This is a genomic window from Vibrio sp. CUB2, assembly GCF_001557945.1.
Classification (GTDB): domain Bacteria; phylum Pseudomonadota; class Gammaproteobacteria; order Enterobacterales; family Vibrionaceae; genus Vibrio; species Vibrio owensii.
Window position 1 is genome coordinate 115344 of the sequence record NZ_LNRB01000002.1, and the last position, 57671, is coordinate 173014.

The 57671-nt window shown below is 46.7% G+C and carries 50 protein-coding genes and 1 other RNA gene (2 of these 51 cut by a window edge); 13 read left to right on the plus strand and 38 right to left on the minus strand.

Going from position 1 to position 57671, the window contains the following annotated elements; all coding sequences use genetic code 11:
* The 15 genes from ftsZ to rsmI all read right to left on the minus strand — a co-directional run.
* Nucleotides 1–706 carry the 5' portion of a cell division protein FtsZ gene (gene ftsZ, locus ATB78_RS02850; RefSeq protein ID WP_005436149.1) on the minus strand. It extends 539 nt beyond the left edge of the window, so 706 of the gene's 1245 nt are visible here — the first part of the coding sequence; its start codon is at nt 704–706; its stop codon lies beyond the left edge, outside the window.
* Nucleotides 707–736: 30 nt separating this feature from the next.
* The gene (gene ftsA / locus ATB78_RS02855) at nt 737–1999 is read right to left on the minus strand and encodes a cell division protein FtsA (protein WP_005436133.1); all 1263 of its coding nucleotides are present in this window, start codon (nt 1997–1999) and stop codon (nt 737–739) included.
* Entirely contained in the window at nt 1992–2777 is a 786-nt protein-coding gene (locus ATB78_RS02860; protein WP_005436132.1) for a cell division protein FtsQ/DivIB, read from the minus strand. Before ATB78_RS02860 ends, ftsA begins: the two co-directional genes overlap by 8 nt.
* A gap of 191 nt (nt 2778–2968) precedes the next feature.
* Entirely contained in the window at nt 2969–4426 is a 1458-nt protein-coding gene (gene murC / locus ATB78_RS02865; RefSeq protein ID WP_038893967.1) for a UDP-N-acetylmuramate--L-alanine ligase, read from the minus strand.
* A gap of 22 nt (nt 4427–4448) precedes the next feature.
* On the minus strand, nt 4449–5516 hold the full coding sequence (gene murG / locus ATB78_RS02870) for an undecaprenyldiphospho-muramoylpentapeptide beta-N-acetylglucosaminyltransferase (protein WP_061007766.1): 1068 nt from the start codon (nt 5514–5516) through the stop codon (nt 4449–4451).
* Nucleotides 5503–6699, minus strand: coding sequence for a cell division protein FtsW (gene ftsW / locus ATB78_RS02875; RefSeq protein ID WP_061007767.1), 1197 nt, complete (start codon nt 6697–6699; stop codon nt 5503–5505). The genes murG and ftsW overlap by 14 nt, the downstream gene beginning before the upstream one ends.
* 18 nt (nt 6700–6717) lie before the next feature.
* Complete coding sequence (gene murD, locus ATB78_RS02880; protein ID WP_061007768.1) at nt 6718–8031, minus strand: UDP-N-acetylmuramoyl-L-alanine--D-glutamate ligase; 1314 nt, start codon at nt 8029–8031, stop codon at nt 6718–6720.
* Nucleotides 8032–8070: 39 nt separating this feature from the next.
* Nucleotides 8071–9153: a phospho-N-acetylmuramoyl-pentapeptide-transferase gene (mraY, locus tag ATB78_RS02885; protein ID WP_061007769.1), complete on the minus strand. Its 1083-nt coding sequence runs from the start codon at nt 9151–9153 to the stop codon at nt 8071–8073.
* The gene (gene murF, locus ATB78_RS02890; protein ID WP_061007770.1) at nt 9153–10517 is read right to left on the minus strand and encodes a UDP-N-acetylmuramoyl-tripeptide--D-alanyl-D-alanine ligase; all 1365 of its coding nucleotides are present in this window, start codon (nt 10515–10517) and stop codon (nt 9153–9155) included. The genes mraY and murF overlap by 1 nt, the downstream gene beginning before the upstream one ends.
* Nucleotides 10514–11995 carry a UDP-N-acetylmuramoyl-L-alanyl-D-glutamate--2,6-diaminopimelate ligase gene (gene murE, locus ATB78_RS02895; protein WP_061007771.1) on the minus strand — a complete coding sequence of 494 codons (1482 nt, stop codon included), beginning with the start codon at nt 11993–11995 and terminating at the stop codon, nt 10514–10516. The genes murF and murE overlap by 4 nt, the downstream gene beginning before the upstream one ends.
* Before the next feature lie 60 nt (nt 11996–12055).
* Nucleotides 12056–13861, minus strand: a complete 1806-nt coding sequence (locus ATB78_RS02900; RefSeq protein WP_020194004.1) for a peptidoglycan glycosyltransferase FtsI — start codon at nt 13859–13861, stop codon at nt 12056–12058.
* Entirely contained in the window at nt 13858–14175 is a 318-nt protein-coding gene (gene ftsL / locus ATB78_RS02905) for a cell division protein FtsL (RefSeq protein ID WP_005428577.1), read from the minus strand. Before ftsL ends, ATB78_RS02900 begins: the two co-directional genes overlap by 4 nt.
* Nucleotides 14176–14180: 5 nt before the next feature.
* On the minus strand, nt 14181–15131 hold the full coding sequence (rsmH, locus tag ATB78_RS02910; protein ID WP_005436119.1) for a 16S rRNA (cytosine(1402)-N(4))-methyltransferase RsmH: 951 nt from the start codon (nt 15129–15131) through the stop codon (nt 14181–14183).
* A 176-nt stretch (nt 15132–15307) separates the two neighbouring features.
* Nucleotides 15308–15736: RNase P RNA component class A (gene rnpB, locus ATB78_RS02915), an RNA gene on the minus strand.
* 261 nt (nt 15737–15997) lie between these two features.
* The gene (gene rsmI / locus ATB78_RS02920; protein WP_005428578.1) at nt 15998–16861 is read right to left on the minus strand and encodes a 16S rRNA (cytidine(1402)-2'-O)-methyltransferase; all 864 of its coding nucleotides are present in this window, start codon (nt 16859–16861) and stop codon (nt 15998–16000) included.
* A 68-nt stretch (nt 16862–16929) separates the two neighbouring features.
* On the opposite strand from rsmI, the gene ATB78_RS02925 reads away from it, so the two are divergent.
* Genes ATB78_RS02925 through ATB78_RS02940 form a run of 4 tightly spaced genes read left to right on the plus strand, consistent with a single transcriptional unit; the run spans nt 16930 to nt 20362 of the window.
* On the plus strand, nt 16930–18741 hold the full coding sequence (locus ATB78_RS02925; protein ID WP_061007772.1) for a penicillin-binding protein activator: 1812 nt from the start codon (nt 16930–16932) through the stop codon (nt 18739–18741).
* Nucleotides 18728–19096 carry a YraN family protein gene (locus tag ATB78_RS02930; RefSeq protein ID WP_038893956.1) on the plus strand — a complete coding sequence of 123 codons (369 nt, stop codon included), beginning with the start codon at nt 18728–18730 and terminating at the stop codon, nt 19094–19096. The genes ATB78_RS02925 and ATB78_RS02930 overlap by 14 nt, the downstream gene beginning before the upstream one ends.
* 3 nt (nt 19097–19099) lie before the next feature.
* A complete protein-coding gene (locus ATB78_RS02935; RefSeq protein ID WP_005436112.1) occupies nt 19100–19690 on the plus strand; it encodes a phosphoheptose isomerase in 591 nt (196 codons plus the stop codon).
* 21 nt (nt 19691–19711) lie between these two features.
* On the plus strand, nt 19712–20362 hold the full coding sequence (locus tag ATB78_RS02940; protein WP_061007773.1) for a BON domain-containing protein: 651 nt from the start codon (nt 19712–19714) through the stop codon (nt 20360–20362).
* A gap of 68 nt (nt 20363–20430) precedes the next feature.
* On the opposite strand, the gene sspB is transcribed toward ATB78_RS02940, so the two are convergent.
* The 8 genes from sspB to zapE form a co-directional block, all read right to left on the minus strand.
* Nucleotides 20431–20910 carry a ClpXP protease specificity-enhancing factor gene (sspB, locus tag ATB78_RS02945; RefSeq protein WP_020193998.1) on the minus strand — a complete coding sequence of 160 codons (480 nt, stop codon included), beginning with the start codon at nt 20908–20910 and terminating at the stop codon, nt 20431–20433.
* Nucleotides 20911–20929: 19 nt separating this feature from the next.
* Nucleotides 20930–21565 carry a stringent starvation protein SspA gene (sspA, locus tag ATB78_RS02950; protein ID WP_005436105.1) on the minus strand — a complete coding sequence of 212 codons (636 nt, stop codon included), beginning with the start codon at nt 21563–21565 and terminating at the stop codon, nt 20930–20932.
* A gap of 96 nt (nt 21566–21661) precedes the next feature.
* On the minus strand, nt 21662–22399 hold the full coding sequence (locus tag ATB78_RS02955) for a cytochrome c1 (protein ID WP_061007774.1): 738 nt from the start codon (nt 22397–22399) through the stop codon (nt 21662–21664).
* Entirely contained in the window at nt 22396–23661 is a 1266-nt protein-coding gene (locus tag ATB78_RS02960) for a cytochrome bc complex cytochrome b subunit (protein ID WP_005436097.1), read from the minus strand. Before ATB78_RS02960 ends, ATB78_RS02955 begins: the two co-directional genes overlap by 4 nt.
* Complete coding sequence (gene petA / locus ATB78_RS02965) at nt 23661–24251, minus strand: ubiquinol-cytochrome c reductase iron-sulfur subunit (protein ID WP_005436095.1); 591 nt, start codon at nt 24249–24251, stop codon at nt 23661–23663. Before petA ends, ATB78_RS02960 begins: the two co-directional genes overlap by 1 nt.
* 548 nt (nt 24252–24799) lie before the next feature.
* Complete coding sequence (rpsI, locus tag ATB78_RS02970; protein ID WP_005436094.1) at nt 24800–25192, minus strand: 30S ribosomal protein S9; 393 nt, start codon at nt 25190–25192, stop codon at nt 24800–24802.
* 15 nt (nt 25193–25207) lie between these two features.
* A complete protein-coding gene (gene rplM / locus ATB78_RS02975) occupies nt 25208–25636 on the minus strand; it encodes a 50S ribosomal protein L13 (RefSeq protein ID WP_005436093.1) in 429 nt (142 codons plus the stop codon).
* A 254-nt stretch (nt 25637–25890) separates the two neighbouring features.
* On the minus strand, nt 25891–26994 hold the full coding sequence (zapE, locus tag ATB78_RS02980; protein WP_009707745.1) for a cell division protein ZapE: 1104 nt from the start codon (nt 26992–26994) through the stop codon (nt 25891–25893).
* A gap of 196 nt (nt 26995–27190) precedes the next feature.
* Here zapE and zapG point away from each other — a divergent pair, with 196 nt between their 5' ends.
* From zapG to degS, 3 genes are all read left to right on the plus strand, one after another.
* A complete protein-coding gene (zapG, locus tag ATB78_RS02985) occupies nt 27191–27634 on the plus strand; it encodes a Z-ring associated protein ZapG (protein WP_005436091.1) in 444 nt (147 codons plus the stop codon).
* A gap of 219 nt (nt 27635–27853) precedes the next feature.
* Entirely contained in the window at nt 27854–29221 is a 1368-nt protein-coding gene (locus ATB78_RS02990; RefSeq protein ID WP_061007775.1) for a Do family serine endopeptidase, read from the plus strand.
* 203 nt (nt 29222–29424) lie between these two features.
* Nucleotides 29425–30492, plus strand: coding sequence for an outer membrane-stress sensor serine endopeptidase DegS (degS, locus tag ATB78_RS02995; RefSeq protein ID WP_005436089.1), 1068 nt, complete (start codon nt 29425–29427; stop codon nt 30490–30492).
* A 38-nt stretch (nt 30493–30530) separates the two neighbouring features.
* Here the strand turns inward: degS and parC are convergent, their stop codons facing one another.
* From parC to nudF, 6 genes are all read right to left on the minus strand, one after another.
* Entirely contained in the window at nt 30531–32819 is a 2289-nt protein-coding gene (gene parC, locus ATB78_RS03000) for a DNA topoisomerase IV subunit A (protein WP_009707747.1), read from the minus strand.
* A 3-nt stretch (nt 32820–32822) separates the two neighbouring features.
* On the minus strand, nt 32823–34703 hold the full coding sequence (gene parE, locus ATB78_RS03005) for a DNA topoisomerase IV subunit B (RefSeq protein WP_005436086.1): 1881 nt from the start codon (nt 34701–34703) through the stop codon (nt 32823–32825).
* A 250-nt stretch (nt 34704–34953) separates the two neighbouring features.
* Complete coding sequence (gene yqiA / locus ATB78_RS03010; RefSeq protein WP_033005255.1) at nt 34954–35538, minus strand: esterase YqiA; 585 nt, start codon at nt 35536–35538, stop codon at nt 34954–34956.
* A gap of 55 nt (nt 35539–35593) precedes the next feature.
* Nucleotides 35594–36400 carry a 3',5'-cyclic-AMP phosphodiesterase gene (cpdA, locus tag ATB78_RS03015; protein WP_061007776.1) on the minus strand — a complete coding sequence of 269 codons (807 nt, stop codon included), beginning with the start codon at nt 36398–36400 and terminating at the stop codon, nt 35594–35596.
* A gap of 61 nt (nt 36401–36461) precedes the next feature.
* The gene (locus ATB78_RS03020; protein ID WP_009707750.1) at nt 36462–36905 is read right to left on the minus strand and encodes a DUF1249 family protein; all 444 of its coding nucleotides are present in this window, start codon (nt 36903–36905) and stop codon (nt 36462–36464) included.
* Nucleotides 36906–36907: 2 nt separating this feature from the next.
* Nucleotides 36908–37555 (minus strand): ADP-ribose diphosphatase, encoded by a 648-nt coding sequence (nudF, locus tag ATB78_RS03025; RefSeq protein WP_005436080.1) that lies wholly within the window; start codon nt 37553–37555, stop codon nt 36908–36910.
* A gap of 229 nt (nt 37556–37784) precedes the next feature.
* Here nudF and tolC point away from each other — a divergent pair, with 229 nt between their 5' ends.
* Complete coding sequence (gene tolC, locus ATB78_RS03030; protein WP_061007777.1) at nt 37785–39119, plus strand: outer membrane channel protein TolC; 1335 nt, start codon at nt 37785–37787, stop codon at nt 39117–39119.
* A 314-nt stretch (nt 39120–39433) separates the two neighbouring features.
* On the opposite strand, the gene hldE is transcribed toward tolC, so the two are convergent.
* The 3 genes from hldE to ATB78_RS03045 form a co-directional block, all read right to left on the minus strand.
* Complete coding sequence (gene hldE / locus ATB78_RS03035) at nt 39434–40864, minus strand: bifunctional D-glycero-beta-D-manno-heptose-7-phosphate kinase/D-glycero-beta-D-manno-heptose 1-phosphate adenylyltransferase HldE (RefSeq protein ID WP_005436078.1); 1431 nt, start codon at nt 40862–40864, stop codon at nt 39434–39436.
* A gap of 77 nt (nt 40865–40941) precedes the next feature.
* Nucleotides 40942–43785 carry a bifunctional [glutamate--ammonia ligase]-adenylyl-L-tyrosine phosphorylase/[glutamate--ammonia-ligase] adenylyltransferase gene (gene glnE, locus ATB78_RS03040; protein ID WP_061007778.1) on the minus strand — a complete coding sequence of 948 codons (2844 nt, stop codon included), beginning with the start codon at nt 43783–43785 and terminating at the stop codon, nt 40942–40944.
* 120 nt (nt 43786–43905) lie between these two features.
* Nucleotides 43906–45162: a methyl-accepting chemotaxis protein gene (locus ATB78_RS03045; RefSeq protein ID WP_061007779.1), complete on the minus strand. Its 1257-nt coding sequence runs from the start codon at nt 45160–45162 to the stop codon at nt 43906–43908.
* A 48-nt stretch (nt 45163–45210) separates the two neighbouring features.
* Between ATB78_RS03045 and ATB78_RS03050 the strand changes: the two genes are divergently transcribed.
* Nucleotides 45211–46029: a potassium channel family protein gene (locus tag ATB78_RS03050; protein WP_061007780.1), complete on the plus strand. Its 819-nt coding sequence runs from the start codon at nt 45211–45213 to the stop codon at nt 46027–46029.
* 31 nt (nt 46030–46060) lie between these two features.
* Here ATB78_RS03050 and ATB78_RS03055 read toward each other — a convergent pair whose 3' ends face one another.
* Entirely contained in the window at nt 46061–47593 is a 1533-nt protein-coding gene (locus ATB78_RS03055) for an inorganic triphosphatase (RefSeq protein WP_061007781.1), read from the minus strand.
* A 205-nt stretch (nt 47594–47798) separates the two neighbouring features.
* On the opposite strand from ATB78_RS03055, the gene ATB78_RS03060 reads away from it, so the two are divergent.
* From ATB78_RS03060 to ATB78_RS03070, 3 genes are all read left to right on the plus strand, one after another.
* Nucleotides 47799–48479: a TIGR00153 family protein gene (locus tag ATB78_RS03060; protein ID WP_005431974.1), complete on the plus strand. Its 681-nt coding sequence runs from the start codon at nt 47799–47801 to the stop codon at nt 48477–48479.
* Nucleotides 48480–48609: 130 nt separating this feature from the next.
* Nucleotides 48610–49869, plus strand: coding sequence for an inorganic phosphate transporter (locus ATB78_RS03065; RefSeq protein ID WP_038893945.1), 1260 nt, complete (start codon nt 48610–48612; stop codon nt 49867–49869).
* 178 nt (nt 49870–50047) lie between these two features.
* Complete coding sequence (locus ATB78_RS03070) at nt 50048–50659, plus strand: TIGR04211 family SH3 domain-containing protein (protein WP_005436055.1); 612 nt, start codon at nt 50048–50050, stop codon at nt 50657–50659.
* A gap of 79 nt (nt 50660–50738) precedes the next feature.
* Here the strand turns inward: ATB78_RS03070 and ggt are convergent, their stop codons facing one another.
* The 3 genes from ggt to ATB78_RS03085 form a co-directional block, all read right to left on the minus strand.
* Entirely contained in the window at nt 50739–52469 is a 1731-nt protein-coding gene (gene ggt / locus ATB78_RS03075; protein WP_061007782.1) for a gamma-glutamyltransferase, read from the minus strand.
* A 295-nt stretch (nt 52470–52764) separates the two neighbouring features.
* Nucleotides 52765–53487: a general secretion pathway protein GspB gene (locus ATB78_RS03080; RefSeq protein ID WP_005436050.1), complete on the minus strand. Its 723-nt coding sequence runs from the start codon at nt 53485–53487 to the stop codon at nt 52765–52767.
* A complete protein-coding gene (locus tag ATB78_RS03085) occupies nt 53487–55112 on the minus strand; it encodes an ExeA family protein (protein ID WP_038893942.1) in 1626 nt (541 codons plus the stop codon). Before ATB78_RS03085 ends, ATB78_RS03080 begins: the two co-directional genes overlap by 1 nt.
* A 148-nt stretch (nt 55113–55260) precedes the next feature.
* Between ATB78_RS03085 and ATB78_RS03090 the strand changes: the two genes are divergently transcribed.
* Nucleotides 55261–56481, plus strand: coding sequence for a multifunctional CCA addition/repair protein (locus tag ATB78_RS03090; protein ID WP_061007783.1), 1221 nt, complete (start codon nt 55261–55263; stop codon nt 56479–56481).
* A 70-nt stretch (nt 56482–56551) separates the two neighbouring features.
* Here ATB78_RS03090 and ATB78_RS03095 read toward each other — a convergent pair whose 3' ends face one another.
* Nucleotides 56552–57355, minus strand: a complete 804-nt coding sequence (locus ATB78_RS03095; RefSeq protein WP_005436046.1) for an undecaprenyl-diphosphate phosphatase — start codon at nt 57353–57355, stop codon at nt 56552–56554.
* A 14-nt stretch (nt 57356–57369) separates the two neighbouring features.
* Nucleotides 57370–57671, minus strand: partial view of a 2-amino-4-hydroxy-6-hydroxymethyldihydropteridine diphosphokinase gene (gene folK, locus ATB78_RS03100; RefSeq protein WP_005436045.1) — the 3' portion only. 181 nt of this gene lie beyond the right edge of the window; the window shows 302 of its 483 coding nt (coding positions 182–483); the start codon falls outside the window, past its right edge — the gene reads right to left on this strand; its stop codon occupies nt 57370–57372.

Below are 57671 nucleotides of genomic sequence, written 5' to 3' on the forward strand. Positions count from 1 at the left end.
GATCTTCGCCTTTCGCGATGCCGCTACCCATCATTGCATGACCCATCTCAGACATCACAGTACGTACGTCTGCGAAGTCGACGTTGATCATGCCAGGACGAGTGATTAGCTCTGCAATACCTTGAACCGCGTTCTTAAGAACGTCGTTCGCGCTTGCAAATGCTTCTAGCAGTGTTACACCACGACCAAGTACTTTAAGCAGCTTCTCGTTTGGAATCGTGATCAAAGAGTCAACGTGCTTAGACAGCTCGTCGATACCTTGCTCAGCAAATGCCAAACGTTTTTTGCCTTCAAAGCTGAACGGTTTTGTTACTACCGCAACAGTAAGAATGCCAAGCTCTTTAGCTACTTCAGCAATAACAGGTGCTGCACCAGTACCTGTACCACCACCCATACCAGCTGCGATAAACACCATATCGGCACCAGTTAGGGAATCTTTAATTCGATCTCTGTCTTCGAGAGCTGCCTCACGGCCGACCTGTGGATTCGCACCTGCACCCAGACCTTTAGTGATATCACCACCAATCTGAATGACATTGCCAACGCTTGTCTTACGAAGTGCTTGCGCATCAGTGTTGACGCTGATGAATTCCACACCTTCGATGGATTCACGCACCATGTGTTCAACAGCGTTACCACCGCCGCCACCAACTCCAACGACCTTGATTACTGCATCGTCAGACATTTCCATCATCGGTTCAAACATGTGTTGTCTCCGTTTATCCTGCAACTCAGGTTAAAACTCTTTTTGTATCCAATTACGCAATTTACCGAAAAAGCCAGTAACAGATGAGCGCTTAGGTTCATTATAATCGCTATCGTCGCTAGACTGCATGTCTCTTGCGTAATGAAGTAATCCAACTGCCGTAGAATGGTACGGCTCTTTTACATAGTCAGTTAAGCCGCTGACTTCGAGCGGTTTGCCGACCCTTACTTGGTTGCGGAATACGCGTTCCGCACATTCTACCACTCCTTCGATTTGCGCAGCACCGCCGGTGAGAACTACACCCGCGGCGAGATGGTGCTTGATGCCCTCTTCGCGCAATTTCGCTTGTACAGAGTCGATAGTTTGGTTAACCAGTCCCATAAGCTCTGAGTATCGCGGCTCAATCACTTCTGACAAAGTCTGACGTTGCAGACTACGTGAAGGTCGGCCACCCACGCTTGGAACGTTAACCGTGTCATCCTTACTGACTAGTTCACTCAAGGCACAGCCATATTTGACTTTTATTTCTTCAGCATCGCTCACTGGCGTACCAAAAGCAAAGGCAATATCGCTAGTTACCGCATTTCCTGCGTAAGAAAATACTTCAGTGTGACGTAACGCACCACCGGTCCAGATAGAAACATCCATCGTACCAGCGCCGATATCGACTACACAAACCCCAAGCTCTCTTTCGTCCTCGGTAATTACCGCATTACTTGCAGCAAGCCCAGAAAACACAAGTTGCTCTACTTTAAGGCCGCAGCGTTCTACTGCCTTAATAATATTGCGTGCCATATCATTATGGCATGAGATCAAATGGACACTCACTTCCATTCTCACTCCTGATAAACCAAGCGGGTTTTTAATGCCCTCTTGGTAGTCGATGGTGAACTCTTGCGGAATCACATGAAGGATTCGCTGTTCATCACCGATTTTAATCGATTTTGCAGTATGGATAGCGCGATCCATATCTTCTTGAGAAACTTCCTCGTCCGATATAGTGCCCATGCCTTTTTCAATTCGGCTTGCGATATGCTTACCAGACAACGAAATGAATACTCGGCTGATTTGGCATTCCGCCATTAACTCAGCTTGATCAACTGCGCGTTGTACTGATTTTACAACCGACTCCAAATCATTCACGCCGCCTTTGTCCATGCCACGTGAAGGGCTGCTACCCGCACCAATAATATTTATTTGGCCATCCGGTAGAATCTCACCCACTAGAGCTGATACGGTTGCAGTGCCTATATCAAGACCAACAATAATGTTGTCATCAGCGGCCTTAGTCATTCGTACTCTCTTGTTCTAACTCATGTTCAGGAAACCACCCAACGGCGGCTCCAGTATCGTACCTAAGATCGATATAACTGATTCTTTGAGTGTCACTGCCAAGCTTGTTATAAAGCGAGAAAAAACGCTCTATACGCTCATCCAGAGACTCTTTACCGAGCTCTAGTCGAATACCGTTATCAAGGATGATTTGCCAAGCTCGTCGCTCGTTTAATACCAGAGACGATATAGCTAGACCCAATGTTTGGAACTTAGGTCGGAGTTCGCGATAGGTTTGCAAGACTTCCGGCCCGGTTTCATTGGGTCCATATAACTTAACTTTCTCTTCCTTTAGCAGGCCGACATCGCCTTCGAATACCAAACCATTATTGTCTAACAGTTCGTTGCCATTCCAGATGGCTACAGGGCGATGTTCTGTCAAAAATACTTTTACCGTGTCCGGCCACTGCTTGCGAATCGCGGCATGCGCAACCCAAGGAATGGCTTCTACACTATGCTGCAGCACATCAATGTCTTGCGACATAAAAGTGCCGATATGATCAATCTGGCTAAACGCCGCTTGAACATCGTCTGCAGTGACGTACTCCAATTTACCTTGAAGCACAATTTTGGAGAGAGGTAACCTTTGGTCATCCCACATCCAACTGATCGCTGAGTACAAAACAGAACTAATTAAGGTCACCACGACAACGAAAAATAGCGCACCTAAAATTTTATCTTGGCGACCACGGTTATTGTCCGTGTTAAGTCGCTCTTCATTCAGTGCAATATTCAACAACGTCTTCGTTTCCTGACTTTTGTCCTGTACTTTTCACCGATTTAGCTAACATCGGCAAAAGTATTGACTTTAACCTTGGGATTATACTGAGCTCTTGTAAACTATCAAACACTGATAGCGATAAATCACAACGTTCTTGACGCAAAATCGAGATCTAGGTCTTTCTCTGTGCTTTGCGTCAATCGTCGCTGTTAGCCGAGCATCTTGTTAATGTTTAATTCAAGTGCTGCAAGTTGCTTCGCTACTTTACCGACATCACCCGCGCCTTGCGTCAAAATCAGGTCGCCGTCTTGTATAACGTTAGCTAAAACTGAAGGCAATTGCTCTATTTCAGGAACAAAAATTGGATCCACCTTCCCACGACTGCGAATAGTTCGGCATAAAGCACGACCATCAGCGCCTGCAATTGGCTTTTCACCAGCCGCGTAAACATCCAACATGATGAGAACGTCTACCTGCTCAAGTACATTCGCAAAGTCATCGTATAAATCACGAGTTCGGCTATAACGGTGCGGCTGGAAAATCATCACCAAACGCTTGTCTTGCCATCCACTGCGCGCAGCATTAATGGTTACGTCCACTTCTGTTGGGTGGTGACCGTAGTCATCAACAAGCATTGCATTGCCGTTGCCAGTATCAAACTCGCCTAAATGATCAAAACGACGACCTGTACCTTGAGTACCAGCCATTGCTTTTAAGATTGCTTCATCACTGATGTCGTCTTCTGTCGCTACGGCAATCGCTGCTGATGCATTGAGTGCATTGTGACGACCAGGGATGTTTAGTGTGATATCCAGATTCGCGCGACCTTCTCGTACCACGGTGAATTTGCCTTGCTGGCCTTCTTGATGGTAATTCTCGATACGTACGTCAGCATCCTCGGAGAAACCGTAAGTAATCACTTGGCGGCTAATACGCGGAATCAGCTCACGAATCACAGGATCGTCGATGCACACAATCGCTTGACCATAAAACGGTAGGTTGTGAAGGAAATCGATGAAGGTTTGCTTCAAGGTTTCAAAGTCACCACCGTAAGTATCCATGTGGTCAGCTTCGATGTTTGTTACGATGCTCACCATAGGTTGAAGGTGCAAGAATGAAGCATCACTTTCGTCTGCTTCAGCAATCAAAATTCGGCTAGAACCTAGGCGCGCATTTGTACCCGCGCTCTTTACCAGACCACCGTTTACAAACGTTGGATCAAGGCCTGCTTCAGAATAGATCTGAGTGACAAGAGCGGTCGTCGTCGTTTTGCCGTGTGTACCTGCGACAGCAATACCGTGACGGAATCGCATCAATTCAGCCAACATCTCTGCGCGGCGTACGATTGGGATACGTAATTCACGTGCCGCCATCACTTCTGGGTTTTCTTCGTTGATCGCCGTTGACACAACAACCACACTGGCTTTTTCTACATTGCTCGCTTGGTGGCCGATAAATACGGTTGCACCTTTTGATACCAAACGCTCTGTCACTGGGTTCTCTGATAGGTCAGAACCTGTGATTTGGTAGCCTTCGTTCAACAGCACTTCTGCAATGCCGCTCATGCCCGCACCACCAATACCGATGAAGTGGATGGATTTCACGCGGCGCATCTCTGGCACCATTGCGCGAATCTGAGCTAAGTCTTGTGTATGTTGGATTGTCATCAATTCTATTCTCAATAATTCGTTAACGCTTTTCGGTCAAAGCGACAATGGCTTGTGCGACAACTCGGTCAGCATTCAATTTTGCAGCGCCACGCGCTTGCTCAGCCATTGTAAGTAAAGCTTGTCGATCCAATTGTTGGATCTGCTGAGTCAGTGACTCAACGGTTAAATCTGGTTGTTCAATCATTTTCGCCGCGCCGCAATCCACTAAGTGGTCAGCATTCAGTGCCTGCTGGCGGTCTTTATGCATAAACGGAACAAAAATAGCGCCTACACCTGCTGCTGATACTTCAGAAACGGTTAACGCTCCAGAGCGACAAACTAAAAGGTCAGCCCATGCGTAAGCTTCTGCCACATCATCAATGAACTCCGTTGCTTCTGCATTTACCACACCATTAGCTTGGTATGCTGCGTTCACCTCTTCAGCGGAGCCTTTGCCCGCTTGATGACGAATACAGTAATCATCGCCCAATTTTGCCATCACTTCTGGCAGAGTTTGGTTAAGAATGCGTGCGCCTTGGCTGCCGCCCATCACCAAAATACGAATTTGACCTTGGCGTTCTTGCATGCGCTCGATTGGCGCAGCTAATTGAGTCACGTCTTCACGAACTGGGTTACCAACCACTTCAGCATTTGGAAAGGCGCCCGGGAAAGCCTGAAAAACCTTCTTAGCGATTTTTGATAGCCATTGGTTCGTTAAACCTGCTACCGCATTTTGCTCATGCAGAACAACAGGAATGCCACTCATCCAAGCGGCAATACCACCAGGACCACTCACATAACCGCCCATGCCAAGCACTGCGTCTGGCTGCCAGCGTTTCATGTGCGCACGAGCCTGCATGATGGCATTGATAATTTGAAATGGTGCCGCAAGAAGACGTTTAACGCCTTGACCTCGTAGACCTTTTACTTTGATAAAGTCGATTTCAATGCCGTGTTTTGGCACTAAATCCGCTTCCATTCTATCCGCGGTGCCTAACCAGCGAATCTCCCAACCTTGTTCTTGTAGCTGTTTCGCTACCGCAAGACCTGGGAACACGTGACCGCCAGTACCACCAGCCATCACCATCAAACGTTTATTTTTCTTCATCGATTTGTTGTTCTGATTCTTTCTGACCGCGCTTTAAGCGGCACTCGTGATCGATTCGCAGCAAGATAGATACTGCCACGGACATGATAATAAGACTCGAACCACCGTAACTGATCAGCGGTAGAGTAAGACCTTTGGTCGGAACGATACCGGCAGCTGCGCCGACGTTAACCAAAGTCTGAAAAGCAAACCAAATACCGATGCCAAATCCGAGGTAACCACCAAACATTTCGCCTTCATCAAAAGCGCGCTTGCCGATGTAAACGGCTTTAAGTACCAAGCTGAAGATCAGCATCAACACCAATACTACGCCGACAAAGCCAAGCTCTTCTGCTAGCACCGCAAATACGAAGTCAGTGTGTGCTTCTGGTAGATATTCGAGTTTTTGAATTGAGTTACCGAGACCTTGACCAAACCATTCACCACGACCAAACGCCATGAGTGACTGAGTGAGCTGATAACCGCTGCCGAATGGGTCTTCCCAAGGGTCTAAGAATGACGTCACACGGCGAATACGATATGGCTCGACCAAGATGAGGCCAACTACGGCACCAATACCGGCAATCATCAGAGCTAAGAATTGCGTCAGTTTAGCGCCGGCAATGAATAGCATACCGAACAAGGTCACCAACATTACGACTACGGTACCTAAATCGGGCTGCCCTAGAAGCAACACGGCGAAGAAGGCGAATACCATTATCGGCTTCATAAAACCGCCGAAGAAGGTTTGGCGCACTTCATCTTGCTTACGCACCAGATAACCGGACATAAAGACAAACAAGGAGAGCTTCGCCACCTCGGCAGGCTGCAAATTGAAAAGGCCAAGCGGTATCCAGCGGGATGCGCCGTTAACCGATTTACCTGCCACCAATACGATAATAAGCAACCCAAAGGCTATCCATAGAAGGTAGTGACTTCTCTTAAACCATTGCTCTAGAGGTACTTGGAGGATAACGGAGGAAACACCAATCGCCAGCACCAAGAAAGTGGCGTGACGGAACATGAAGTGAAACGGTTGATCCGTTAAACGTGAGCTGATCGGGAATGATGCTGATGTCACCATCACCAAACCAGTTAACATCAAACCCAGCGCAATCCAGACAAGTTGACGATCAAAGAGCGCCTCTGGTGCAGGATGCTTAAGCCAAGTGCCAATGCTGCGTTTAACGTTACCTAAACCCACGAAGTGTGTGACCTTTAATTATGCGTATTTCTCAGCAAGAGCTGCAAATGCGTCACCTCTTGCCATAAAGTTGTCGAATTGATCAAAGCTAGCACATGCCGGAGACAGCATCACCATATCGCCCGTTTTTAACTGCGAAGATATCTGTTGAATCACATCTTCCATGGTGTCGAAACGAGTTGCTGATTCATGCAGTGGCATAAATTCATCGCCATCTGCACCGAAGCAGCACAATTGTAGGTTCAGCGTTGCAAAGATCGGTTTTAATGGAGTGAAGTCCGCACCTTTTCCGACACCACCAACGAGTAAGTAAAGTTTACCCGTTGATTCAAGGCCAGAGAGCGCAGCCATAGTGCTCGCAATATTGGTCGCTTTAGAGTCATTCACCCATTTTACGCCACGATTATCCGCAACCACTTGGCATCGATGTGTCAAACCCGTGTAAGTTTTCAGTGCATTCAATGATTTGTGATAATCCACACCCGCCGCTTTAAGCAAAGCAAGCACCACAAGTGCGTTAGCAAGGTTGTGCTTACCAACCAACTTCAATTCATCACTGGCAATCACACGCAGCCCATGATCAAGCAGCCAAGTTCGGTTACCGTCGACTTCAAGGCCGTATGCTTGTTCATCACTACCAAACGTCACCAACGGTGTTTCAGTCTCAGGGAAGGTTTCTCGATCATCACGGTTAACCACTGCCAGTTCTGCGTTATCAAAAATGCGCAGTTTAGCTTGTCGGTAGTCCGCCATGCCGTCATAACGATCCATGTGGTCTTCCGAAAGGTTTAGAAACGCCGCCGCTTTAAGCTTCAAGCTTGATGTGGTTTCTAGTTGGAAGCTAGACAGTTCAAGTACATACAAATCTGCGTCTTGCTCTAGCAAATCGAGAGCAGGAACCCCTATGTTGCCACCAACACCGACCGTTAACCCAGCAGCTTTTGCTAGCACGCCGGTTAGGTCTGTTACTGTGCTTTTACCATTAGATCCGGTAATCGCAATAACTGGCTTATCGACGGCCCACGCGAAAAGTTCGATATCACCAACGACGGGTGTACCTTTAGCAATAATGGTTTGAATCTCTGGCTTTGCCAGTGCGATGCCAGGGTTAGTCACCACTAGGTCAGCATCTGCCAACCACTGTGTATTCCAACTGCCGCTGTGCAACTCTACCTGCTCAGGTAAACGCTCCGCACCCGGTGGATTCGCACGTGTATCGATGACTTTAACCGCCAGTTGCGGCTGATTTTTTGCAAGGTGTTTAACGACAGAGAGCCCGGTAATACCGAGCCCTACAACGACGACCTTATGTATGTTTTGCCAACGTTCCATATTTGATCACGCAATTTGTCTTGTTCTTGGAAGGTGCGATTAACGCACTTTCAGTGTCGCTAGACCAATCAGAACAAGAACCATAGAAATAATCCAGAAGCGCACGATTACGCGAGGCTCTGGCCAACCTTTTAATTCGTAGTGGTGGTGAATCGGTGCCATGCGGAAGATACGCTGACCACGCAGTTTGTAAGAACCTACCTGTAGAATTACTGATAGTGTCTCCATTACAAATACACCGCCCATGATCACGAGTACTAGCTCTTGACGAACCAATACTGCGATTGTGCCAAGCGCACCACCGAGTGCTAGTGAACCCACATCGCCCATGAACACTTGCGCGGGATAAGTGTTAAACCACAAGAAACCAAGACCTGCACCAACAATTGCCGTACACACCACAACTAATTCAGAAGCGTGCGGTAGGTAAGGAATGTGAAGGTATTCAGAAAAATTAACGTTACCCGTCGCCCATGCAATCACCGCAAAACCAGCCGCAACGAGAACCGTTGGCATAATAGCGAGGCCGTCTAGACCGTCAGTTAAGTTTACCGCGTTACTGGTCCCCACAATCACAAAATAAGTCAGGATAATATACATCAAGCCAAGTTGCGGCATGATGTCTTTAAAGAACGGCACGACAAGTTGAGTTGCTGCTGTGTCTTTGCCGTAAACGTATAGGGCAAAAGCCACCACAAACGCAATGAGTGATTGCCAGAAATACTTCCAACGAGCGATAAGACCATCTGTATTCTTACGCACAACTTTACGATAATCATCGACAAAACCGATTGCGCCATAACCGAGAAGCACCGTCAGTACTGCCCAAACATATGGGTTCGACAAATCAGCCCATAAAAGAATAGTGATAGAGATAGCAGCCAAAATCATAACACCTCCCATTGTTGGGGTGCCACGCTTGCTAAAGTGGGATTCTGGGCCTTCATTGCGAACAACCTGACCAATTTGTAGCATCTGTAGACGCTTGATCATAATTGGCCCCATCCAGAGTGAGAGCCCTAAAGCGGTTAAAACACTTAAGATTGCTCGAAACGACAGGTATTCAAACAATCGAAAAAAGGATAAGTATGGCTGTAGCAGCTCGGCAAGCCAAATAATCATTAATAATACTCCTTCAAAGCAGCAGCGACTTCAAACATACGTGCACCGTTCGCGCCTTTTACCAGTATTGTGTGGTGTTCAGGATCCGCTTGGTCTAGATGCTGCTTGATGTAGTCAATCATCTCTTGGTGTGTCTCAAAATGGATACCACTGCAAAGCTCGCTAATGACCTTTGCATCCGCACCATACGTGAGAACATATTCAAATTTTTGTGGGGCAGCATGTTCCCCGACTTGACGATGAAGTGCAAGACTTTCCTCACCCAACTCCGCCATATTGCCTAAAATCAACCAACGTTGTCCCTGAAAAGCCGACAACAGATCTACTGCCGCTTTCATTGCTGGAACGCTCGCGTTGTAGCTATCATCAATCAATTTGACTTTATCGCTAAGCTCTTCCACTTCAACACGGCCCTTGACCTTGTTTAAGTGCTTAAGACCCGTACGAACCTCTTCTAAGGTTGCGCCAAATTGCAACGCGATGATAGAAGCAGCAATCGCATTCGCCACGTTGTGTTGACCAATAATACCCAGAGACAGTTCAATTTCTTGTGAAGTTGCTGCGATATGTAAGTCAAAGCTTGCTTCGCCTGCGGCATTCAACACGATGTTAGAAGCGTAGAAATCTGCGTCAGTATTATTTTGTGAAAAAGTAATGACTTTCTTATCTGCTAACACTTGGGCCCACTTAGCTTCACCATTGCTGTCTAAGTTAACAATTGCAATACCACCAGCAGCTAGCCCTTGGTAGATTTCACCTTTAGCTTGTTTCACGCCATCGATAGACCCGAACCCTTCTAGGTGCGCTGCCGCCACGTTGTTTACTATCGCGATGTCAGGCTTAACCAGTTGAGTCGTGTATTCAATTTCACCAATATGGTTTGCACCTAGCTCAATCACCGCGTAGTCATCGTCTTGCTGCGAGCGTAGCAAGGTTAATGGCACGCCAATGTCATTGTTGAAGTTACCTGCAGTAAACAGCACTTTGCCTTTCAGCTGTAGAATAGTGGCAACCATCTCTTTCACGGTGGTTTTACCGCAGCTACCGGTGATCGCGACCGTCGGCGTTTGGCACGTTTGGTGAATCCAAGCTGCCACTTCACCTAATGCTACCTTACTATCGGCAACAACGACTTGAGGCACATTCACATTAAGCATTTTTTGTACCAACAAAGCACCAGCACCGAGTTCTATCGCTTGTTGGCAAAAATCGTGAGCATCAAAACGCTCTCCAACCAAAGCAACAAACAGAGCGCCTTGCCCGATAGCTCGAGTGTCGGTTGAAACAGATTCAATAGATGAGTCACTGCCAAGCAATTTACCGCCAGTAATGTCCGCAATTTGAGAAAGCGTTACTGTGATCATGATGAAAGCCCCAATAGTGTCATGGCTGACTCGCGGTCAGAGTAATGGATGGTTCCAGAATTTAAAATTTGGTAGTCCTCATGGCCTTTACCCGCCAGAAGGATAATGTCTTGCGAAGAGGTATGCTCAAGTGCGTAAGACAGTGCTTTAAAACGGTCATGTTGCACAATCGCCTCAGCTGGTTTCGTTAGGCCAGCCAACATGTCTTTCATGATAAGCGCTGGATCTTCGCTACGAGGGTTATCATCGGTAAATACCACTTTGTCACCCAAACGCTCGGCAATTTCCGCCATCATTGGGCGCTTACCAGCATCACGATCACCACCACAGCCGAAGATAGCCCAAAGCTCACCTTGGCAATGCACACGCAATGCTTGCAACGCTTTTTCTAGCGCGTCAGGCGTGTGGGCGTAATCCACCACTACTTTGGCCTTATCATCCGCTCGGAATAGCTCCATACGACCAAATACAGGCCGTAATTGACCTGCTGTTGCCAGCAAATCTTGCTTGCTAAAACCGAGACTAAGTAACGTCGTGAATGCCAACATCAGGTTCGCGGCATTGAACTCTCCGATAAGTGGCGCATGCAAAGTACCTTCACCAAATTTGCCATCAAACTCAATCGTTATGCCAGATTCAGCATAAGCGATGTGGTTTGCATATACGCTTTGAGAAAATTCTGTTGTTGGCTTGAGTGATACGGCAAGCGCGTTGTTCAACTGCTTCGCCCACGCTGCGCCCACAACATCATCGACATTGATAACAGCGTGACCACATTGATGTTCAGTAAACAGGGTTAACTTAGCATTGGCGTATTCTTCCATCGTGCCATGGTAATCGAGATGGTCACGACTCAGGTTAGTAAACACACCAGCAGCAAAAGACAGCGCCTTAACGCGACCTTGAATCAAACCATGAGAAGACACTTCAAGCGCTGTGTATTGCGCTTTTTGCTCAGCGAGCGAAGACAGTGTTTTTTGGATTTCAACGGCGTTGCCCGTAGTATTCGCAGCTTCTTGTAGGTTGTCGAGAAAGCCATTTCCCGTGGTTCCCATTACCGCCGCTTTTGAACCGACCAAATCAATCCATTGAGCAATCAGCTGAGTGATGGTGGTTTTGCCGTTGGTGCCAGTGACACCAATCAAATCCATCGTTGGGTAGGTATACAAATGACCTGCAATTTCAGATAGGCACTTATCCAGCGCATCAAGGTAAATCACTGGAACATCATCAACAATCTCAATCGTGCCATGCGCTTTTTGCTCACAAGCTTGAGCAATCACCGCATTCGCACCTTGCTCAATTGCGGTTGGGATAAATTTACGCCCATCCACAACATGGCCAATGATAGCTACAAAGGTTGTTCCAGATTGAACTCGTCGACTGTCGAGTTCCAATTCAGAAACAAGAATGGACGACAAACTCGGGCAATCGACCCAAGTGGAAAGCAGCGTGTCCATACTGATGGCTTTAGTCATATTTATTCTCCGAGCATTAGCTCAGCTTTCTTCATTTTGTTTCTCAGTACGCGGATAAGCTTACTGTTGGAATTTATTTTCGTCAGGGGCAACGTTCAGAATTTGCAGTGCGCCTTTCATGATTTCAGAGAAAACTGGCGAGGCTACCGAACCACCGTAGTAGTCGTCACCTTGTGGTTCATTAACCACAACCACAAGCGCTAAACGTGGGTCACTCACTGGCGCAACACCTGCCGTATAGTTGATGTACTCATCACTATAGCCACCTGCACTTGCCTTACGCGCAGTACCTGTTTTGGCACCGACTCGGTAACCTGGAACCGCAGCACGACGAGCAGAGCCGCCTTTTTGCGTTACCGTTTCAAGCATGTCTAAGACGAGACGAGCATTCTCTTTGCTCACGACTTGGCGAGCCATGTCATTATCGTTACTTTCGATGATATGAATCGGCTCATACTTGCCCAAGTTACCTAGCGTTGCATAGGCATGCGCTAGTTGGATTGGCGTAACTGACAAACCATAACCAAACGAGATAGTCGCACGCTCAATCGGAGACCAACGTGAGCGGCTCGGGAAAATACCCACCACTTCACCAACCAAGTTCAAACCTGACAGCTCGCCAAGACCAACAGAACTGTACAAGCCAAGTAAAGCTTCAACCGGCATTTGCATCGCCAGCTTAGTCACACCGATGTTACTCGATTTCTTTAGAATGGTAGTTAGGCTCGCTTTGCCGACTTTTGGCGCATCACGAACGCGGCTACCACCGAGTTGAAGAATACCGTTACCCGTATCAACGATCGTATCTTTGTCTGCCACCCCATTTTCTAATGCGGCCAAAACAACAAAAGGCTTAATGGTTGAGCCAGGTTCCAATGAATCAGTAATCACGCGGTTACGCATTTTGTAACTTTGCCAATCACTGCGGTTATTCGGGTTGTAAGAAGGTGCATTCACCATCGCGAGAACCGCACCCGTTTTAACGTCAAGAATCACAACTGATCCAGATGTTGCACGATGATCGGCTACAGCCTGCTTGATAGCACGATACGCCACCGCTTGAATGCGCTGGTCAATCGTCAGTTGCAGTGGTTTACCTTCTTGTTTCTCTTCAAGAGCAATGTTTTCTACCACACGCCCATAACGGTCTTTACGGATGGTTTTCTTACCTGCTGCACCAGTTAACCACTCGTCATAGCTTCGTTCCACGCCTTCTAGGCCGTGGCCATCAATGCCAGTTACACCAACTAAGTGAGCACTAACCTCACCGGCCGGGTAATAACGACGAGATTCCGACTTCAAGCCAACACCAGGTAGTTTGAGTTCACGAATGTAGTTCGCCATCGCTGGGCTAACTTGGCGTTGTAGATAGATAAAGCGGCGCTTTTCGTTTTTCTTGATTTTGTTGATCAGGCCTTGACGATCCAAACCAAGTACATCAGCGAGTGCGTACCAGCTCTTAGTTTGCTGCAAAGCGCCTTCTTTGAAGATGGTCTTAGGGTCTGCCCAAACAGCCTCAACAGGAACACTCACTGCGAGAGGCTCGCCGTTACGATCAGAAATAATACCGCGCGCCGAAGGAATAGCTTTAACGCGGACAGAACGAAGGTCACCTTGCTTGATCAGGTTATCAGGCTCGATAATTTGAATATAGGCCACTCGCCCAACGAGAAGAGCAAAGGCACAGAAGACAAAAAACAGCAGTAACTGAAAGCGCCAGCGAATCAAAAACGACTCAGGCTCTTCAACAACTTCTGCTTCTTTAGGTTCTTTGGTGGGTTGCGGTTTTGCCGCAGCTACTTTTTTTTCTTTCGCAGCAGGCTTGCGCGTATTTCCTTGTTTAGATTTGGCTTTTTTTCCAATCATTTTAACGTGATAACCACTTCTTTATCGCCATCTGGTCGTTTCATTTCAAGGTCCTTCTTTGCCAAGTCTTGAACGCGACTGTGTTCCGCGAGGGCTGTTTCTTCCAACATTAGGTTGCGCCATTCGCTGTCCAATCGCTCTCGCTCAACCAATGTATGATCTTTTTCAGTGATCGCTTGACGCGCATGATGAGTGGCAAACACCACTCCCATTGCAGTTGCGAAGATCAGTATCATCAACAACAACGACCAGCGACCGACGGTAATCAAGTCCGTCGCAATCAACTTAGCAAGATTAGGAGTGGTTTTCGTCATAATAATTAAAGCTTTTCTGCAATTCTTAGCACTGAGCTTCGAGAGCGCGGGTTCATGTCAATTTCTTGTTTCGTTGGTTTATTCGCTTTACCAATCGGCTTCATGTTTGCACTGCCAAGCGCTCGGATTTGTTCTTCCGTCATAGGAATGCCATGTGGCACTTCTGGGCCTTTGCTCTCTTTACGAATGAAGCGTTTCACCATGCGATCTTCCAATGAGTGGAAACTGATCACAGACAAACGTCCTTCAGGAGCCAAAATGCTTGCCGCGCCTTTTAGCGCTGTATCAATTTCTTCTAATTCACTGTTGATGTAAATGCGAAAAGCCTGAAAAGCACGGGTTGCTGGGTGTTTTTTCTCTTTAAAGCTCTTTGGTGCCGCATCTGAGATCAGTTTTGCTAGCTGACCAGTACGAACCATTGGCTCATTTTCTTCATCTTCGCGATAAGCAACAATAGCTTTTGCGATACGGCGAGCATGCTTATCTTCACCAAACTCACGAATCACCCAAGTGATATCATCAAGATCTGCTTCCATTAGCCATTGAGACACCGGGATACCAGATGTTGGGTCCATACGCATGTCTAATGGGCCGTCTTTCATAAAGCTAAAACCACGTTCAGCATCATCAAGTTGCGGAGACGACACACCAAGGTCTAGCAAGACACCATCGACTTTACCAACAAGGCCATAATCTTCTGCGTACTGCGCCATGCCTGAGAATGGACCATGGATGATGGTGAAACGAGGATCGTCGATTTTAGCCGCTTCTGCGATAGCTTGCGGGTCACGGTCGATGCTGTAAAGTCGGCCGTTTTCACCGAGTTTCGACAAGATAGTTCGGCTGTGACCGCCACGGCCAAATGTTCCATCGATATAGATACCATCGGGTTTGATAGCCAAGCCATCAATGGATTCATTTAATAACACGGAGATATGTTGAAATGTTTCGGTCATAGCTGTCTCGTTGAATGATCTTGAAGCGATTCTTTAGTGTACTGATTTCCCACATCATCGCCACCTCAAGTCTAAAGTTAGACGTGATTCAGCGCCAAGTTTATTGGTAATGACATAGTTTGCGTCAATTAAATGCAAAAAACCCATCACTACCGAAGTAGAGATGGGTCTCGAATAGGTGGAGCCGACACATAAGCCGGGTTCTGTTCCGCTTGCGCGGCGGTAGCCATTCGTCTAGGCCAGCAATCACTCACTGGCTCGAGCAACCTACCCGCCTCCTTACGCGAGCAACGCAATGTGGAGGCCTATTTGGTCTTGCTTCAGGTGGAGTTTACCCTGCTACGAACTATTACTAGTCGTCCGGTGCGCTCTTACCGCACCCTTTCACCCTTACCTGTGCCCTAGGGCCATCGGCGGTCTTCTCTCTGCTGCACTTGTCGTAGGCTTGCGCCCCCCCGGCGTTACCTGGCACCTTGCTCTATGAAGCCCGGACTTTCCTCCCCTTTGTCAGTCTCCCGAAGGACGTCAACGTCAGTCTCCCAAAGGGACTTCGACGTCAGTCTCCCGAAGGACATCAACAAAGCAGCGACTACCCAGTCAGCTCCGAGGGCGGATTGTATAGAGTTATCCCCCCAGAGTCTAGTGAGATCACAGAAATGCTGAAAACGGTTGGTTAAGTGGTCAAAAAGGCAGCATCCCGAAGAGCCAGCACTCATAAAAAAGGAGTCGCGTTAACAACTCCCTTCTCAATCTTATCTAATTAGCTCTGAAAACTAACGGCTCTTGCACTAGACGGCCAAAGCGCACTTCTCGAATCCCGCCTCTCGAAGCGTAGCGTTCCCGAAGCGTTAGCGCTCTACAAACTTCTAGCCTAGATTCTCCAAGCCCCACTTATACAGTGCGTTTTTCTTTAAGCTGTAGATTTCTGCAGCAAGTGCCGCAGCTTTCTTCAATGGAAGCTCTTTAGTCAAAATACCCAGTGTGCGGGTTGCTTCGTCTGGCAGAGTATCTTCTGTGGAGTCACGGTGGCCGTGAATAAGCAGAACCATCTCACCGCGCTGTTGGTTATCATCGCTTTTTACCCACTCAATCAGTTCACCCAGAGGCATTCCTTGAATGGTTTCAAAGGTTTTAGTTAACTCTCGCGCCAAGACAACTTCTCGTTCTGGACCAAGAACGTCTAACATATCTTGTAGAGAGTCTAAAATGCGATGCGGCGATTCATAGAAGATACAAGTGCGTTCCACTGACGCAATTTCCAAGAACTTGTCTTTACGGCCTTTGCTTTTCGGTGGTAGAAAGCCTTCGAAACTAAAGCGATCAGAAGGCAAGCCCGACGCACTTAACGCAGTGATGACCGCACACGCACCAGGAAGAGGCACAACTCTAACGCCCGCTTGACGACATTTTGTCACCAAATGGTATCCTGGATCGCTTATTAGCGGCGTACCAGCGTCAGACACCAATGCGATAGATTGACCTGATAATAGCTTTTCAACCAATACTTGCGCTTTTTGCTGCTCGTTATGATCGTGCAACGCGAAAGTTTTGGTTTGGATATTGAAGTGAGACAGTAATTTGCCCGTATGTCGAGTATCCTCAGCGGCAATGATGTCCACATTCGACAGAACTTCGATAGCACGTTGTGTGATATCCGCTAAATTTCCGATTGGAGTCGGTACGATGTAGAGAGTTGGCCCCTCATTCGGCAACTTATTTTTATCTGTCATTTGTTTACCATCACTTCAACGATTAATATAGAGACAATTTTGTACAAAATTATAGAGAACTCACGGCAATGATGAACCATAAGAGACTCAGTGTACCACGCTTACTTACTCCTGTTGCACTGGCAATTACGCTCGCCGCCTGTTCTTCAGGCCCGCGCCAACCAGATAGCGTTGATATTACACTTGAGCCGACACAGTCTGTTCAAAACTACATGATTCAAGCGGATAGCACCGAAGGTAGCTTACAAAACGACTGGCTGATCATGGCAACCAAAGCGGCAATTCAAGCGAACGAATTGGATCAAGCGGAGTTGCTGATCAAGCGTCTTTCTCGTCAGCAATTGACCGAAGTTCAACAAGCAGAGTGGCAATTAGCCCGTGCGACCATACAGCAAAAGAAAGGCAATTACCCACAATTGCTGCAAACGCTGAACTTCCAACCTAACTGGAAACTGCCAAGCGAACAGTGGAAAGACTACTACGAGCTGCGTGCAGATGCTTACCAAAGCATGAACCAACCGTTCGAAGCAAACCGCCAATTAGTTGCACAGGGTCAATATGCTTCATCAGCAGAACAACGTGAGATCTCTAGCCGTATTTGGATGAACTTTGCCAGCTATTCAGACAGTGAACTGACGGCACTGCAAACGGCACCGAATGAAGATGTACTTGATGGCTGGTTGCAACTAGCAATCTACTCAAAGACCCTTTCAAGCAACATTCCACAGCTAAAGAACACGCTTGAACGTTGGCTAAGTGAAAACCCATCTCACCCAGCAGCGGTCTACACACCAGTTGAAATTCAAAACATTCTTTCTCTAGAAATCGTTAAGCCAAACAACACAGCTCTACTGCTGCCTCTTACAGGCAAGTTTGCTCCGCAAGCACAGCTGATTCGTGACGGCTTCATCTTTGCAATGATGAACGATGACATGCGCGATCCAAGCGCGACGCTAACTGTGATCGATACTCACGCTTATTCGGCAGCTCAAATCAAACAGCGTCTAATCAACGAGAACATCGACTTTGTTGTTGGTCCTCTGCAAAAAGAAAACGTTGAGAAACTACAAGCAACCTTGGATGGCTCAGAAACTGGCGTGAAGATACCAGCTCTAGCATTGAACATTCCAGAAGACGTTCAACCAGGTACAGACATGTGTTACCTAGCACTGTCTCCGGAGCAAGAAGTAGCGCAAGCAGCAAAATACTTGTTCAATCAAGGCTACCAATTCCCAATGATCTTGGCACCAAATGGCGCTTACGGTCAGCGAGTGGTTGAAGCGTTTAATGAAGAATGGCGCAAGTACAGCTCAAATAAAGTGGCTTCGAGCTACTTTGGCGACAAGCGTCAGCTTCAGAAGAACATTAACAGCGTATTTGGCCTACAAGAAAGCCAACAACGTATCGCACAAATGCAGTCTCTAATGCGTATTTCTTTAGAGAGTCCACCACGCAGCCGTCGTGATGTGGACGCGGTGTATATTGTTGCTCGCAGCTCTGAACTTACGCTTATTAAGCCATTTATTGAAGTGGCGATTAACCCAGACGCGAAACCACCTAAGTTGTTCTCAAACTCACGTAGTAACAGCGGTGGTGCAACATACGAAGATCTTTCTGGCGTAGCATACAGCGACATTCCAATGTTGATTAACCCAGATCCAACCATCGCGGCAGAAATGAATGAGCTATGGTCAGATCAATCCAACATGGAAAAACGCTTGGAAGCGCTAGGTATGGACGCGTACAAACTGATTGGTGAATTGCCACAAATGAAGCTTCTGCCGGGTTACTCGGTAAGCGGTCAGACGGGCGTGCTTAGCATCGACAACAACTGTGTTGTAGAACGTGAGCTAGACTGGGCTGAGCGTGGGGCTCTTTAGTAAGAGACAAATCGGCAACCAATATGAAACCCTGGCGAAGCAGTATTTGCAGCGCCAGGGTTTGCGCTTTTTAGATCAAAATTTTCTGACTAAAGTCGGTGAAATTGATTTAATCTTCCAACAAGGTGAAACTATCGTCTTTGTTGAGGTCAAATATCGTAAGAATGATAGCTTTGGCTCAGCAGCAGAAATGGTCACCCGCGCAAAAATGCGTAAACTAGTCAAAACAGCCCAAATTTGGCTAAGCCAGCAAAAACGCTCGGCGTACAATATCGATTATCGGTTTGATGTGGTCGCCATTCACGACAATGGTCGAGACATCAACTGGATACAAAATGCAATCTCTGAAGGATAAACGATGCTAGACAGCATTAAAGACAGTTTTACAGAAAGTATTCAAATTCAAATTGCGGCAGCAGAAGCGTTGCCAGATGCCATTACTCACGCCGCTCAAGCTATGGTGTCGAGCCTACTCAATGGCAATAAAATCCTATGCTGTGGTAACGGTGGCAGTGCATCGAACTCGCAACAGTTTGTCTCTTGCCTTTTGAACCGATTCGAAACTGAGCGCCCTAGCCTTCCAGCAATGGCTTTAACAGCAGATAACACAACATTGACTGCTGTAGCGAACGATTACCACTACCAAGAGATCTTCTCTAAGCAAGTACGCGCCTTTGGTCAGCCTGGCGACATTTTATTAGCCATTTCGACCAGTGGTAACAGCAAAAACGTTCTTAAAGCGATGGAAGCAGCTGTAACACGCGATATGACCATCATCGCCCTAACGGGTAAAGACGGTGGTGAAATGGCTGGCCTGCTTGGCGAGAATGATGTTGAAATCCGCATCCCATCACATCGTACAGCGCGCATTCATGAAGTGCACATGGTGACACTTCATTGTCTGTGTGATCTAATCGACCAAGTACTTTTCCCAGCTCACGAAGAATAACCGAATTGAGAGTTTAGAATTATGATACGTAGTCTTGTCATTTTGTTTGCAGCGCTGAGCATGAGCGGCTGTGCAGGTTTGTTTATTGCAGGGGCAGCGACCACTGCCAATCTCGTTACAGATACGCGCACGACCAAAGAAATTTGGCAAGACAACAACATCGAATTCGAAGTCGCTGCAATTGGCAATAAAGCCCCTTTCAAAGGCAAAGCACGCGTCGTTGCAAGCTCATACAACGGCACTGTCGTATTAATGGGCCAAGCCCCAACTCAAGACCTCATCAACGAGTTTGAAAGCAAAGCTCGTGAAGTAAATGGTGTGAAGAACATCCATAACCAAATTAAGCAAAAAGAGCCTTTGAGCGTGACACAAATCAGTAACGACAGTTGGATCACGACTAAAGTGAAATCAGCGCTGCTTACCGACAGCGAGCTTAATGGCGTGAAAGTGAAAGTCATCACCGAAGACAGCGATGTATTCTTATTTGGTTATGTAACGCCAGAACAAAGTGAGAGAGCAACAGAGATCACACGCAATATCTCAGGCGTAAAACAGGTAATCAAAGGCTTCCAGTATGGTGATGAAAAACCACTAGAAGTTGAAGAACCAGAAGCGGCAAATACAGTGCCGGCAGAGACAGAAAAAGAGACGCCGGTAAACGAGCTTGGATAAGTGACTAAGCCTGTTATCAAAAAGGCTGAATTAGATAAGAAAAAAGCAGCGTATCGACGCTGCTTTTTTTATTTGATAACTCGTAAGCTTGGTCTGCCTTTCGGGCGAGGTGTTTCTTCCTCTTCAGACTCAGAGTCCACGATTTCAGATTCATCATTCACCGTGGTGAAAGTTGGAGACTGCTCTTCTTCGACAATCCCTTCCTCTTCAATATGGGTGTATGCTTCTTCTGGTTCAAACATGGTGCCAGCACCATTCTCACGTGCGTAAATCGCTTGTACAGCGTAAACAGGCACGATAACCGAATGCGGACGACCACTAAAACGAGCGTGGAAGGTAATCGCATCATTACCCAACTCAAGTTGACCAACAGCACGTGGAGCAATGTTCAAGATGATTTGACCATCTTGAACAAACTCAACTGGTACACGCACACCTGGCATGGTTGCATCAACCACCAAGTGTGGAGTTAAGTCATTGTCTACTAGCCACTCGTAGAATGCGCGAAGCATGTACGGACGGCGAGCAGTCATTTTTGCAATATCCATAACGTGTTATCTAAATCGCTTAGCGAACTAGACGCATTTCACGTTCAGCTTCAGTTAGAGAAGCAAGGAATGAATCACGTTCAAATACGCGGTTCATGTAAACTTTGATCTCTTTAGAACCAGGGCCTACAAGGTCGATACCTAGTTGAGGTAGACGCCACAATAGTGGAGCTAGGTAACAATCGATTAGGCTGAACTCTTCACTCATGAAGTATTCGTATTCTGCAAAGATTGGTGCAAGAGTCAGAAGATCGTTACGTAGTTTAGTACGTGCTTTTTCTGATTCTTCCGCGTTACCTTTAACAACCTTTTCAGCTAGTGAGTACCAGTTGCGTTCAATACGGTACATCATCAGACGGCTGTTACCACGAGCAACTGGGTAAACAGGCATTAGAGGTGGATGAGGGAAACGCTCGTCCAAGTACTCCATGATGATTTTTGAATCGTAAAGAGCTAGCTCACGGTCCACAAGAGTTGGTACTGACTTGTATGGGTTCAGTTCCACAAGCTCAGCAGGAAGGTTAGCTTCATCAACAAGCTCAACTTCAACACTTACGCCTTTTTCAGCTAATACGATGCGAACCTGATGGCTATACAAATCTGATGCACTTGAGAAAAGAGTCATCACAGAACGTTTATTGGCAGCTACAGCCATGGAGCCCTCCAGCACACTTACAAATAAAAATAATGGAGGCTAAGCCTCCATTATTCGTCAATTAAAATTGGGAATTAGCACGGTATGATAGCACAATTAATGCACATCGCGCCAATACTCTTTCTTGAGCATCACGACAACAATTGTTAGTAGAACTAGGAAGCCCATTACCCACCAACCAAGCGCATGACGCTCTAGCTGAACTGGCTCACCAGAGTAAACTAGGAAGTTCACTAGGTCGCCAACTGCTTTGTCATACTCACCAGAGCTTAGCTCACCCGTACCGTTAGTTTCAGTACCAACAACCACTTGTACTTCTTCACCGTCCACAACTTTTGTGCCGTAAACTGGCGTCGGGATGCCTTGAAGCTCTTCAAGAACGTGCGGCATACCAACACTTGGGAAAACAATGTTGTTCACGCCGAATGGGCGAGATGGGTCAACATAGAAAGAGCGCAGGTAAGTGTATAGCCAGTCTGCACCACGAACTCGGGCAACAAGTGTTAGATCCGGTGGCGGCGCACCAAACCAATCACCCGCTTGCTTCGCAGGCATCGCATTTACCATTAGGTCACCGATTTTCGCTTCAGGATCAAAAATCAGGTTTTCCTTCATTAGGTCAGCAGGAATATCCAAGTCTGTCGCTACTCGCTCGTAACGCTGGTATTGCGTTGAGTGACAAGCAAAACAGTAGTTCATGAATAGCTTCGCGCCGTTTTGTAGCGAAGCTTTATCCGATAGGTCCACGTTCGCCTTGTCTAGCGGTACGTTGGCACCCGCTGCCATCGCGAGAGATGGCAACATAGCAAATAGAATTACAATCCACTTCTTCATTTGAATGTCACCCTCTCTGGTAATGGTTTGGTTGCTTCATTTTTGCTGTAGAAGAACAGCAGTACAAAGAACATGAAGTAACACAAGCTAAAGATCTGAGACAGAATTGTGTACAGCGGCGTTGCCGGCAGTGCACCCAAAATACCCAGAGCGATAAAGGCGATAGTGAACTGAACAATATTCAACAGGTGCAGTTTGCTACGGTAACGGTATGAACGCACTTTACAACGGTCCAACCAAGGTAGAACAAACAGTACTGCAATTGACGCACCCATTAGGATTACACCCAATAGTTTGTCTGGAACCGCACGTAAGATCGCGTAGAACGGTGTGAAGTACCATACAGGAGCGATATGCTCAGGTGTCTTCAGTGGGTTTGCAGCTTCAAAGTTAGGCGGCTCAAGGAAGTATCCACCCATCTCTGGGTTGAAGAACAGCACGTAACAGAAGAAGAACAAGAAACCAGCAACACCAACCAAGTCCTTAACCGTACCGTACGGGTGGAAAGGAATCGAATCGATGATGTCGTATTTCTTCGTGTAGTAATCGTGGAACTTGAATTGCGTTTCGTAATCGTCGCCCATTGAACCTTTTGGCAGCTTAGTCTCGATACCATCCGGGTTGTTAGAGCCAACTTCGTGCAGTGCCAATACGTGCAAAACAACAAGAAGAAGCAGAACAATAGGTAGTGCAATAACGTGTAGTGCGAAGAAACGGTTCAGCGTTGCACCAGAGATGATGTAGTCACCACGGATCCAAAGTGTTAAGTCGTCACCGATGACAGGAATCGCACCAAACAGAGAAATGATTACCTGAGCACCCCAGTATGACATCTGACCCCATGGTAATAGGTAACCCATGAAGGCTTCTGCCATTAGAACCAAGAAGATCAACATACCGAAGATCCAAAGTAGCTCACGAGGCTTTTGGTATGAACCGTAAATCAGACCACGGAACATGTGCAGGTAAACAACAACGAAAAACGCTGATGCGCCAGTTGAGTGCATGTAACGCAACAACCAGCCGTAATCAACGTCACGCATGATGTATTCGATAGAAGCAAACGCACCATCACCAGATGGAACGTAGTTCATTGTTAACCAGATACCCGTAAGGATTTGGTTAACCAGTACCAACATTGCCAGAGAACCGAAAAGGTACCAAAAGTTGAAGTTCTTAGGCATTGGGTACTCAGACAAATGCTTTTTATAAGCATTCATCGCGGGAATTCGTTTTTCAACCCAGTCTAGTAGTGCTTGCATTATGCGTCTCCCTCATCAACACCGATCATGAGCTTCGTATCACTCAAATACATGTGCTTAGGAACCACAAGGTTCAGAGGTGCAGGAACACCTTGGAACACTCGACCAGCCATATCGAATTTAGAACCATGACATGGACAGAAGAAGCCAGACTTAACGCCTTGGACTTGCTCTGAGAACGTGTCAGGTAGATAGGTCGGTGAACAACCTAAGTGAGTACAGAAGCCAACTGCCACGAAATACTCAGGTTTGATCGAACGATGCGCATTCTGAGCATAAACTGGCTGTTGTTCCATTTCTGATTGTGGGTCACGAAGCTGTCCGTCGATGTTCTTTAGGTTATCCACCACTTCTTGAGTACGACGTACAACCCATACAGGCTTACCTTGCCACTCAACACGAACCATCTGACCGGCTTCGATTTTACTGATATCCACTTCCACCGGTGCACCCGCAGCTTTTGCTTTGGCGCTCGGATTCCATGATTTGATAAAAGGCACGGCGACGGCAGCTGCCCCTAATCCACCAACAACTGCCGTTGTAGCGGTTAGAAAACGCCTGCGACCGTTATTTAAAGGCGCGTTGCTCATCCAAACATTCTCCCATTTGCTCCCTTTGGATCGTTATTATTCCGCTTATAAGAGCATGGCTAACAAATAATGAATTTAGTTCTATTTATTGGGGGGAAATGATAAAGAAAACCCTACTTTTTGACAAGATAAAGCTACCTTTTTGTAACAATTGTGAGGCAAATCGCTCACGCTGTCACAAAAGCGGCAAAATTATAAAAAATAGATGTGATTTGTAACAAGAAAGCGAAACGAAGAATGGCTAGAAACGAGATAAAAAGCCTTGTATTTCGGCTGTTTTCAGCCAATTAGATAGAAAGATCTTTCAAGAATGTGAAGGAGTCCTCCACTTTTGTTATCTCAGTTTTGTAGCACGAAGAAAACCAGAAAACTTGCAGATAAAACGATCAAATGTTGCGAGGATATTAAGCAAGAATGTGAAAACAAATGCGAAAGGAAAAACGGACTTTTCAAGCTTTAGAAAAACAAAAAGCTCGGCATATAGCCGAGCTTTGATGCACAGTTTCCAAAGTAACTCTGGAACAGCATAAATTTCCGATAAGAGGAAATTAACGCTTAGAGAACTGTGGACGACGACGTGCTTTACGTAGACCAACTTTCTTACGTTCAACGCAACGAGCGTCACGAGTAACGTAACCAGCTGCACGTAGAGTAGGACGTAGAGACTCATCGTACTCCATAAGAGCGCGAGTGATACCGTGACGGATAGCACCAGCTTGACCAGAAATACCGCCACCTTTAACAGTAACGTATAGGTCTAGCTTCTCAGTTAGTTCAACTAGCTCAAGAGGTTGTTTAACAACCATGCGAGAAGTTGGACGACCGAAGTACTCATCAAGGCTACGCTTGTTGATTACGATGTTGCCGCTGCCTGGTTTGATGAAAACACGCGCAGCTGAGCTTTTGCGACGGCCAGTGCCGTAGTATTGATTCTCTGCCATTTTCGAAATCCCCAATTAGATGTCTAGTACTTGTGGTTGTTGAGCAACATGGTTGTGCTCAGCGCCCGCGTAAACTTTAAGCTTACGGTACATAGCACGGCCTAGAGGACCACGTGGAAGCATGCCTTTAACTGCTAGCTCAAGAACCATCTCAGGTTTACGATCGATCAACTTTTCAAAAGTGATAGATTTTAGACCACCTGGGAATTCAGAGTGACGGTAGTACACTTTGCCTTTAGCTTTGTTGCCAGTTACAGCAACTTTCTCAGCGTTGATAACGATGATGTAGTCACCAGTGTCAACGTGAGGAGTGTATTCAGCTTTATGTTTGCCACGTAGGCGAGATGCAATTTCACTTGCTAGACGGCCAAGAGTTTTACCCTCTGCGTCTACAACATACCAGTCGCGTTTTACAGTTTCTGGTTTAGCAACGAAAGTTTTCATGCTAATAATAACCCGTTAATTAAATTTTAAACTTTAAAGGAACACAGTATTGTGTTCCCACACTGTCTAAGAGCCCAGTCATCACCCCTTCGAGTCGTTGGTACTCTCGACCTTCTATGCCGAAATAACTTCGATATTCAGGTCTGCAGTAACGGTGGGTCGCAGGATTATAGAGAAGAGCGAAGAAAAAATCACCTTTTTTTGCGCCAAATCACTAATTTTTTCTTCACTTTTTTAAGATGAGTTGCTGTTTTTTACGCCAGATGCTCTCTAGCAAGGTATTCGTGACTCTGCATTTCGGTCAGTCGAGACAAGCAACGTTTAAATTCGAACTCTAACTGTCCTTGTGTATAAAGGAACTCCATTGCAACTTCAGCAGAAATAATCAACTTAACGTTACGTTCATAGAATTCATCGACCAATGCAATAAAGCGTCTCGCTGCATCATCTATCTTGCTATCCATTTGCTTCACGTCTGCTAGCAAGACTGTATGGTAGATGCGCGATAATTCAATGTAATCGTTTTGACTGCGTGGGGTTTGACACAGTTGTTCAAAAGAAGCATGTAGCACGCCATCACTGGCCTCTATTACCGCCACTTCTCGATGGTTGATTTCAATGCTGTGCGCCGCAACTTTTCTTTCACCAATCAACTGTTGGTAATACGTATTAAGATTGATAGACGCCTGCTCATCCAACGGATAATGATAGATTTCGGCTTGTTGAAGCGTTCTTAGGCGGTAATCTACTCCACTGTCGACATTAAGCACGTCACAGCGCTGAATGATCATGTCTATCGCTGGTAAAAAGCGCGCACGTTGTAAGCCATTACGATACAAGTTTTCAGGCTCAATGTTCGACGTCGCGACTAAAATCATTTGTCGCTTAAACATCTCTTGCAACAAGGTCGCTAAGATCATCGCATCTGTGATATCGGAAACGAAGAATTCATCAAAACAGACCACATCCGCTTCTTTCTTGAATAAATCAGCCACTTTTGACAGCGGGTTTTCCACTTCACCTAAACGCTTGAGCTCATCATGCACACGATACATAAAACGGTGAAAATGCACGCGCATCTTTCTTTCTGTCGGCAAGGCGTCAAAAAACGCATCCATGAGGTAAGTTTTACCCCGCCCTACTCCTCCCCAAAAGTACAAGCCTTTTGGTGGTTCTGGCATTTCAGGCTTTTTACCCAGTAATTTCTGCCAAGTGCTAAGCTGAGGAATAGGCGCAGACTGGAATTCTGCAATCGCATGGTAAAGGTTGTCTAAAGCAACGACAGCATTATGTTGTGCTTCGTCACGCTGGAATCCATGCTCTGCTATGTCTTGTTGGTATCGTTGTAATGGTGTCATGGCATTGAGTCGTATCAGAGGTACAGAAAAAATTGTCACCTCGGGGTCAGCTTTTAGAATAGAGAGATATGGATATCAGTCCCCGAAGACTTACCGCTATTTTTCTTTATCGGCTGTTCAAGCCATAGTAACATGGACTAGCACCGCGTGTAACTAAGTAGTAAAAGACTTGTTAAAACAACTATAAGGAGCAGTTATGCCTTGGATTTATGCCATTGTGGGTTTGCTGGTCGGTACAATCGTAGGCGTAGTCATTAGTAGACTAACCACCCCCGAATACAAAAAACAAAAGTCTGTGCAAAAAGAGCTGGAAGCAGCCAAGTTTGAGCTAGAGCAACAACGTCAAGAGCTCGTCGATCACTTTGCACAAACTGCAGAAATGTTGGATACCTTAGGTAAAGACTACACCAAGCTGTACCAACACATGGCGAAGACGTCTTCAGAACTTCTGCCTAACTTGCCTGAGCAAGACAATCCGTTTGATAAGAAGACAGCCATGTCGACTGAACAGATTGAAGAAGACCAATCTAACGTCAACGAACAACCAAAAGACTACGCCAACGGCGCAACAGGTCTTTTAAAGGATCAGGAAAAAGAAATCATCGACGCCCCAGAAGCTGTCACTGCTAAAGCGTCTTAACCCCCTCCTTTCCTACCTAACTGGGTCAATACATACACATTTCTTATCAATTTGTATTGACCCTTTTTGAACTTTTCTTAAGCAACTCATCTCTAACAACCTGTGTGCTGTCGCCACCTTTTGATTATCCGAATTAATCCCTATATAACTAAATAACCGTATAGAACTAACGGTTCGGATATTTCTTTTTGACAGACCTGTTTCAAGAGGAGTTATTGGATGAAAAAACCATTGCTTGCGCTAACCGTTCTATCTTTAAGCTTGGGTTCAATCATCACCCCAATTACTGCGACTGCGGCACTGCCGTTAAGTGTGGATGGGGAGCAGTTACCTAGCCTTGCCCCGATGCTCGAAAAAGTGACCCCTGCGGTTGTGAGTATTGCGGTTGAAGGTAAACAAGTTCAAACCAGCCGTATCCCAGAGCAGTTTCAGTTCTTCTTTGGGCCTGAGTTTCCAACAGAGCAAACTCGCGAACGTCCATTCCGAGGCTTAGGCTCTGGCGTTATTATTAACGCCGACAAAGGGCAAATCGTCACAAACTACCATGTAATTAAAGGCGCTGATGACATCCGTGTCCGTTTGTACGATGGTCGAGAGTACGATGCAGAATTAGTGGGTGGAGATGAAATGTCAGACATTGCTCTACTCAAACTGGAGAAAGCAAAAGATCTGACTCAGATTAAAGTCGCTGATTCAGACAAGCTACGCGTTGGTGATTTCACGGTTGCGATTGGTAACCCGTTTGGCCTTGGTCAAACCGTCACTTCGGGTATCGTCTCGGCACTGGGTCGAAGCGGCTTGAATGTGGAGAACTTCGAGAACTTCATCCAAACAGATGCGGCCATCAACAGCGGTAACTCAGGCGGTGCTTTAGTTAACCTCAATGGTGAACTGATCGGTATAAATACAGCGATTCTTGGTCCGAATGGCGGTAATGTTGGTATCGGTTTTGCGATTCCATCTAACATGATGAAAAACTTAACAGACCAAATTCTAGAGTTTGGCGAAGTGAAACGCGGCATGCTAGGCGTACAAGGTGGTGAAGTCACTTCAGAGCTGGCAGAAGCATTAGGTTATGAATCGAGTAAAGGTGCGTTTGTTAGCCAAGTAGTGCCTGATAGCGCTGCAGATAAAGCAGGCCTGAAAGCTGGTGATGTGATTACTTCCGTAAACGGTAAGTCGATTGATACCTTCTCCGAGTTACGCGCAAAAGTCGCAACACTCGGTGCGGGCAAAGAGATCACATTGGGTGTGATTCGTGATGGTAAGAAGAAATCCTTCGGTGTGACGTTAGGTGAATCGACCAATGTGAAAGCGAAAGCGGAAACGCTTCACGAAGGCCTTAAAGGTGCAGAACTCAGCAACACCACACCAAGCGATAAAATCCAAGGTGTTAAGGTGACCAGTGTGGCTGAAAACTCTCCTGCGGCACAATACCAACTTGAGCAAGACGATATCATTATTGGTGTTAACCGTAAGCGTGTGAAGAATTTAGCAGAACTGCGCGCGATTGTTGAAAAACACAAAGGTGTGCTCGCGATAAACGTTCAACGTGGTGATCGGACGGTTTACTTAGTTATCCGTTAATAGACATCAATCAACAATCACATAGCTGAAAGCAAACGAGCGCTAGCAACATATTTATCAGTGATAGCGCTCGAATACTTTCCTTCTTATGTCATGGTTTTTTAAAAGGGCAAGACGATCGCGTCTTGCCCTTTTGTTATTTTTCAATGTAATGCTATCCTTCAGTTTTCTATGCCAATTGGGCGCTCAATCATGGAGAGGTTATGCTTAGCTTTTTGTTACGTTCTGTCTTTTTAGGCTTAGCAACTGCCGTTATCGTATTACTCGCCGTTCCATCTTTGCGCAGCAATGTTATCCCAACCGCCCTTGTTGACCCGCAACCGAGCAATATCGCATCGCTAGAAGTGTCTTTTAACCAAGCGGTAAGAAAGGCAGCACCTGCGGTGGTGAATATCTACAGCCGCAAATATGTGGAAAATGATCGCAGCAAGCTATCGACTCAAGGGCTAGGTTCTGGCGTTATCGTGAGCGAAAAAGGTTACATCATTACCAACTATCACGTTGTCGCCCAAGCTGATCAAATCGTCGTTGCCTTGCAAGATGGCCGTGTTGCTGCTGCTCAATTGGTAGGTACAGACAAGCGTACAGATATTGCGATCTTACGTGTTGAAGGCTCTAATCTGCCCGTTATCCCATTAAATGCTGACTACAAACCTCAAGTGGGTGATGTGGTGCTTGCAATTGGTAACCCATACAACTTAGGCCAGACGACTACCTTCGGCATTATCTCTGCGACAGGCCGCTCGTCCATCAGTGATGGTCGCCAAGCCTTTATCCAAACCGATGCTGCTATCAATGAGGGCAACTCCGGTGGCGCATTGGTGAATACTCAAGGTGAACTGGTCGGTATCAATACCGCGTCATTCCAACAGGCGACAGACCTTGAGACCTACGGTATCTCATTTGCAATCCCAGCACCGCTAGCAAACAAGATTATGCAGAAGATCATCGCTGATGGCCGCGTGATCCGCGGTTATATCGGTATTGATGGACAAGATATTAATGCGGTAACTGCTCGCTTGTTAGGCAACGAGCATATTGGTGGTATTGTGGTTCTTGGTATTGACCCAAATGGTCCCGCAAGTGCGGCTGGTTTTGAGAAGCAAGACATAATCATCAGTATCAACGGTACGAAAGTCCAAGGACGTCAGAGCGTCATGGACATCGTTACTGACTTACGCCCAGGCACCTCCGTCGATGTTGGCATTATCCGCAAGGGTAAAGAAATGAATTTAAAAGTCACCATCGCCGAAGACAAACAAGAAGCATAAAAAAATCCCAGCCATTGGCTGGGATTTTTATTTGTGCGTTATTCGCTGTCGCTTGGTTCTTCTGAAACTTCTGAGCTTCCGCCCATCTCGATTTCAATTCGCGTCACGCGCTGTAGGCCACGTGGTAGTAAGCTACCTCGACGTCCACGTTCACCACGGAAGTTTTCTAAGTCTGCCGGTTTCAAACCTAGCTTACGCTTACCCGCATAAAGCGTTAGAGAAGCACCTTGTGGCAATGCCATCAAGTGAGACAGAACCTCTTCACGCTCTTTCGCTTTCGCTGCAGGAATGTTGATGATCTTGTTACCCTTACCTTTCGCCAATTGCGGCAGGTCTTTAATTGGGAACAGCAACATGCGGCCTTGGTTGGTAATTGCGAGAATTTCATCCGAATCCAAATCAGCAATCGTCTTCGGTGTCATCACCTCAGAGTTGGCCGGTAGCGTCACCAAGGCTTTACCGCTTCGGTTCTTAGACAGTAGTTCAGAGCCTTTACATACAAAGCCGTAACCCGCGTCAGAGCCAACTAGCCATAGTTGCTCATCTTCACCCATGATCACTTGGCGAATGCTGCTACCCGCTGTGATATTCAAGCGACCTGTAATCGGTTCGCCTTGGCTTCGAGCGGATGGCAATGAATGTGACTCTAATGAGTAGCTTCGACCATCGCTACCGAAGAATACCGCTTGCTGGTTACTCTTACCACGCGCATGCGCTAGGTAGTTATCACCAGATTTATAGCTTAAGCCTTCTGCGTCAACATCGTGGCCTTTCGCATGGCGAATCCAGCCTTTCTCTGAGAGTACTACTGTGATTGGTTCACTTGGTACTAGGTCACGTTCTGTTAGCGCTTTTGCTTCTGCACGCTCAACCAATGGAGAACGACGGTCATCACCGTATTTCTCTGCGTCTGCTTTGATTTCTTTCTTCAGCAGTGTGTTTAGACGACGCTCAGAACCCAATAGCTGCTCTAGCTTCTCACGCTCTTTTTCTAGCTCGTCTTGCTCACCACGGATCTTCATCTCTTCTAGTTTTGCTAGATGACGAAGTTTGGTATCTAGAATTGCATCCGCTTGGATGTCAGTAATACCAAAACGCTCCATCAGCACAGCTTTTGGATCGTCTTCAGTACGAATGATCTCAATCACTTCATCTAGGTTTAGGTAAGCAACTAACAAACCTTCCAAGATGTGCAAACGAGCCATCACTTTGTCTAGGCGGTGTTGTAGACGACGGCGTACAGTAGTACGACGGAATTCAATCCACTCAGACAGAATTTGTACCAGACCTTTAACTTGAGGACGGTTATCCAAACCAATCATGTTCAAGTTAACACGGTAGCTACGCTCAAGATCGGTTGAAGCGAACAAGTGATTCATCAACAAGTCACAGTCAACACGGTTTGACTTAGGCACTACTACGATACGAGTTGGGTTCTCGTGATCCGATTCGTCACGAAGGTCGTCTACCATTGGTAGTTTCTTCGCGCGCATTTGGTTTGCGATTTGTTCTAGTAACTTCGCACCCGAGACTTGGTGTGGCAGAGAAGTAATGACGATGTCAGAACCTTCTTTGTGCCATACCGCACGCATCTTGATGCTACCTCGACCATTACGGTAAATCTTTTCGATATCCGCTTGTGGTGAAGTAATTTCCGCTTCTGTTGGGTAATCAGGACCTTTCACGAACTGCATCACATCCGGCAGTTCTGCTTTCGGGTTGTCGATTAAGTGGATGGTTGCATCCGCCACTTCACGAACGTTGTGAGGCGGAATGTCCGTCGCCATACCAACCGCGATACCAGTTACACCGTTTAGCAGGATATGAGGCAGACGTGCTGGCAACATTTGTGGCTCTTTCATCGTGCCATCAAAGTTTGGTTGCCATTCAACCGTGCCTTGACCCAGTTCGCCTAGCAGTACTTCAGCAAACTTAGATAGTTTCGCTTCGGTATAACGCATTGCTGCGAACGATTTCGGATCATCTGGCGCACCCCAGTTACCTTGACCATCTACCAATGGGTAGCGGTAAGAGAATGGCTGAGCCATAAGTACCATCGCTTCGTAACACGCAGAGTCACCATGTGGGTGGTATTTACCCAGTACGTCACCAACGGTACGTGCTGATTTTTTGTATTTCGCTGATGCCGAAAGACCAAGCTCCGACATTGCGTAAATGATGCGTCGTTGAACCGGCTTCAAACCATCGCCAATGTATGGCAATGCGCGGTCCATGATTACGTACATCGAGTAGTTCAGATAAGCGTCTTCAGTGAACTTGCGCATTGGCAACTGTTCAACGCCATCATAAGTAATTTCTGTAGACATCCGTTAAACCTCTGCCATATCGCCGTTGCTTTGTAGCCAAGAACGACGGTCATCTGCTCGCTTCTTACCAAGCAGCATGTCCATCATTTCCATGGTCGCTGCTGAGTCATCAATGGTTAACTGAACCAGACGACGCGTATTTGGATCCATGGTTGTTTCGCGCAACTGAAGTGGGTTCATCTCACCCAGACCTTTGAATCGTTGCACGTTGATTTTGGCTTTCTTCTTCGACAAGCGCTCTAGTACGCCATCTTTTTCATCATCATCGAGGGCATAAAAGACTTCTTTACCACAGTCGATACGGTACAGAGGCGGCATCGCTACGTAGATATGACCAGCTTCAACCAGCGCCCGAAAGTGACGTGTGAACAGTGCACACAATAGCGTTGCGATGTGCAGACCATCCGAGTCCGCATCGGCAAGGATACAGATCTTACCGTAGCGAAGGCTGTCTAGGTTGTCGCTGTCTGGGTCGATACCCAAAGCAACTGAGATATCGTGCACTTCTTGAGAAGCCAGAACTTGGTCTGCAGAGACTTCCCATGTGTTTAGGATCTTACCGCGCAGTGGCATGACCGCTTGGAACTCACGATCACGTGCTTGTTTAGCTGAACCGCCCGCCGAGTCACCCTCCACGAAGAAGATTTCGGTGCGGTTAAGGTCTTGCACAGAACAGTCTGTCAGCTTACCCGGCAGTGCTGGGCCTGAGGCCACCTTCTTACGCACAACCTTTTTGCTCGCACGCATACGGCGATGGGCGTTCGCGATACAAACTTCGGCAAGTTGCTCTGCAAGCTGTGGTTTTTCGTTCAACCAAAGGCTGAATGAATCTTTCACCACGCCTGATACAAACGCAGCGGTTTGACGAGAAGACAGACGCTCTTTGGTCTGACCCGCAAACTGAGGATCTTGAATCTTAACTGATAGCACGTATGAACAACGGTCAAAAACGTCATCACCGGTTAGCTTCACGCCACGAGGCAGCAAGTTTCGGAATTCACAGAACTCACGCATTGCATCGAGCAAGCCTTGGCGCAGGCCATTAACGTGAGTACCGCCTTGTGCGGTTGGGATAAGGTTCACGTAACTTTCCGTGATCATCTCACCGCCTTCTGGCTGCCAGATCACCGCCCAGTTAGCCGCTTCGGTTTCCGCTGAGAATTCACCAGTAAATGGTTCTTCTGGTAGAACGGTATAACCTTTCACACCTTCCGCTAGATAGTCTTTCAAACCATCTTCGTAGAACCACTTGTAGTCTTTGTTGTTTACTTTATCTGTGAAAGTAATTTCTAGACCAGGACAAAGTACTGCTTTCGCTCGTAGGTTATTCACCAGACGAGTTACTGAGAAGTTTGCAGAATCAAAGTACTTAGCGTCTGGCCAGAAGTGCACACTGGTACCACGGTTACGACGACCACATGTGCCGACAACCGTTAGGTCAGAAACTTTATCACCGTGTTCAAAAGCAATCTCATACACTTGACCATCACGACGGACGGTCACTTCAACACGCTTAGACAGCGCGTTTACAACAGAGATACCTACACCGTGCAAACCACCAGAGAATTGGTAGTTCTTATTAGAGAATTTACCACCTGCGTGAAGCTTACATAGGATCAGTTCAACACCTGATACCTTTTCTTCTGGGTGGATATCAACAGGCATGCCTCGACCATCATCGATCACTTCTAGTGATTGGTCAGCATGTAGGATGACTTGTACTTTTGAGGCATGTCCGGCTAGCGCTTCATCGACACTGTTATCGATAACTTCTTGGCCCAAGTGGTTTGGGCGCGCTGTATCCGTATACATCCCTGGTCGGCGACGTACTGGCTCTAAGCCATTCAGTACTTCAATGGCACCAGCATTATATTGTTCAGTCATAATACGGAATTGTTCTCAAAGTTTACTTGTAACCCGAGCCTCGCAATTGTGCGAGCCATACTCGAGAAACGAAAAAGCTACCTCGTCTGCATGCTTATCAAACATAAGGTCACGCATAACAAAGTAGTCAGGGCTTCATACCCTTAAGATCTTTTTGGCAAAACATAGTCGGAAAGCCTGCCAACTATGTCAAGAAACGGTTGGATATAGCAATGAAAACTATGAGCCTATTCCAATCGTCTCGTTAGTATTACAGTTTTAGGAATTCAATGATTTGAGCAGGATAACGCTCAAAGCCTACAAAACTGTGATCACCGCCTTCTTCTACCGTTTGTTTCGCGTTTGCGAACTTTTCTACGGCTTGGCGGTAGTCTAAAACCTCGTCTTCAGTTTGCTGTAAAAGCCAGAAGCTCTCAGGCGACGCGATGCTTTGTACATCAAGTGCTTTTAGCTCGTCAATATGACAGGCCTCAAGTGTATAGGTTTCGTGCGTATATGGGTTAGTTTGTTCACCGAGGTAATCCACCAGCAATTCATAAGGCTTCACTGCTGGGTTAACAACGACGGCAGGAAAGCCAAACTTTGCATTAAGCCAAGTCGACATATAGCCCCCCAAAGAACTCCCCACTAAACCAATGTTGTAGTCGTCTTTGTATTGCTCAACGATATCCAATAGGCATTGAGCAGCCAGTTGAGGGAAACACGGCAATTGAGGCACGATAACCTTGATGTCCGGTCGTTGCTGCTCACAGAACGCTTTCATTAAATTCGCCTTCATCGAAAGCGGCGAACTGTTAAAGCCATGGATATAAAGCAACAAAGAAGGTTTACTCATGATCACCTCAAGTTAAAAAAGTAAGCCCGAACATAAGGTTCGGGCGTGATAATGATTAGTATCCGTTTGAGGTAAAGTCTGGCTGGAATTGTCCATCTGGTAAACGGTTGACCTCAGTCGTAATGTCGCCATTACTGTGCAACTCAAGTTCTCGCCAACCTGGAGATTCAGTATCCAAGGCGAAGTCATCGGAATTCGGTTTGAACTGCACACAAGTTGACGGCGTTGCCATCACGCGGATGCCATTATAAAGAACATTCATGTCTTGGTGCACATGACCACATAAAATGCCTTTTACGTTCTCAAAACGGTCCACGACTTGCCAGAATGCTTCTGCATCTTTCAGCGTGTGTTGGTCAAGCCACGCACTACCAACTAAAAGTGGGTGGTGGTGTAAAAGCACCAAGGTGTGTCTTTGCGGGTTTTCCGCTAACTTTTCTTCCAACAGAGACAATTGCTGATCACTTAAGCGCCCGTGAGGTACGCCTACCACTTGTGAATCCAATAGAATCAACTGCCAATGCTCGCCAAGCATTAGATGCTCAACGGCTTGAATTTGAGGAGATGGCAGTACACTGCCCATGTTTGGCTTGTAGTCGTGGTTTCCCGGAAGCCAGAAACAATCTTTTTTCAGCGGCGTGATGCCTTCAGCAAAACGCTGATAAGACTCTGCACTGTGGTCCTGTGAAATATCGCCAGTTGCCAAAACGTATTCAAACTGCACCTGACGATGAAGAACCTCTTGTATCACAGCAGCAAAGCTGTCGGCGGTTCTTACGCTCAGCAAGCTGCCCTCATCGGCTTCAAACAGATGAGTATCCGTGATTTGTAATAGCTTTATGCTGTCACTAGATGATTGCAAAATGAAAACCTGATTCGTCCACTATATTGTTTTTTGTTATTTTCCCTTAACGACGTGACAATCAATTGAAGGCAAGTGGCGTTCTACTAATGCCACTTCGTAAACAGAACGTCAGCCATTCACCAAGGAACGTATTAAGCTGATGCTTTTCATCTTTCTGCATCAACTGGTCGTTGGGATAATCATATTTAGCTTTGATGCGAGAAAACTCTCCGCTTGAGCATACTTCGGCGACTCTCGCATCGTGATAAAGCCTGACAGACATCGTAGGTAAAGGAAACACTGGTGTTTCATCACTCTGACATATCTCAACAACTGTGGTGTATTTTGTGATTTCATTCACGGTCAGTTGGTAAACCATGTTCGCCGCTTGGTAGCAACGAACATCACCAACTTCGGCAGAGACAGGCAGCAAAGCGTTCAGCTTGGCGTAGTTGGTCTCATAAGTTCTCATCAGACCCGCTAAGTCAACATGGTATCGCTGTTTTTCAGCTACTTGCGCCATTATTATTTCTCCACCTTTGAGGTTTGTCCCCATTGTGATGTCAATTCTTGGTGATTCAATTGTAACCATTGAAGTGCAATGATTGAGGCACCATTTTCGAATTTTCCATCCTTCACCCATTGATACGCAGTTTCACGGCTGATCACATGAACTCGAATATCTTCATTTTCATAGTCTAAACCATGAATGCCATGCGCTTTAGTTGCATCGACTTCACCGATGAACACATCAAGCTTTTCAGAACAACCACCAGAAGAAGGGTAATAAGAGGTAACCGAAGCCACACGTCCGACTTGGATACCCGCTTCTTCTTCCGCTTCTCGACGAATCACTTCTTCTGATGACTCGTCACGATCAATCATGCCAGCGACAATTTCTAGCTGCCAAGGATGCGAATGTTCTAATGCGCCAACGCGGATCTGTTCAATGATCACTACCTGATCAGTCACAGGATCATACGGGAGCATGGCAGCAGCATGACCACGTTCGAACATTTCTCGTTCGACAATCCCACTCCATCCGCCTGCGAATAATCTATGCTTAAAACGGTATTTCACCATTTTAAAGAAGCCTTTAAACACGGTTTCTTTTGAGATTATTTCCACATCTTGGGGAGTAAAATCATTTTGTTGCTTGTCACACTGTTGCATTCAACACCTCTCTGAGTGAATCTTGTAGTTTACTCATTGTTATTCGCTTGCTCAAAGGACTTGGCTCAACTTTTTGTACAATAGTTATAAATTATTTTAAGCGTTTCCCAATTATTTATTGCACAAGTGGATAATTACGTGTAAAAAAGTGCAAAGTTTCGAGTAAATATCGTCCAAATTGAGTTAAACTACTGAGAATTAACCAATCTATATACCGCGGGAATGGAAAATGAAAAAACTGCTTCCACTATTTATCAGTGCAGCGCTAGGCAGTATGAGCACATCTGCATGGGCAGACTCTCTTGCTGAAATCTATGACTTAGCAAAACAAAACGACCCTCAATTGCTCAGTGTAGCAGCGCAGCGTGATCAAGCTTTTGAAGCAATCAACTCTAGCCGCAGTGCCCTACTACCACAAATCAACCTAACAGCGGGTTACGATATCGCTCGTGGTGATACTGACTACGACAACAACAATATCGCGTTGCAAGATCGCAGCAACGACCAAAACGTCTTGTCTGCTGGTGTTGGCTTTTCGCAAGAGCTGTACAACCGTGCATCATGGATCACGCTAGATACGGCTGAGAAAACGGCACGTCAATCGGACGCAACTTACGCAGCAACACAACAAGGTTTGATCCTTCGTGTTTCTCAAGCTTACTTTGAGGTATTGCGTGCACAAGACAACCTAGTATTCGTTCGTGCAGAAAAAGCAGCCGTTGGCCGTCAGCTAGAACAAACTAAGCAACGTTTTGAAGTAGGTCTATCGGCAATCACTGACGTACACGATGCGCAAGCACAGTACGATGCAGTATTGGCAGACGAAGTGTTGGCGGAAAACGATCTGATCAACAGCTACGAGTCACTACGTGAAATCACAGGTCAAGAACACAAAAACCTAAACGTTCTTGATACTGCTCGTTTCTCAGCAAGCCGTCCAAGCACCGCTGCTGAAACTCTAGTTGAAGAAGCAAAAACAACCAACTTGAGCCTACTGTCTGCGCGTATCTCACAAGATATTGCTCGTGACAACATCTCGCTAGCAAGTTCTGGCCACCTACCAACGCTATCTCTTGACGGTGGTTACAACTACTCTGATACAGCAGAAAGCACATCGGATAACACAACTGATGGCTTCAATGTGGGTGTAAACTTAGCAGTGCCACTATACACGGGTGGTCGTGCTACCTCTGAAGTGAAACAAGCAGAGTTCAACTACGTTGCAGCAAGTGAAAACCTAGAAGCTGAATACCGTAGTGTTGTGAAAGAAGTGCGTGCACAGAACAACAACATCAACGCTTCTATCGGCGCACTAAAAGCGTACGAGCAATCTGTAGTGTCAGCACAGTCTGCACTTGAAGCAACAGAAGCTGGTTTCGATGTAGGTACTCGTACTATCGTTGATGTACTAGACGCAACTCGTCGTCTATACGATGCGAACAAAAACCTATCAGATGCTCGTTACAACTACATTCTTGCGGGCCTTCAGCTACGTCAAGCAGTAGGTACACTAAGCGAACAAGATATCCTAGATGTTGATGCAGGCCTTAAGCCAGCAAACTAAACATCGATAGCTAAGTAACACACAAAACGCCAGTTGAATTTTCAACTGGCGTTTTTTATTGGGGTCAATAACCAAGCCAAGTGCACTTTAGATCCCCTCCCCCTTTCTAAGGGGAGGGTTAGGTAGGGGTTGCTTCTCGCTCTAATTGACGACACTGGTTTTCAATCAGACCGAGCATTAACCCCCTCTAACTCCCCCTTGAAAAGTGGGAGGACTGGAATGCGTTTATGGTTAGACTCACTCCACCAAAAACAACAAAGGCCGCTCGAAAGCGACCTTTAGTAATTAGTTTGTAGAATTTAGTGAGAAAGGAATTAGCCTTTACCACCTTTAATTGCGTTGATGATTTCGCTGGTTGAACAGCCATCTTCAAAGTTCAGTACGCGAACTTCACCACCTGCGGCAATCACTTCCTTACCACCAGCGATCTCTTCTGGTTTGTAGTCACCACCTTTTACTAGCAAGCTTGGCAACACTTCAGAGATCAAACGTTGTGGAGTGTCTTCACTGAAAGGTACTACCCAATCTACCGCGCCAAGACCTGCCAATACCGCCATACGACGATCGGTTGGGTTTACTGGACGACCAGGGCCTTTTAGGCGCTTAACGGAGTCATCAGTATTTACGGCAACGATTAGGCGATCGCCTAGCTCAGCAGCGTGGTTTAGGTAAGACACATGGCCTGCGTGTAGAATGTCAAAACAGCCATTAGTCATTACAACCTTCTCGCCTTTCGCACGTGCTTTCTTCACTGCTTCAATCAGTGCTTGTTCTGAAATCACACCGTAGTCTGTATCTTGGCTACCGTGAATCGCTTCTGCCAACTCAATCTCAGAAAGCGTTGACGTACCCAGTTTACCAACCACAACACCTGCGGCTGCGTTTGCCAGTGCACACGCTTCTTCAAATGATTTACCCGCAGCAACAGATGCCGCAAGAACAGAGATAACCGTATCGCCAGCGCCTGTCACGTCGTACACTTCTTTCGCTTGGGTCGGCAAATGGAACGGCTCTTGGCCACGGCGAATCAAGGTCATACCGTTTTCGCTGCGTGTTACCAATAACGCTTCAAACTCGAACTCTTCAACCAAAGCCAGCGCTTTCTCGACTAGCTCTTGGTCAGATTTCACTTTGCCCACTACGTCTTCAAACTCTTTCATGTTTGGAGTAAGCAGTGTTGCGCCGCGGTAGCGCTCAAAATCTGCACCTTTCGGGTCAATGAAGACTGGGATGTTTGCTGCGCGCGCTTTTTGGATGTATGCCTGAACGTGCTCTAGAGAACCTTTCGCGTAGTCAGACATGATCACCGCTTTCACACTTGGCAGTGCGGTTTCCATGCGAGACAGCACGGGTTCTGCATCTGTGTTCTCGAACTTGTCTTCGAAGTCCAGACGAATCAGTTGCTGACCACGGCTCATCACGCGTAGTTTAGTGATAGTCGGATATTCTGGCAGCGCCACGAAATCGCATTTCACTTTTAGCGAGTTCAACGTTTCCGTCAGTACTTTCGCTGGCTCATCCATACCCGTTAGACCAACAATGTGAGCATGACCGCCAAGTGAAGCAATGTTCATTGCCACGTTCGCAGCACCACCCGGACGCTCTTCATTGTTTTCTACTTTAACAACAGGTACTGGCGCTTCAGGAGAGATACGTCCAGTCGGGCCATACCAGTAACGATCTAGCATGACATCACCGATGATTAGCACACCAGCGCTGTTGTAATCAGGTAGAATTGGTTTCATTATTGGTCTCCAAAAATTAAATCGTGGTGAGTTTAACACAGCCTTTTTCTAGGCTGAACCTTGTGCACTACTTCTGCTTAGGCAAACCATTGATTCCATGCTTGCTTCACCCACTCTCGCTCTGCAACAAATTTCTCTTCCGCCACATCGGCATCCAAGTTGAGCAAGTTTCGACGATGAATCTCATCACGCATTGATGTGTATGCGCGCGTCAATTGCATCGCTTGATCTTCTTCCATGACACCTTGTGCAATCAGGGTTTCAAAAATACGCACGTTATCGCACCAGCGAATCAGCTTCGGCTTACTGTGACTGTAGTTGAGCACAAGGTATTGAGCGAGAAATTCAATATCGGTAATACCGCCGTTGTCTTGCTTCAGCATAAAACGACCGGATTTTTTCCCACCCAAGTGGTCACGCATTTTCTCACGCATATCGACCACGTCTTTCTTCAGTGCGTCTTGGTCACGCTGTTTACACAACACATCATGACGGGTGTTGTGGAAGGCGATAGCCAAAGGCTCATCACCATAAATCATACGCGCTCGAACAAGGGCTTGATGCTCCCATGTCCATGCATCTTTGTGTTGATAGTCATCAAAAGCATCAGTTGGACTAACCAATAACCCCGAAGCGCCAGATGGACGTAAGCGAGTATCCACTTCGTACAGAATGCCTGATGCTGTGCGGGTCGAGAAAATATGAATGATGCGCTGTGCCAAACGAAGGTAAAACTGGCGACCATCGATTTCTTTCTTACCATCGGTGTAGACGTTCACTGGGCAATCGTGCATAAACACGATATCGAGGTCTGAGTTATAACCCAGCTCCCAACCGCCAACTTTGCCGTAACCAATCACGGCGAAACCTTTACCTTCACGATCTTTCACATGCGTTGGTTCGCCATATTTTTCCGACACTTGTAACCAAGCTTGGTTCACTACCGCTTCCACAATTGCTTCTGCCAAGTAGGTTAAGTGGTCACTCACTTTCATCACAGGAAGGACACCAGCAATGTCCGCGGCGGCAATACGTAAGATGCAGATCTGCTTGAACTGGCGCAGCGCTTCCATCTGCTGCTCCATATCATCCTCTGGGATGCGGGCAAGGAAATCTCGTAACTCTGTTCGGTAGCTATCAAGTGGAATTGGGTTGTACAGATGCTGAGGATCGATCAACTCATCAAGCAGAATCGGATAACGCGATAGCTGCTCAGAAATCATTGGGCTAGCGGTACACAGGCGAACCAGTTGCACTAACGCCGCCGGATGTTCATCCAACAGCTCAAGGTACGTTGTTCGCGTACAGATGTTATGCAGCAAATGTAAAACTCGCGGCAAGCCAAACTGCGCATCAGGATGAGCAAACACCGCATCGAAGACTTTTGGCATTAGCTTGGTCAGCACTTCTCGCCCACGAGGTCCAAGCGTCTTCTTCGCCAAGTCCGCTTTGAACTGCATAATGGTTTTCGCCAGCTGTTCTGGATTCTCGGCTTTGATGTCCTCTTGTAGAACGTGTTCGAGCACGTCTTGCTTGGTCGCCATGTCCCACAATTCGTGGAAATGACGAGCGACGGTTTCCGCTTCGTCCTCTTCATCATCACCAATCAAGCTTTCAAACACCTTGTGCACGTTTGCCATGTGCTGTTGCGTTTGAGCAATGAGCGCATCCCAACTATCAAAGCGCATCGCAGTAGCAAGTTTTAATTGCTCGTCAGCACAACCGGGCAAGGTTTGCGTTTGCTTGTCCGCCATCGCTTGCAACAGGTTTTCTAACTGGCGCAGGTACTTATAAGCCGCTTCAAGATTATCGACCTCTGGCTGTGTGAGCTGACCTAGCTCACCAATGGCATTCAAGGTTTCTAGCAGGCCTCGACCACGTAAAGATGGCTCGCGACCACCACGAATTAACTGGAACACTTGAGCGATAAACTCAATCTCACGAATGCCGCCCGCACCCAACTTGATGTTATTGCTCAAACCACGACGGCGCACTTCACTGCTGATCATGGATTTCATGCGACGCAGGGATTGAATCGCACTGAAGTCGATATAACGGCGGAAAACAAACGGACGCAGCATCTGGCGCAACTCTTGATATTGCGGATACATTTCACTACCCATCACGCGCGCTTTGATCATCGCGTAACGTTCCCAATCCCTTCCTTGTTCTTGGTAGTAATCTTCGAGCGCGGCATAGCTCATCACCAACGGACCACTTTCACCAAATGGACGTAAACGCATATCCACGCGGTAACAGAAACCATCAAAGGTTTGTTGGTCGAGTGCTTTAATGATGCGTTGACCCAAACGAGTAAAGAACTGCGCGTTGGCTATGCTGCGGCGCGCACCTTGCGTCTCACCGTTTTCTGGGTACGTGAAAATCAAGTCGATGTCAGAAGAGAAGTTAAGCTCACCACCGCCAAGCTTACCCATGCCGATGATCAGCATAGGTTGCGCTTCACCTTCGGCATTGGCTGGCGTGCCCCACTCATTACAGCAAATCTTGTATTGCCATTGATAAGTTTCGAAGATCATCGCTTCGGCCAATTGAGACAAATGACTGAGCGACTCTTCTAGTGTCCAAGTGTGGGTAAAGTCTTTCCATGCAATGTAGACCATTTCGCGGTTACGGAACTGACGCAGCACACGGTGGCCTGCCATTTCATCTTGGCATTCAGCTAAGAGATCGGCAAGGCGTGTACGATAAGCTTGTTGTCGACTGCTTTCTGCCAGCATGCTTGGCAAGTTTTGTGCGAGTGTCTCATCACGATGAATCGCTTCGGTAATGAACTTACTTAACCCAGACACAAAACGAAATTGCTCAGCAATCTCGGTTGGCCATTGTTGAAAGTATCCCGCTTGCTCGGCGTTTTGAACCGCAGAATCCGCGACAGAAATCAGTGACGAAGGCAGCTGCATTTTTCTTCCTTGTGTGAAAAGCACTGTGGTTTGAGAGGTATACATTCTTTTATACCAGAGTTGGCACAAATAAAAACGCCCACAAAAGGTTTGTGGGCGTTTTATCAAAGCTTGCTGAAACTAGACTTCGAAAGATTTAATCTTCTTGTCGAGCTCTTCAGCATTGTTTTGCATCATCTCAGAGGTCTCTAGCAACTCGCTGACCACCACGACCGATGCTTCCACAAGCTCACGAACATTGGTTAAGTTCTGGCTCATTTCTTCTGCGACGCTGCTTTGCTGACCTGATGCCGTTGCAATCTGGAAGTTCATGTCGTTAATTTGCGTCACTTGGCCAACAATGCCGTCAAGCTCAGTGCCAGCATTTGAAACCAGCTCAACACCTTCGGCCGCCTCAACCACACTCTTCTCCATCAACTCTACCGCTGAGGTTGCGCTCGCTTGAAGCTGAGTGATCATCTCTTGGATTTCTACCGTTGCTTGCTGCGTGCGTTGAGCAAGGTTGCGAACTTCATCAGCTACTACTGCAAAGCCACGGCCCGCCTCACCCGCACGTGCAGCTTCAATTGCAGCGTTCAGTGCAAGCAAGTTGGTTTGTTCTGAAATACCTTGAATGGTGCCAACTACGCTGCCGATGGCATCAACACGCTCTTCCACTTGGTTAACCGCGCTTGCTGAAGAAGCGATATCAGAAGACAGTTCGCTCATCTTAGAGACGGTTTTCTGTAAGAACTGCTGACCAGTCACAGCTTGAGTGGATGCTTGTTCGGTAAGAGATGATGCTGTTTGAGCGTGCTCTGCTACCGTTTGAACCGTAGATGACATCTCGCTCATTACGGTAGCTAGCTGATCGATCTCGTTGAACTCTTCTTGTGCTGATTCTTTGGTTTCTGACATGCTGAGTGTCATCACTTCCGTCAGCGTAGAAAGCTCATCAGAAGCATTGATCTGCATTTGAATCACATCATGCAGCTGACGACGCGTTTTCTCTAGCTCACGCGCGACATCACCATATTCATCTTTACAATCCATACCAAATGGCACAGACAGATTTTTGCTTGCCATCAACTTGATCGCATCATTTAAGTATTGTGTTTGACGCAGCATGACACGCGCAGCGGCGAGCAATAGCACCACAAACACAGCAATGAGTATCGCGGTTTGCCACGCCACTTGCGTTAGGTAGGCTTCGTAATGTTGTTGGGCAACTTGCTCGTTCTGTGTTGCCGCTAATAATGAGTTATAGAACGTGCTCGCGTCCCATAATTGTTTTGCCACAATCAGGATGGTACTGAATACCATCAACATGACCATTTTCGGAACGAGCTTGATGTCGGATATCACCCTTTCCCACGGCTTAAATGCCAGCTTTTCCATTGTCAGTTCTCCACCGAGTCTTATATAGTCTTTATCTTACTTATAGTTATGCTCGCGCTTGGTTCTGGTTGCGCGATTTATTTCGAGCTTCGTATGAAAAACTATGATATCAAAGACAGCACTAAACCGATGGGGTTGCTATCACTAATCTTGTCCTTCATGGCGCTATTTGTGATCTCTGGCCTGTTGTTTTTCCCGCTTGATCACGAAACCCGTCAAGTCTTTATCGGTCTGGATTTTATAATCTGTAGTATTTTTATACTGCAGCTCACTATAGATTTGATCCGAGCCACAGATCGCAGGTTGTTTCTTAAGCATCACTGGATCGATTTTGTGGCGAGCATCCCAATGATTGAGCCTTTGCGCTTCGCCCGCTTATTCCATATCTTGCGCGTCATTCTGGTACTGCGCTCTTCTAAATTCATTCTTTTCCAGCTCAAGCAAAACCGTCGTGAAACCACATTAGCATCCATTCTGTTGTTAATGGTGGTACTGATTACTTTAGGTTCTAGTGCGATGCTGTTTATTGAAGGGCAAAACCCTGATGCCAACATTCAGACAGGAACAGACGCATTGTGGTGGGCCTTTGTTACTATTTCGACCGTTGGTTATGGTGACCATTATCCAGTGACGACGGGAGGGAAGCTGCTTGCCGTGCTGATCATCATATGCGGTGTTGGTATCTTCGGTATGATTTCAGGTTTAATCACCTCGTTCCTGACCGCTCCCACTCGTCAGCAAGATAACCGTTCGAAGAATAAAGAGAAGCTGTTGGAACAAGTATTGGATAGGCAAGAGCAGATCCTAGATAGACTCCAATCCATCGAAGACGAACTCAATAAACAGAAACAACAGACAAAAAAATAGGACCTTCAAGGTCCTATTTTTTGTAGTCATCTTATTCTTGCCAGTAGGGCTCAACTTCCACGCTGATAGCGCGAGTCTGATCCATCGCGTGCAAGATGGAGCGCTCTTGGCGATGTAGCCAACGCTCTAACTGTTCTTGCTCTTCCCCTTCTAGCATGCCAACTAATGGCAGCAAATGGTTGAGCATGAGCAGGTCGTCAATACCATGTACCAAGTCCGCCCATGGTAGACGGAAGCTGGTGCGCTCTTCTGCATCGTACAAACTCGCGAAGCCAATACCAGTGTAAAGATTACGCAGCAGACGGTAACGTTGATCGACATATTCTTGTGCTGACAAATCACGCTCAGCAGGAAAAGCTTCCATCAACTCAGCCCAAGTGCGATCCAGTTGCTTCACTGAGAACGGTTGGATGTTACTCGACATCTTTTCGCGCGCTTTATCATCCAAAAACGGCTGCCAACCACGCGTCAGAATCCAACGACTCAAATCCAATAGCAGACTGGTGTAGCGAGCAGAACTTAGCAGCTCTAACACTTCTTCACGGCTTGGTAGCTCGCCCAGTTGTTGAGTCAACTCAGAAACAAGGAACTTACGTGCGTCCAGTTTGCGCAGCACGTTGCCTTTATCGTCCAGTAGCTCTTCTAAATGTGCGTGCTCATCGAGCCACTCAAGCTCTTCTTCCAACCATTTCATTTCTTGGCGCAGAATCGCACTTGCTCGGCGTGGCACCATGCTGCCAAAGATAGTGAACGTTTGGCGGATAAAGCGAATTGCGTTGACGATTTCTCTTAGTGATTCGACACAATCACGCTCTGCGTAGATTTGCTCATGGTAATGCCAGTGTGCTAACGCATGCTCTAATGAGTTAATTAGGCAGTATTCCACGGTGTCGTTTTTGCTGCTGTCGACCAATGCCAGCGGCTTCACTTCATCACCCGTATAGCCACTTGCCAAACGGTAGCCTTTGGCCGCTTTGCTTAAGTTGCCTAGACGCATACCACCCGCTTCACATAGGCTGCGAGCAAGGGTAAACAGTGCATCTGTTTGACCAGATTTGAGTTCAAGTTCCACTTCACAGATAGGGTCTTGCTTTTCTTCTCCGTCTTCACCTAGGGCAATCACGGCACCTTGGTCGAACGCGACTTCGATTTGGCTGCCATCAGGCATACCAATCAGCCATTGTTCACGAGTGAAGTTAGTAGAGAATAGAGGCGTCAGCTCCGCTTGCAGTGTTGCGATATCTTTACCTGCTGGCCAGATATCAGAAGGATGAAGCGTGAGGTCCGGCTCATTACTGGTGTGCTCGGCATTGTATTCTGGTCTTTGATGAAGGCCAGCAACAACGCGTCCTGCTGTTTTTACAGTCTGGACAAAAACATCATCAAAACGGCGAATTCTTAAACCAATGTCGTGCTTTCTTAACCATTTATCAGCGGTATCAAAGTAGGTGTTACCTAAGTCACGACTACTGTGCTGAAGTACTTTTGTTTCGGAAATTTTAGCTCTTAAAGTTTCTGAAAATTCAGGAGAAACAAAAAACTTCAGTTCTATCTCGGTTTCCATAGCTATACCTTTCAAAGCAGATAGAAACAGGATATTGCCTAATTTCTCACACGGCAAGAAAGAAATATCACCCGAATGATGATCTAAAACAGTTTTAATGAGCGATTTAATGCGTTAACATGCGCGCCTTTATAGCCATCGTTCAACATTTCGCCAAGAAATGGTGTATGTTTTTTTAAGGTTATAGTTATTAGGTTGAATGACCATGCCAGTAAATACAATTATGGGGTTATTTGCAAAGTCCCCAATTAAGCCTTTGCAGCGCCACGTTGTGTGTGTCAACGAATGTTGTTCACACCTGGTTAAGTTCTTTGAAGTTTCTTCAAAGGGTGACTGGGAAAAAGCAGCTGAAATCCGTGCTCAAATTTCTCACCTAGAGAAAGAAGCGGACGTGCTGAAACGTGAAATCCGTCTAAAACTGCCTCGCGGTTTGTTTATGCCAGTCGATCGTACTGACATGCTTGAGCTTCTAACTCAACAAGACAAACTTGCTAACCTGGCAAAAGACATTGCTGGCCGTGTATATGGTCGACAACTTGTCATTCCTGAGGCTCTCCAACCAAACTTCCTCGCATACGTTCAACGTTGTCTTGATGCGGCTGATCAGGCGCAAAAAGTGATCAACGAACTTGATGAACTTCTAGAGACCGGCTTCAAAGGCCGTGAAGTAACGCTCGTTGCTGAAATGATTCATCAGTTGGACGTTATTGAAGATGATACCGATGCAATGCAGATTGAACTTCGCCAACAACTCATGGCGATTGAAGCTGACATGAACCCTATCGATGTCATGTTCTTGTACAAGATTCTTGAATGGGTAGGTGGTATTGCCGACCAAGCGCAGCGCGTAGGTGCTCGTTTGGAAGTCATGCTATCTCGATCTTAAAACATAAGTTAACGACATAACGAAGAGCATTATTAACGCGTGTCAGATGGACGATGACTATTTTCACCGTCTTATGGTCTGACGCGCGCAAAATTTTGCTCCGCTTGTTATAAAACAACTAGGTATTACGATGGATATCCTCGCTAACTACGGCACTGTCCTGATTATTGTTGCAGCAGCTTTCGGTTTCTTGATGGCTATTGGTATTGGTGCAAATGACGTTGCGAACGCAATGGGCACCTCAGTCGGCTCGAAAGCGCTAACCGTTAAACAAGCGATCATTATCGCAATGATCTTTGAATTTGCGGGTGCATACCTTGCAGGTGGTGAAGTTACCGATACGATCCGTAAAGGTGTTATCGAAACGTCTCTATTCGCTCATCAACCTGATGTCCTTGTATTTGGTATGATGTCTGCGCTTCTAGCGGCAGGTACATGGCTACTGCTTGCGTCATACATGGGTTGGCCAGTTTCTACGACTCACTCTATTATCGGTGCAATCATCGGTTTCGCATGTGTGTCTGTAGGTACAGAAGCAGTGGACTGGGGCAGCGTTCAAGGCATCGTTGGTAGCTGGATTATTACTCCGGTTATCTCAGGCTTCTTTGCTTACGTTATATTTGTCAGTGCACAACGCCTGATTTTCGATACAGAGAACCCACTATTTAACGCGAAACGTTTTGTACCTGTTTACATGTTCATCACGACAATGGTGATCGCGCTTGTAACCATCAAAAAAGGTCTGAAACACGTTGGTCTTCACCTAAGTAACGGTGAAGCATGGATGTGGGCAGCCGTAATCTCAGCAGCAGTAATGGCTGGCGGTTACTTCTACATTCAAAAGAAATTTGCTAACCGCGAAGAAGACCGCAGCTTTGCTGGCGTAGAAGGCATCTTCAGCGTACTAATGGTTATCACTGCGTGTGCGATGGCATTTGCTCACGGTTCAAACGACGTTGCTAACGCGATTGGTCCACTTTCTGCTGTTGTATCAACGGTTGAACACATGGGTGAAATCACAGGTAAGAGCACAATCGCATGGTGGATTCTTCCTCTAGGTGGTTTCGGTATCGTAGTTGGTCTAGCAACACTAGGTCACAAAGTAATGGCTACCGTTGGTACTGGTATTACTGAACTAACACCAAGCCGTGGCTTTGCAGCTCAGCTTGCAACAGCATGTACGGTAGTTCTAGCGTCAGGTACTGGTCTACCTATCTCTACTACTCAAACTCTAGTGGGTGCGGTTCTAGGTGTAGGTTTTGCTCGCGGTATCGCAGCACTTAACCTAGGTGTGGTTCGTAACATCGTTGCATCTTGGATTGTTACGCTACCAGCAGGCGCGCTATTGGCAGTGGTATTCTTCTACAGCATCCAAGCGATGTTCTCGTAAGACAGACCGTCAATAGATTGTAAGCGCTTTGTCATTATTGACTCAAACGCACAGAAAGGGAGGCTTTGCCTCCCTTCTTTGTTGCACCGAGGTTTGAAACTGCATAATATTCGTCTATTTCCGGCTCCAATCATTCGGTGCCAAAGCTGTATCCAAGAAAATCGTTAAGGGATTTATTGTGAAAAAACTATTCATCACGGTTTTGTTTACTTTGCTAGCAGCGCCAGCGGCACTAGCGGCAGACCGTTATATTTCTGATGACCTATTCACTTTTATGCACTCTGGTCCAAACAACACTTACCGTATTATGGGTAGTGTTAACGCAGGCTCTAAAGTACAACTGCTGCAAGCAAACAAAGACACAGGTTACACACAGATTCGTGACTCACGCGGCCGTACTGGTTGGGTGCAAAGCAAATTCGTAACAAACCAAGAGAGCATGGCTATTCGTATGCCTCGCATTGAGAAAGAGCTGAAAGAGGTGAAATCTCAACTTGCAAACGCACGCCAAAACTCAGACACAGAAAAAGCGGGTCTAGTGACATCACTAGAAACACGCAACCAACAGATTTCTGATCTAGAGAAGAAATACTCTGAAATCAGCGACCAGCTTACTTCTGTTGAAACAGAAAACCGCGAACTTCGCGCTAAGCTAGACACACAAAAAGACGACATGCTACTTAAGTACTTCACTTACGGTGGTGGTGTTGCAGGTCTTGGTCTGCTATTTGGTCTGGTGCTGCCACACCTGATTCCTCGCAGAAAGAAATCGCCAGCAGGTTGGGCATAATTGCCTTCAGCTGAATAGATAAAGAAAAGCCAGTCGTACTCGACTGGCTTTTTTGTTGGCTTATTAAGTAGGATTCTTGTTACTCACCCATTGAACTGGATGCTCGGCGTCTGTCCGTTGCCCCATAAATCTTGCCATCTTTTAACTCAATGGCGTTCAAGCCACTCACAACTGGAATCACGTGTACTGGGTAGCCAAGTTCCATAAACTCCGGCACCAGCATTTCTGCGAACGTTTTCTTCTCCACCAACAAGCCCGTCGGGTCATAAGGCTTAGTGCGGTCTATTTTGGTGCCGTACTGAATGTTCGGCAAATCGATGGCTTCCTGCGCTGATAAGTTCCAATCCAGCACCCCAACGACGGTTTTCAACACATAACCTGGGATTTGGGAACTGCCCGGTGAGCCCACCACCAAACGCAGGTTGTCGTCACTGTCCATCACCATTAACGGCGTAATGGCGGAACGTGGACGTTTGCCCGCTTCAACCGAGTTCTGAGTTGGTTTACCGTTGACCGTTGGCTGAGGTGAGAAGTTTGCCATCTGCGCATTCAAAATAACGCCATCAACCATCACGCCAGAACCCATACCGGTGCCTACTGTGCTCGTCATGGCAATAGCATTCCCTTCCCTATCGACGATAGAGATGTGTCCGGTATCTTTGCTCTCAAAACCTTGGTACTGCGCGTACTGTGTTGCGGTGACTTGCCCTGCTTTTGGATTCTCTTTTGCTACCCCTTCACTTGGAATAAGTCCACGACGCTCATCTAAGTACTCTCTAGATAGCAATTCAGCCGTTGGCGCTTCGACAAAATCTGGGTCGCCGGCATACGCGATACGGTCAGCCTTAGCAATACGCATCGCCTCAGTCATTAAGCGCCAAGGCTCAACATTCGTCTTCGCCATTTGTGAGAGTTCGTAAGGCTCAAGTAACTCAAGGCTTTGAGAGACCATCAGACCACCGGATGCAGGGTAACCAAACGAAACGACTTTATTCCCACGGTAATCGCTCTCAATAACCTCTCGTTGCTTTACTTGATAGTTTTTGAAATCGTCTAATGACAACTTCTCATGTTGGTCATCAATGCGGCTATTGACCGTGTCTACGATGTGCTTACCAAACTCACCACCATACAAATAGCTATCACCTTGTTGAGCAATGTTTCTCAACGTCTCAGCCATCTTCGGGTTCTTCATCAAGGTGCCCGTCGGTTTAATTTCGTCTCCTTGCCAATACAAGGCTTTGACTTCTGGGTCTTGCTCAAGTCGGCTTTGCTCTCGTACGACAATGTCGTAGGTGTAACTGTTCATCGCGTATCCTTCGCTCGCCAGTTCAATAGCAGGCTTGATAAGCTCTGACCATGGCAGCTTTCCGTATTGCTCGTGAGTGGTGTAAAGCAAGCGCAGCGTTCCCGGCACGGCAATAGAGCGAGGGCCAAGTATCTCATTGCGGCTAAGCACTTCTCCGTTTTCCACAAACATCTCTGGGTTTGCGCTCGACGGTGCTTCATCTCGTCCATCCAAGGCGAGAAACTTTTGTTTATCGTGCTGGTAGAACAGGGCGAACGTACCACCACCGATGCCTGTCATGTCTGGCTCTACAACGGACATCACCATTTGCATCGCAACCATGGCATCGACCGCGTTACCACCTTGCTTCAATACGGAATAGCCAGTACTACTGACATAAGGGTTGGTTGCACTCACCATAAAATGTTCACCAGTATTATCTGGCGTAATTGGGAAAGGTTCTGGCTTTGCGGCATGGCTCACCGCGGCAATCAAGCTCAAAGAAAAAGTAAGAATACGCATACGTTCCGGATAGACTCCTGTATTTATAAGATGTCTAACGTTGACTCAATGCTTATTGCGAAGTTCGTCAATATGGCGTTTTTTTACACAACACTGACTGGGGAACACCTATCAATAAATACGCCGTATTGGAGTCATTTAAACGACAGGCATAAGGTATATTTTGTTTCTTTGAACCCTGAGTTGGCATCACTAAAATGGATAAACTAACCGCTCTACAGAGGTAAAAAAAGCCAGCGGCAAAAGCTCACTGGCTAGATTTGATTTGGAAGAAAAGACGGCTTTAGTTTGAAGCTTAGCCTTTCCATTCATAGAGAGCTGGGATACGGATTTTCTCTCCTTGGAATTCGACGATCACCGCTTGCGGTTGGATCTCTTTCAAAGTGATCTGCCCATCAACCACATCACCTTGATGGTACTCAACGTTATTGATCTTCACCCAACGACGATTCACATCACTCGAGTACATGTGCGTTTGCAAGTTCATAGCAGGTAATCGTCCATGCCATTGTCGAGCGTCACGCTCAAGATCATCAGCCGATGATGCATTATCAGCTGATGGTTGATCATTATTTGCTAACGCGTTCTCTACTTTCAATGCTAAGTCTGGAGATAAAGAAGACAAGTCAAGATCGTCGAGCGACAAGCCGAGATCATCATGGCTTTGCATTTTCGGACTGGTCGGCGCGGTTTTCTGAGGTACTTCTAACAAGTCCTGCTCACCAGGAACCGAATCATTATTGGCATACCCTTGATCAACGAACGTCCCAAACTCTTGTGAGAGTTCGGCAGTCGGCCAATCTCGTTGCAACTGCGCCAGTTGTGGCTCCTCGGGGTAACTTAAGCTTTCGAATTTAGGCTTAACCACTGGTTTTACTGGCTCAACGATCGGCTGCGCTTTTTCGACCACAACAGGCTCTGGGGCATCTTGGGCAAAGAGATCCAAATACCACGCCGCGCCAACAGCCGTAATGCTCACTGGCAATAGAAAGAGTCCAACATGCTTCATGACTGACATTATGCGTCCTCCTCATCAATTTGCTTTAGCTGCGGTGCATCCATTTGTACACTCTGCTGCAATCGCTCCAATGTACGTTGTCCTGCGATACCATCAACACCAATGCCTTGCCAACGTTGGAACAACTCAACACGCTCTTTTAATGCGCCATCATAGATATCAGAACCTAGCGGTTGCTCATTCACAGCCTGTGCCAACAGTTGGTCAAGAACATCAATCGCTGGCCCTTCCATATCTAAGCGCAACGTATCCTTGAGCGGCGCTTGCCACAACTCAATGATGTTGCCTTGCCATAATGGTTTAAGCCAAGAAACGGGAAGTCGCAAACGCTGACTGCCGTTGAGCACTTCAACTTTGTCATCGCCAATGGCATACAAAACAACATAACCGACTTGGCCTTGATAGTTGAGCTCTAAGATAACCGGGCGATTTTGCTGCACCAACAACGGCCATGTCGCCATTTTACGCTCGCATCGCATGGTGGATTGAGGCTCTGATAAACATAAATTGTCACGTACCGAAGCACGATAACCCCAAAGCTTATACAGTTCATTCACCGCTAGGTTCGATTGTTTTTGTTCTAGCAACATGTTGCGCTGCTCATTGGTCAATTGCTCATTAACCACAGGCGCAGCAATTTGAGGGACTGTCGCTTGAACGACTTGAACAGGCGCAGTGCTTACCGTCGACTTTAAAGGCATTTGCTGCATCACAGCCCAACCAATACCGACAGCAGCGCAAACACCGATGGCAGCCGAGCCCCATGTCGGCCATTCAAAACTGCGGCGAATAGGTTTATCTTGCTGATAAATCTCCGCTTGGAACTGCATTACCTCTTCACACGCTTGATGAACAGTTTGCTTATCCACGACCACATTGCCTTTGTAATAGCTCATGTTCAGGGATTTATCGCAAATCAAGTTAATCAGACGCGGAATACCGTGACTGTATTTAGCAATCAATTTGGTAGAACTGCGGTCAAACAGCTGTTTATCACCACCAGCGGTGTGCAAACGGAACGTGATGTAATCTGCGGTTTCTTTCTCATCCAATGGCAGCAAGTGATAACGGCCAGTAATGCGCTGAGCAAGTTGACGCAGTTGCGTAGTTTGCAACAAGCGCTGTAATTCAGGCTGCCCCACCAAAAGCACTTTAAGCAGTTTACGCGTATCCGTTTCTAAGTTAGTTAACAGACGTAATTGCTCAAGCACATCGGCTGCCAAGTGCTGAGCCTCATCGATAACCAATAAGGTTGTCCAACCTGACTTGTGATTATTCAACAAGTACTCATGAATAACTTGGTTAAGCTGCTTTAGTGTCGCATCTTGCGGATAGGTGACTTTGAATTCATCACAAACGGCTTCGAGTAAGTCTCGACTTGAGAACGTTGGATTGAGGATCAACCCCGCTTTGGTGTTCTCGTCTAAGTTTGCCAACATGGCTTTTGCGACCGTGGTTTTACCTGTCCCTACCTCGCCTGTCAGCATGGCAAAACCACCACCATCGCCTAACCCCGCCTGAAGATGCGTAATTGCCTCTTTATGACGTTGGCTCAGATACAGATAACGCGAGTTTGGAACAATCGAAAATGGCAGTTCAACAAACCCGAAAAAGTCCTTATACATTAGGATCTCCAGCTAAAACCCACCCGCAATCAAATCGGGATATTCCTTATTAGACTTAAACAAAGCGCTAAGTTCTTTTAGATGTGAAGAAAAGTACCATTGCTTGCTACAATGTCCAACGTCATATCCATAAATTAAGAGGTAATCCGTGCAAGTTTATTTAGTTGGTGGTGCAGTTCGAGATCATTTGCTCGGAATCGACAGTTATGACAAAGATTGGGTGGTCGTCGGCTCGACACCAGAAATGATGCAAAGCCAAGGCTACACTGCTGTCGGGAAAGACTTTCCTGTGTTTCTTCATCCCAAGACTAAAGAAGAGCACGCCCTTGCACGAACCGAAAGAAAATCTGGCGCGGGTTACACTGGCTTTGAATGTTTCTTTGATCAAAGCGTTACACTAGAAGAAGACCTCATCCGTCGCGACCTCACTATCAACGCTATGGCGATGGATGAAGATGGCAACTTGTATGACCCATATGGCGGTCAAAGAGATATCGATGCAAAAGTACTTCGTCATGTCTCGCAGGCTTTTGTTGAAGACCCTCTGCGTGTTTTACGCGTTGCACGCTTCGCGGCTAAGTTAGCTCACTTGGGGTTTAGTGTCGCAGAGGAAACCATGCTGCTGATGCGCGACATGGCAGAATCCGGCGAGCTAAGCACGCTAACGCCAGAACGTGTTTGGCAGGAATGGCACAAGTCGCTTTCTACCTCTCGTCCAGACGTGTTTTTATCCGTTTTAAGAGATTGCGGTGCATTAGCCGTTGTCTTGCCAGAAATTGATGCGCTGTTTGGCGTACCTCAACCAGAAAAATGGCATCCGGAAATCGACACGGGCATTCATACCTTAATGGTGGCACAGCAGGCAGCTAAGCTGAGTGATTCACTACCCGTTCGATTTGCTGCGCAAGTACATGACTTAGGGAAAGGTATCACGCCAGAAAGCGAATGGCCAAGTCATAAAATGCATTGTCATACAGGATTAAAACTGATTAAAAAGCTGTGCGACCGTGTACGCGTACCTAATGAGTTTCGTGACTTAGCCCTAATGGTGTGCGAGCAGCACTCTAACATCCATCGAGCAGCTGAACTTAAGCCTCAAACCATTATCAAGATCCTCAACAAGTTTGATGTGTGGCGTAAATCAGAACGTTTACAAGATATTTTAATCTGTTGCCAAGCCGATCATGCAGGTCGAAAGGGGCTAGAAGACCAACCTTACCCGCAAGCAGAGCTGTTTATGCAAGCTTACCAAGCGGCGGCATCTGTCGATGTACAAGCGATCATTAAAGACGGCTTCAAAGGCCCAGCAATTCGTGATGAACAAGAGAAGCGTCGCGTTGAGGCGGTCAGAGTTACACTAGGAAAATAGACCGATAGGTACATAACGAACAAACAAAAACGCCCACTTAGCCAAGCGGGCGTTTTCATTCAGATTAGGTTTAAGCTGTCAGCAAGAAAGCAAACAAGCCAAAACCTAGAATCAGACGGTAGATAACGAATGGTGTCATGCCCATGCGTGAAATCATCTTCAAGAAGAAGTGAATACAGATGTACGCACTGATAAACGAAGTCACAATGCCCGTTAGTAGGAAGCCAACGTGTACTGGTTCACCGCTTGTCACCAACTTCATACCTAGGTAACCACCCGCCAAAGTAATGATTGGGATAGACATTAGGAATGAGAAACGTGCCGCCGCTTCACGAGTGAAACCAAGGTAAAGTGCCGCCGTGATTGTCGCACCAGAGCGTGAAGTACCAGGAATCATCGCGAGTGCTTGCGCGATACCGATAAACAGAGCCTTCTTCCAGCCAGTTTGGTATTCATCTGCTACTAGCTCTGCATTTTTATCTACCCACCAAAGCAACAAGCCGAAGATGATAGTCGTGGTTGCAATCACGTAGGCACTACGCAGGTAAACCTCGATGATGTCTTTCATCAACAAACCAAACACACAGGCTGGGATCGTTGCAATGACGATCATCCATGCCAGTTTGGCCTCTTTGCTGCGATCTCCTTTAAAGATCGAAGCAAACAGTGCTTGGAAAAGCGTGATCACTTCTTGACGGAAGTAGATCACCACCGCCATCAACGTACCAACGTGAACGGCAACATCAAAGGCCAAACCTTGGTCTTCCCAACCAAGAATGGCAGAAGGCAGGATCAAGTGCGCAGAGCTGGAAATTGGTAAAAACTCTGTCAGACCCTGAATCAGAGCCAAAATAAAGGCTTCAAAGTAACTCATGTAAACAACTCAGATTAAAGTGAAAAAGAAACTGGTTTGAGTGAATCGACAGGCTGCATCACCTGCCAAATATCTGCGATTGTTCTTCCATCGCCGGGGATCACCAATTGAGGTTCGAGATCATACAGGGGCTTTGTTACAAAAGGATATTTGTAGATATCACTGCGAGGTAGCTCAGGTTTTTGCTGCGAAATACACTCACCAAACAAGACTATATCGAGATCTAAAGTTCGATCCTGATACTTCTGCGCGTTTTCTTCACGCCCCCACTGAAATTCAATCTCGCGTAAGCGGTGACTCAACTCTTCGAGTGATA

Bases quoted from the DNA above. Each gene is read 5' to 3' on its own strand.
- ATB78_RS03080 (WP_005436050.1), bottom strand. From the start codon at position 53,487: ATGTCAGTCATGAAGCATGTTGGACTCTTTCTATTGCCAGTGAGCATT.
- degS (WP_005436089.1), top strand. From the start codon at position 29,425: ATGCTTAGCTTTTTGTTACGTTCTGTCTTTTTAGGCTTAGCAACTGCC.
- glnE (WP_061007778.1), bottom strand. From the start codon at position 43,785: ATGCAGCTGCCTTCGTCACTGATTTCTGTCGCGGATTCTGCGGTTCAA.
- ATB78_RS02960 (WP_005436097.1), bottom strand. From the start codon at position 23,661: ATGCAAGCACTACTAGACTGGGTTGAAAAACGAATTCCCGCGATGAAT.
- parE (WP_005436086.1), bottom strand. From the start codon at position 34,703: ATGACTGAACAATATAATGCTGGTGCCATTGAAGTACTGAATGGCTTA.
- zapE (WP_009707745.1), bottom strand. From the start codon at position 26,994: ATGACACCATTACAACGATACCAACAAGACATAGCAGAGCATGGATTC.
- murC (WP_038893967.1), bottom strand. From the start codon at position 4,426: ATGACAATCCAACATACACAAGACTTAGCTCAGATTCGCGCAATGGTG.
- ftsA (WP_005436133.1), bottom strand. From the start codon at position 1,999: ATGACTAAGGCCGCTGATGACAACATTATTGTTGGTCTTGATATAGGC.
- rplM (WP_005436093.1), bottom strand. From the start codon at position 25,636: ATGAAAACTTTCGTTGCTAAACCAGAAACTGTAAAACGCGACTGGTAT.
- yqiA (WP_033005255.1), bottom strand. From the start codon at position 35,538: ATGAGTAAACCTTCTTTGTTGCTTTATATCCATGGCTTTAACAGTTCG.
- zapG (WP_005436091.1), top strand. From the start codon at position 27,191: ATGCCTTGGATTTATGCCATTGTGGGTTTGCTGGTCGGTACAATCGTA.
- rsmI (WP_005428578.1), bottom strand. From the start codon at position 16,861: ATGACAGATAAAAATAAGTTGCCGAATGAGGGGCCAACTCTCTACATC.
- hldE (WP_005436078.1), bottom strand. From the start codon at position 40,864: ATGAAACCAATTCTACCTGATTACAACAGCGCTGGTGTGCTAATCATC.
- rpsI (WP_005436094.1), bottom strand. From the start codon at position 25,192: ATGGCAGAGAATCAATACTACGGCACTGGCCGTCGCAAAAGCTCAGCT.
- mraY (WP_061007769.1), bottom strand. From the start codon at position 9,153: ATGATTATTTGGCTTGCCGAGCTGCTACAGCCATACTTATCCTTTTTT.
- ATB78_RS03095 (WP_005436046.1), bottom strand. From the start codon at position 57,355: ATGAGTTACTTTGAAGCCTTTATTTTGGCTCTGATTCAGGGTCTGACA.
- rsmH (WP_005436119.1), bottom strand. From the start codon at position 15,131: ATGACCGAAACATTTCAACATATCTCCGTGTTATTAAATGAATCCATT.
- ATB78_RS02925 (WP_061007772.1), top strand. From the start codon at position 16,930: ATGATGAACCATAAGAGACTCAGTGTACCACGCTTACTTACTCCTGTT.
- murF (WP_061007770.1), bottom strand. From the start codon at position 10,517: ATGATCACAGTAACGCTTTCTCAAATTGCGGACATTACTGGCGGTAAA.
- ATB78_RS03045 (WP_061007779.1), bottom strand. From the start codon at position 45,162: ATGGAAAAGCTGGCATTTAAGCCGTGGGAAAGGGTGATATCCGACATC.
- ATB78_RS03050 (WP_061007780.1), top strand. From the start codon at position 45,211: ATGCTCGCGCTTGGTTCTGGTTGCGCGATTTATTTCGAGCTTCGTATG.
- ATB78_RS02940 (WP_061007773.1), top strand. From the start codon at position 19,712: ATGATACGTAGTCTTGTCATTTTGTTTGCAGCGCTGAGCATGAGCGGC.
- ATB78_RS02990 (WP_061007775.1), top strand. From the start codon at position 27,854: ATGAAAAAACCATTGCTTGCGCTAACCGTTCTATCTTTAAGCTTGGGT.
- ftsL (WP_005428577.1), bottom strand. From the start codon at position 14,175: ATGACGAAAACCACTCCTAATCTTGCTAAGTTGATTGCGACGGACTTG.
- sspA (WP_005436105.1), bottom strand. From the start codon at position 21,565: ATGGCTGTAGCTGCCAATAAACGTTCTGTGATGACTCTTTTCTCAAGT.
- murE (WP_061007771.1), bottom strand. From the start codon at position 11,995: ATGACTAAAGCCATCAGTATGGACACGCTGCTTTCCACTTGGGTCGAT.
- sspB (WP_020193998.1), bottom strand. From the start codon at position 20,910: ATGGATATTGCAAAAATGACTGCTCGCCGTCCGTACATGCTTCGCGCA.
- nudF (WP_005436080.1), bottom strand. From the start codon at position 37,555: ATGCAACAGTGTGACAAGCAACAAAATGATTTTACTCCCCAAGATGTG.
- ATB78_RS03055 (WP_061007781.1), bottom strand. From the start codon at position 47,593: ATGGAAACCGAGATAGAACTGAAGTTTTTTGTTTCTCCTGAATTTTCA.
- ATB78_RS02955 (WP_061007774.1), bottom strand. From the start codon at position 22,399: ATGAAGAAGTGGATTGTAATTCTATTTGCTATGTTGCCATCTCTCGCG.
- ATB78_RS03020 (WP_009707750.1), bottom strand. From the start codon at position 36,905: ATGGCGCAAGTAGCTGAAAAACAGCGATACCATGTTGACTTAGCGGGT.
- ATB78_RS03085 (WP_038893942.1), bottom strand. From the start codon at position 55,112: ATGTATAAGGACTTTTTCGGGTTTGTTGAACTGCCATTTTCGATTGTT.
- petA (WP_005436095.1), bottom strand. From the start codon at position 24,251: ATGAGCAACGCGCCTTTAAATAACGGTCGCAGGCGTTTTCTAACCGCT.
- ATB78_RS03060 (WP_005431974.1), top strand. From the start codon at position 47,799: ATGCCAGTAAATACAATTATGGGGTTATTTGCAAAGTCCCCAATTAAG.
- ATB78_RS02900 (WP_020194004.1), bottom strand. From the start codon at position 13,861: ATGATTGGAAAAAAAGCCAAATCTAAACAAGGAAATACGCGCAAGCCT.
- parC (WP_009707747.1), bottom strand. From the start codon at position 32,819: ATGTCTACAGAAATTACTTATGATGGCGTTGAACAGTTGCCAATGCGC.
- murD (WP_061007768.1), bottom strand. From the start codon at position 8,031: ATGGAACGTTGGCAAAACATACATAAGGTCGTCGTTGTAGGGCTCGGT.
- murG (WP_061007766.1), bottom strand. From the start codon at position 5,516: ATGAAGAAAAATAAACGTTTGATGGTGATGGCTGGTGGTACTGGCGGT.
- ggt (WP_061007782.1), bottom strand. From the start codon at position 52,469: ATGCGTATTCTTACTTTTTCTTTGAGCTTGATTGCCGCGGTGAGCCAT.
- ATB78_RS03065 (WP_038893945.1), top strand. From the start codon at position 48,610: ATGGATATCCTCGCTAACTACGGCACTGTCCTGATTATTGTTGCAGCA.
- tolC (WP_061007777.1), top strand. From the start codon at position 37,785: ATGAAAAAACTGCTTCCACTATTTATCAGTGCAGCGCTAGGCAGTATG.
- ATB78_RS02935 (WP_005436112.1), top strand. From the start codon at position 19,100: ATGCTAGACAGCATTAAAGACAGTTTTACAGAAAGTATTCAAATTCAA.